The 51,554-nt window shown below is 62.4% G+C and carries 53 protein-coding genes; 3 read left to right on the forward strand and 50 right to left on the reverse strand.

Annotated elements, in window-relative coordinates; all coding sequences use genetic code 11:
- Window positions 1–251 precede the first annotated feature (251 nt).
- Genes ACF8R3_RS04970 through ccmA form a run of 10 tightly spaced genes read right to left on the reverse strand, consistent with a single transcriptional unit; the run spans window position 252 to window position 7,595 of the window.
- Window positions 252–674 carry a hypothetical protein gene (locus tag ACF8R3_RS04970; RefSeq protein WP_078478874.1) on the reverse strand — a complete coding sequence of 141 codons (423 nt, stop codon included), beginning with the start codon at window positions 672–674 and terminating at the stop codon, window positions 252–254.
- An 11-nt stretch (window positions 675–685) separates the two neighbouring features.
- The gene (gene ccmI / locus ACF8R3_RS04975) at window positions 686–1,876 is read right to left on the reverse strand and encodes a c-type cytochrome biogenesis protein CcmI (protein WP_196127595.1); all 1,191 of its coding nucleotides are present in this window, start codon (window positions 1,874–1,876) and stop codon (window positions 686–688) included.
- Entirely contained in the window at window positions 1,869–2,345 is a 477-nt protein-coding gene (locus ACF8R3_RS04980) for a cytochrome c-type biogenesis protein (RefSeq protein WP_058606096.1), read from the reverse strand. The genes ccmI and ACF8R3_RS04980 overlap by 8 nt, the downstream gene beginning before the upstream one ends.
- Window positions 2,342–2,878: a DsbE family thiol:disulfide interchange protein gene (locus tag ACF8R3_RS04985; RefSeq protein WP_196186557.1), complete on the reverse strand. Its 537-nt coding sequence runs from the start codon at window positions 2,876–2,878 to the stop codon at window positions 2,342–2,344. Before ACF8R3_RS04985 ends, ACF8R3_RS04980 begins: the two co-directional genes overlap by 4 nt.
- A complete protein-coding gene (locus tag ACF8R3_RS04990; protein WP_194286111.1) occupies window positions 2,875–4,848 on the reverse strand; it encodes a heme lyase CcmF/NrfE family subunit in 1,974 nt (657 codons plus the stop codon). Before ACF8R3_RS04990 ends, ACF8R3_RS04985 begins: the two co-directional genes overlap by 4 nt.
- 11 nt (window positions 4,849–4,859) lie before the next feature.
- The gene (ccmE, locus tag ACF8R3_RS04995; RefSeq protein ID WP_058606094.1) at window positions 4,860–5,315 is read right to left on the reverse strand and encodes a cytochrome c maturation protein CcmE; all 456 of its coding nucleotides are present in this window, start codon (window positions 5,313–5,315) and stop codon (window positions 4,860–4,862) included.
- Window positions 5,312–5,488: a heme exporter protein CcmD gene (gene ccmD / locus ACF8R3_RS05000; RefSeq protein WP_023533952.1), complete on the reverse strand. Its 177-nt coding sequence runs from the start codon at window positions 5,486–5,488 to the stop codon at window positions 5,312–5,314. Before ccmD ends, ccmE begins: the two co-directional genes overlap by 4 nt.
- Entirely contained in the window at window positions 5,485–6,252 is a 768-nt protein-coding gene (locus ACF8R3_RS05005; protein ID WP_058639109.1) for a heme ABC transporter permease, read from the reverse strand. Before ACF8R3_RS05005 ends, ccmD begins: the two co-directional genes overlap by 4 nt.
- Before the next feature lie 45 nt (window positions 6,253–6,297).
- Window positions 6,298–6,966, reverse strand: coding sequence for a heme exporter protein CcmB (gene ccmB / locus ACF8R3_RS05010; RefSeq protein WP_058639110.1), 669 nt, complete (start codon window positions 6,964–6,966; stop codon window positions 6,298–6,300).
- Window positions 6,963–7,595, reverse strand: a complete 633-nt coding sequence (gene ccmA / locus ACF8R3_RS05015; protein ID WP_392515078.1) for a cytochrome c biogenesis heme-transporting ATPase CcmA — start codon at window positions 7,593–7,595, stop codon at window positions 6,963–6,965. Before ccmA ends, ccmB begins: the two co-directional genes overlap by 4 nt.
- Window positions 7,596–7,756: 161 nt before the next feature.
- Between ccmA and ACF8R3_RS05020 the strand changes: the two genes are divergently transcribed.
- The 3 genes from ACF8R3_RS05020 to ACF8R3_RS05030 all read left to right on the forward strand — a co-directional run bounded on the left by ACF8R3_RS05020 (window position 7,757) and on the right by ACF8R3_RS05030 (window position 12,418).
- Window positions 7,757–9,307 (forward strand): flagellar hook-length control protein FliK, encoded by a 1,551-nt coding sequence (locus tag ACF8R3_RS05020; RefSeq protein WP_197844588.1) that lies wholly within the window; start codon window positions 7,757–7,759, stop codon window positions 9,305–9,307.
- Window positions 9,304–9,636: an EscU/YscU/HrcU family type III secretion system export apparatus switch protein gene (locus ACF8R3_RS05025; RefSeq protein WP_078478879.1), complete on the forward strand. Its 333-nt coding sequence runs from the start codon at window positions 9,304–9,306 to the stop codon at window positions 9,634–9,636. Before ACF8R3_RS05020 ends, ACF8R3_RS05025 begins: the two co-directional genes overlap by 4 nt.
- Before the next feature lie 73 nt (window positions 9,637–9,709).
- A complete protein-coding gene (locus ACF8R3_RS05030; protein WP_392515080.1) occupies window positions 9,710–12,418 on the forward strand; it encodes a dermonecrotic toxin domain-containing protein in 2,709 nt (902 codons plus the stop codon).
- Window positions 12,419–12,450: 32 nt separating this feature from the next.
- On the opposite strand, the gene ACF8R3_RS05035 is transcribed toward ACF8R3_RS05030, so the two are convergent.
- The 40 genes from ACF8R3_RS05035 to ACF8R3_RS05230 all read right to left on the reverse strand — a co-directional run bounded on the left by ACF8R3_RS05035 (window position 12,451) and on the right by ACF8R3_RS05230 (window position 51,156).
- Window positions 12,451–12,846: a DUF2802 domain-containing protein gene (locus ACF8R3_RS05035; RefSeq protein ID WP_058639114.1), complete on the reverse strand. Its 396-nt coding sequence runs from the start codon at window positions 12,844–12,846 to the stop codon at window positions 12,451–12,453.
- 1 nt (window position 12,847) lies between these two features.
- The gene (locus ACF8R3_RS05040; RefSeq protein ID WP_003254393.1) at window positions 12,848–13,327 is read right to left on the reverse strand and encodes a chemotaxis protein CheW; all 480 of its coding nucleotides are present in this window, start codon (window positions 13,325–13,327) and stop codon (window positions 12,848–12,850) included.
- A gap of 4 nt (window positions 13,328–13,331) precedes the next feature.
- Window positions 13,332–14,264 carry a CheW domain-containing protein gene (locus tag ACF8R3_RS05045; protein WP_145255408.1) on the reverse strand — a complete coding sequence of 311 codons (933 nt, stop codon included), beginning with the start codon at window positions 14,262–14,264 and terminating at the stop codon, window positions 13,332–13,334.
- Window positions 14,264–15,052 carry a ParA family protein gene (locus ACF8R3_RS05050; RefSeq protein WP_058639115.1) on the reverse strand — a complete coding sequence of 263 codons (789 nt, stop codon included), beginning with the start codon at window positions 15,050–15,052 and terminating at the stop codon, window positions 14,264–14,266. Before ACF8R3_RS05050 ends, ACF8R3_RS05045 begins: the two co-directional genes overlap by 1 nt.
- 136 nt (window positions 15,053–15,188) lie before the next feature.
- Entirely contained in the window at window positions 15,189–16,046 is an 858-nt protein-coding gene (gene motD / locus ACF8R3_RS05055; protein WP_196121932.1) for a flagellar motor protein MotD, read from the reverse strand.
- 2 nt (window positions 16,047–16,048) lie between these two features.
- Window positions 16,049–16,789 carry a flagellar motor protein gene (locus ACF8R3_RS05060; protein ID WP_027915963.1) on the reverse strand — a complete coding sequence of 247 codons (741 nt, stop codon included), beginning with the start codon at window positions 16,787–16,789 and terminating at the stop codon, window positions 16,049–16,051.
- Window positions 16,789–17,907 (reverse strand): chemotaxis response regulator protein-glutamate methylesterase, encoded by a 1,119-nt coding sequence (locus ACF8R3_RS05065; protein ID WP_058639117.1) that lies wholly within the window; start codon window positions 17,905–17,907, stop codon window positions 16,789–16,791. The genes ACF8R3_RS05060 and ACF8R3_RS05065 overlap by 1 nt, the downstream gene beginning before the upstream one ends.
- Window positions 17,908–17,954: 47 nt before the next feature.
- A complete protein-coding gene (locus tag ACF8R3_RS05070) occupies window positions 17,955–20,189 on the reverse strand; it encodes a chemotaxis protein CheA (protein WP_392515083.1) in 2,235 nt (744 codons plus the stop codon).
- Between the two features lie 12 nt (window positions 20,190–20,201).
- Complete coding sequence (locus tag ACF8R3_RS05075) at window positions 20,202–20,990, reverse strand: protein phosphatase CheZ (RefSeq protein ID WP_023533920.1); 789 nt, start codon at window positions 20,988–20,990, stop codon at window positions 20,202–20,204.
- Window positions 20,991–21,011: 21 nt separating this feature from the next.
- Window positions 21,012–21,386 carry a chemotaxis response regulator CheY gene (locus tag ACF8R3_RS05080; protein ID WP_167339335.1) on the reverse strand — a complete coding sequence of 125 codons (375 nt, stop codon included), beginning with the start codon at window positions 21,384–21,386 and terminating at the stop codon, window positions 21,012–21,014.
- 105 nt (window positions 21,387–21,491) lie between these two features.
- Complete coding sequence (fliA, locus tag ACF8R3_RS05085) at window positions 21,492–22,232, reverse strand: RNA polymerase sigma factor FliA (protein ID WP_023533945.1); 741 nt, start codon at window positions 22,230–22,232, stop codon at window positions 21,492–21,494.
- Window positions 22,229–23,062, reverse strand: coding sequence for a flagellar synthesis regulator FleN (gene fleN / locus ACF8R3_RS05090; RefSeq protein ID WP_023533996.1), 834 nt, complete (start codon window positions 23,060–23,062; stop codon window positions 22,229–22,231). The genes fliA and fleN overlap by 4 nt, the downstream gene beginning before the upstream one ends.
- A 93-nt stretch (window positions 23,063–23,155) precedes the next feature.
- Entirely contained in the window at window positions 23,156–24,466 is a 1,311-nt protein-coding gene (gene flhF / locus ACF8R3_RS05095) for a flagellar biosynthesis protein FlhF (protein ID WP_058606081.1), read from the reverse strand.
- Between the two features lie 11 nt (window positions 24,467–24,477).
- Complete coding sequence (gene flhA, locus ACF8R3_RS05100) at window positions 24,478–26,607, reverse strand: flagellar biosynthesis protein FlhA (protein ID WP_058606080.1); 2,130 nt, start codon at window positions 26,605–26,607, stop codon at window positions 24,478–24,480.
- 155 nt (window positions 26,608–26,762) lie between these two features.
- Window positions 26,763–27,905, reverse strand: coding sequence for a flagellar biosynthesis protein FlhB (flhB, locus tag ACF8R3_RS05105; protein WP_145255414.1), 1,143 nt, complete (start codon window positions 27,903–27,905; stop codon window positions 26,763–26,765).
- Window positions 27,906–28,682, reverse strand: coding sequence for a flagellar biosynthetic protein FliR (gene fliR, locus ACF8R3_RS05110; RefSeq protein ID WP_058606076.1), 777 nt, complete (start codon window positions 28,680–28,682; stop codon window positions 27,906–27,908).
- A gap of 7 nt (window positions 28,683–28,689) precedes the next feature.
- A complete protein-coding gene (gene fliQ / locus ACF8R3_RS05115; RefSeq protein WP_023533926.1) occupies window positions 28,690–28,959 on the reverse strand; it encodes a flagellar biosynthesis protein FliQ in 270 nt (89 codons plus the stop codon).
- Between the two features lie 21 nt (window positions 28,960–28,980).
- Window positions 28,981–29,736, reverse strand: coding sequence for a flagellar type III secretion system pore protein FliP (fliP, locus tag ACF8R3_RS05120; protein WP_023533994.1), 756 nt, complete (start codon window positions 29,734–29,736; stop codon window positions 28,981–28,983).
- Entirely contained in the window at window positions 29,733–30,182 is a 450-nt protein-coding gene (fliO, locus tag ACF8R3_RS05125) for a flagellar biosynthetic protein FliO (protein ID WP_058639121.1), read from the reverse strand. Before fliO ends, fliP begins: the two co-directional genes overlap by 4 nt.
- A complete protein-coding gene (gene fliN / locus ACF8R3_RS05130; RefSeq protein WP_023533974.1) occupies window positions 30,182–30,646 on the reverse strand; it encodes a flagellar motor switch protein FliN in 465 nt (154 codons plus the stop codon). Before fliN ends, fliO begins: the two co-directional genes overlap by 1 nt.
- Window positions 30,647–30,688: 42 nt before the next feature.
- Window positions 30,689–31,657 (reverse strand): flagellar motor switch protein FliM, encoded by a 969-nt coding sequence (gene fliM / locus ACF8R3_RS05135; protein ID WP_058639122.1) that lies wholly within the window; start codon window positions 31,655–31,657, stop codon window positions 30,689–30,691.
- Window positions 31,658–31,666: 9 nt separating this feature from the next.
- Entirely contained in the window at window positions 31,667–32,164 is a 498-nt protein-coding gene (fliL, locus tag ACF8R3_RS05140; RefSeq protein WP_058606074.1) for a flagellar basal body-associated protein FliL, read from the reverse strand.
- 159 nt (window positions 32,165–32,323) lie between these two features.
- Window positions 32,324–33,565 (reverse strand): flagellar hook-length control protein FliK, encoded by a 1,242-nt coding sequence (locus ACF8R3_RS05145; protein ID WP_078478883.1) that lies wholly within the window; start codon window positions 33,563–33,565, stop codon window positions 32,324–32,326.
- An 89-nt stretch (window positions 33,566–33,654) separates the two neighbouring features.
- Window positions 33,655–34,002 carry an Hpt domain-containing protein gene (locus ACF8R3_RS05150; RefSeq protein ID WP_058639124.1) on the reverse strand — a complete coding sequence of 116 codons (348 nt, stop codon included), beginning with the start codon at window positions 34,000–34,002 and terminating at the stop codon, window positions 33,655–33,657.
- Between the two features lie 48 nt (window positions 34,003–34,050).
- A complete protein-coding gene (locus ACF8R3_RS05155; RefSeq protein WP_058639125.1) occupies window positions 34,051–35,742 on the reverse strand; it encodes a fused response regulator/phosphatase in 1,692 nt (563 codons plus the stop codon).
- Between the two features lie 8 nt (window positions 35,743–35,750).
- Complete coding sequence (locus ACF8R3_RS05160) at window positions 35,751–36,056, reverse strand: STAS domain-containing protein (protein ID WP_058606070.1); 306 nt, start codon at window positions 36,054–36,056, stop codon at window positions 35,751–35,753.
- 303 nt (window positions 36,057–36,359) lie between these two features.
- On the reverse strand, window positions 36,360–36,812 hold the full coding sequence (fliJ, locus tag ACF8R3_RS05165) for a flagellar export protein FliJ (RefSeq protein WP_058606069.1): 453 nt from the start codon (window positions 36,810–36,812) through the stop codon (window positions 36,360–36,362).
- Window positions 36,813–36,818: 6 nt separating this feature from the next.
- Window positions 36,819–38,174, reverse strand: a complete 1,356-nt coding sequence (gene fliI, locus ACF8R3_RS05170; protein ID WP_058606068.1) for a flagellar protein export ATPase FliI — start codon at window positions 38,172–38,174, stop codon at window positions 36,819–36,821.
- Window positions 38,164–38,940 (reverse strand): flagellar assembly protein FliH, encoded by a 777-nt coding sequence (gene fliH / locus ACF8R3_RS05175; protein WP_078478885.1) that lies wholly within the window; start codon window positions 38,938–38,940, stop codon window positions 38,164–38,166. The genes fliI and fliH overlap by 11 nt, the downstream gene beginning before the upstream one ends.
- A 116-nt stretch (window positions 38,941–39,056) precedes the next feature.
- Window positions 39,057–40,076 carry a flagellar motor switch protein FliG gene (fliG, locus tag ACF8R3_RS05180; RefSeq protein ID WP_023533955.1) on the reverse strand — a complete coding sequence of 340 codons (1,020 nt, stop codon included), beginning with the start codon at window positions 40,074–40,076 and terminating at the stop codon, window positions 39,057–39,059.
- Window positions 40,069–41,847, reverse strand: coding sequence for a flagellar basal-body MS-ring/collar protein FliF (gene fliF, locus ACF8R3_RS05185; protein WP_392515084.1), 1,779 nt, complete (start codon window positions 41,845–41,847; stop codon window positions 40,069–40,071). The genes fliG and fliF overlap by 8 nt, the downstream gene beginning before the upstream one ends.
- 15 nt (window positions 41,848–41,862) lie before the next feature.
- A complete protein-coding gene (gene fliE, locus ACF8R3_RS05190) occupies window positions 41,863–42,195 on the reverse strand; it encodes a flagellar hook-basal body complex protein FliE (protein WP_023533916.1) in 333 nt (110 codons plus the stop codon).
- Window positions 42,196–42,422: 227 nt separating this feature from the next.
- Window positions 42,423–43,781, reverse strand: coding sequence for a sigma-54-dependent transcriptional regulator (locus tag ACF8R3_RS05195; RefSeq protein ID WP_392515086.1), 1,359 nt, complete (start codon window positions 43,779–43,781; stop codon window positions 42,423–42,425).
- Window positions 43,781–44,998, reverse strand: coding sequence for a PAS domain-containing sensor histidine kinase (locus ACF8R3_RS05200; RefSeq protein WP_145255425.1), 1,218 nt, complete (start codon window positions 44,996–44,998; stop codon window positions 43,781–43,783). The genes ACF8R3_RS05195 and ACF8R3_RS05200 overlap by 1 nt, the downstream gene beginning before the upstream one ends.
- Window positions 44,999–45,139: 141 nt before the next feature.
- Window positions 45,140–46,615: a transcriptional regulator FleQ gene (gene fleQ / locus ACF8R3_RS05205; RefSeq protein ID WP_392515088.1), complete on the reverse strand. Its 1,476-nt coding sequence runs from the start codon at window positions 46,613–46,615 to the stop codon at window positions 45,140–45,142.
- Between the two features lie 179 nt (window positions 46,616–46,794).
- Window positions 46,795–47,088: a flagellar protein FliT gene (locus tag ACF8R3_RS05210; RefSeq protein WP_196126975.1), complete on the reverse strand. Its 294-nt coding sequence runs from the start codon at window positions 47,086–47,088 to the stop codon at window positions 46,795–46,797.
- A 24-nt stretch (window positions 47,089–47,112) separates the two neighbouring features.
- Entirely contained in the window at window positions 47,113–47,505 is a 393-nt protein-coding gene (fliS, locus tag ACF8R3_RS05215) for a flagellar export chaperone FliS (protein WP_392515090.1), read from the reverse strand.
- Between the two features lie 79 nt (window positions 47,506–47,584).
- Complete coding sequence (gene fliD, locus ACF8R3_RS05220) at window positions 47,585–48,940, reverse strand: flagellar filament capping protein FliD (RefSeq protein ID WP_392515092.1); 1,356 nt, start codon at window positions 48,938–48,940, stop codon at window positions 47,585–47,587.
- A gap of 78 nt (window positions 48,941–49,018) precedes the next feature.
- Window positions 49,019–49,369: a flagellar protein FlaG gene (locus ACF8R3_RS05225; RefSeq protein WP_144964637.1), complete on the reverse strand. Its 351-nt coding sequence runs from the start codon at window positions 49,367–49,369 to the stop codon at window positions 49,019–49,021.
- Window positions 49,370–49,446: 77 nt separating this feature from the next.
- Window positions 49,447–51,156: a flagellin gene (locus tag ACF8R3_RS05230; RefSeq protein WP_392515095.1), complete on the reverse strand. Its 1,710-nt coding sequence runs from the start codon at window positions 51,154–51,156 to the stop codon at window positions 49,447–49,449.
- Window positions 51,157–51,554 lie beyond the last annotated feature (398 nt).

Raw genomic sequence — 51,554 nt, forward strand, 5'->3', positions numbered from 1 at the left:
CAAGATCAAGATCAAGATTGACGGTCTCGATGGCACTGAGGCTCTTTTGTATGAAGTGTCTTAAGTACTAAGAATTCATCTTGCTCTTTGCGGTGCAGCTGCCTTGTACAACATTACAGGGCTACCCCATTTCGTGTAGGAGCGGTCTTGTACCGCGATGGGCCGCGCAGCGGCCCCGGTTGTTTGGCTGTACCACTTACACAATTAACGCCGTTGTGCGGCCCATCGCGGCCGGTGCGGTGCCGAAAAATCTACTGCCCAAACGCCCGCCCCAGCCCTCCAGGCACACCACTGCTATCGGTCTGCTGCCAAGGCCCATCCGGGCTCACCGACCAGCTCCAGCCGTTGTCGAACCGGTAATACGTCCGCTGGCGGTAGAACGTGTTGGGTTTTTTGTCCAGCACATACACGCCCAACTTGGGGTCCCAGTGGCTCGCCCCGCCCGGCGGCGGGGCAAAGCTTGCCGAGGTGCGCGGCACTGGTTTGGCTGGGGGTGCAGGCTTGCTCCCAGGTCCAGCAGGCTGTCCACCTGGCAGCGGCTTGACCACCGGCCCTTTGGGCGGGAGCCGTTCGATCGGCGGTTCGGGCTCAGGCTGCGAAGCAGGGCCATGCACCGTACAGGCCGACAAACCCAGTGCCAGGGTGATCAGGCTAAGGCGTACCGTCGCGTGCATAGGGAACTCTCTTACGAATCAGGGCTGTCGATGATCAGGCGCTGCTGGGCCTGGGTCGTGTTGGGCAAAGGCGCGCTCTGGCCAACCCACTCGCCGCGGGTCGGCTGCCCATCCTTGGAAACGCGCGCAACCAGTTGGACTTCGGCGAAATCGGACAGTTTCATCTGCGCCATCATCGCATCCGCATCTGAAAGCTCGACCTCGATGGGCAACTGCGCCACCGTCACCCGCTTGGCGGCAAGTGGCATGGGCGGGCCGCTGCTGGCGCGGGCGAAAATGAAGACGGTGTCCTGTGCCTTGACCTTGTCCCGCAAAGCCGGCGCCAATTCCACCCGCACCTTCAAACGCACCGCAGCAGGTGCCGGCGCCTGAGCAGACTGAGTGCCCAACCGTTCAGCTGCACGGTCAATGCCGCCCTGCAATGCCGCGCGCGACGCATCCCCTTGCGGCAACTGCGCCAACAGCCGCTTCCAGTACTCGATAGCCTCCTGATAGCGCTCACCTTCAAATGCCGCAATGCCACGCAGCCCCAAGCTGGTGACCTCATTGGGATCGGCTTTCAGCGCCTCGTCAGTCAATGCCTGCAGTTGCCCACTCCAGCGCTTGTCGGCCGCGAAATACAGGGCCTGGGCCCACTGGCCCAGCAACTCGGGCTGGCGACCGGCCAGGGCTACTGCGCGCTCGAACGTGCGGGCCGCCTCGGCAGGGCGTTGTTCGGCCATGTAGGCACGGCCCAGGAAGTACACCGCCTCGGCCGAATCAGGTTGTGCCTGAACCACTCGCTCCAGGCGTGCCGTCATTTCTTCCATCGACTTAGGTGCCTGGGCAAATTCCTGGGTAAGGGCCACTTTGTCCGCCGCACCGAAGTGCAGGTACAGCCCCAACGCCAGCAGCGGCACCAGAGCCGCTGCCAGCAACGGCAAGGCCCTGCCCAATTGACGCTGCCTGGCGGGTTCGGCGCCCTCGGTGTCGGCCAGCAGTTCACGGGCGGCTTCGTCACGGCCCTGACTCAATTGCAGGTCATCGAGCACACCCGACGCTTGCTGCGCGGCCAGCGCGGCGATGCGTTCCTGATAGAGCACCACGTTGAGCGCCGTGCGGTCTTGCTCCTGCTGGTGGCGACGGCCACGCAGGATCGGGATCAGCAGAAAGCTGAGGGCCGCGAGCAGCAACAAGCCCGCGCTAAGCCAGAATTCAGTCATGGGTGCGTTCTTTTTCCAGCAGGTTGGCCAGCCGTGCGCGCTCCTCGGCTGACAATTCATCAGTGCCTTGCACGGCCGCCAGGCGACGACGCCGCACAATCACCGCCAATACGGCGAACCCGCCGACCAGCAGAATGCCCGGGCCAAACCAGAGCAACCAGGTCCGGCCGCTCAGCGCAGGCTTATAGCGCACGAAATCACCGTAACGGTCGACCATGAAGTCGACGATCTGCTGGTTGCTCTTGCCCTCACCCAGCATACGGAATATTTCCCGGCGCAGGTCAGCCGCAATGGGGGCATTGGAGTCGGCGATATCCTGGTTCTGACACTTGGGGCAGCGCAATTCCTTGGTCAGTTGCTGGTAGCGCTCACGCTCGGCCTGGTCACGAAACTGGTAGGTATCGATGGCGGCCTTGGCCACCCCACCGACGCACAGGCTCAAGGTCAGGGCTGCGAACCAGCGCTTCATGGCGTCGCCTCGTCGAGCAGCGCTTGGTAGCGTGGCGCCAACTGCTCGCGCCAGACACTGGCGTCGACCACGCCCACATGCTTGTAGCGAATCACGCCGTCGCCATCGATCAGGAACGTCTCCGGCGCACCGTAGACACCCAGGTCCAGCCCCAGGCTGCCCTGCTCGTCATTGATGTCCAGCAGGTAGGGGTTGTGGAACTCGGTCAGCCACTTCTGCGCTGCGGCGTTGTCGTCCTTGTAGTTCACCCCATAGATGACCACACCCTGGGAAGCCAACTGATTGAGATAAGGATGCTCGACCTTGCACGACGCGCACCAGGTGGCCCAGACGTTGACCAGCGCAGGCCGGCCCTGCAGGTCTGCCTGGGTAAGCGTACGGTCGCCTTGGGTGGAAGCCAGCGAAAAGACCGGGAACGGTTTGCCGATCATGGCCGAGGGCAATTCATCGGGCTTGAGAAACAAACCTTTGTACAGGAACACCGCCACCAGCAGGAACACCGCCAGGGGCATGACCATCAACCAACGTTTCATGCAACTGCTCCAGACACACCCAGGGCCTCGCGCACCCGGGACTTGACCTTGACGCGGTAGCGCCGGTCGAGGGCCGCCAGCAATCCGCCAAGGCCAGTCAACAGACCGCCCAGCCAGATCCAGCGGACAAAGGGCTTGATGTGCACACGCACCGCCCAGGCACCGTTTTCCAAAGGCTCCCCGAGGGCCACGTACAGGTCGCGGGTAAACCCTGCGTCGATCCCGGCCTCGGTCATCATCGACTGCTGCACGGTGTACAGGCGCTTCTCCGGGTGCAGGGTGGCCACAAGGCGACCCTCGCGGCTGACCACCACCGTGCCCTTGTCGGAAATGAAGTTGGGCCCTTCGAAGTGCCTGGCGCCCTGGAACAGGAAATGATATCCGCCCAGCTCCACGCTTTCGCCGGGGGCCATGCGCAGATCACGCTCGGCGCTATTGTTGCTCGACAGCACCACCCCAAGGGCACACACCGCAAGCCCCAGGTGAGCGACCTGCATGCCCCAGTAACTGCGTCCTAGGCCAGGCAGCCCTCTGAGCAGCCCCTTGTGGCGCGTCTTGTCGAGCACATCGCGCAACCCCCCGAGCACTACCCAGGCGGCCAGGGCGAACGTGGCCAGCACCTGCCAGTCGAAATCGTCGACGATCAGGCCCGCCACCGGCGCCAGCACGGCGCTGCCGACCAGGACCGGCGTCATCATGCCCAGTAGCCACTTGCCAGGCGTATCTTTCCACCGCACCACCACCCCTACTCCCAGCACCAGCATCAGCAGTGCCATAAGCGGCAGGAACAGGGCGTCGAAATAGGGCGGGCCTACCGAGAGCTTGGCGCCGGTCAGGGCATCGAGCACCAGCGGGTACAAGGTGCCCAGTAAAATCATCGATGCCGCGACCACCAACACCAGATTGTTCGCCAGCAGCAGGGTTTCGCGCGACCACAGGGCAAACCCCACCTGGCTCTTGACCACTGGCGCACGCAAGGCGAACAGGGTCAGTGAGCCGCCGACCACGAACAGCAGGAAGAACAGGATGAAAATGCCGCGCGACGGGTCGGCGGCAAAGGCATGCACGGAGGTGAGAACCCCGGAACGCACCAGGAACGTCCCCAGCAGGCTCAGTGAGAACGCAGCGATGGCCAACAGGACGGTCCAGCTCTTGAACACCCCGCGCTTCTCCGTCACTGCCAGGGAATGGATCAGCGCCGTGCCTACCAGCCAGGGCATGAACGATGCGTTTTCCACCGGGTCCCAGAACCACCAGCCACCCCAGCCCAGTTCATAGTAGGCCCACCAGGAACCCAGGGTGATGCCCACGCCCAAGAACGCCCAGGCCACCAGGGTCCAGGGCCGCGACCACCGGGCCCAGGCGGCGTCTAGACGCCCGCCGAGCAGGGCGGCGATGGCGAAGGCGAAGGCGACCGAAAAACCGACGTAGCCCATGTACAGCATTGGCGGATGCACGATCAGGCCAATGTCCTGCAGCAGCGGGTTGAGGTCCCGGCCATCGACAGGCACCTGTGGCAGCAGGCGCTGAAACGGGTTGGAGGTGATGATCAAAAAGCTCAGAAAGCCCACGCTGATCATGCCCATGACCGCCAGCACGCGGGCGAGCATCACCTGGGGCAATTGCCGCGAGAACACCGACACGGCGAAGGTCCAGCCCCCCAGAATCAGCGCCCAGAGCAGCAGTGAGCCCTCATGCGCCCCCCAGACCGCGCTGAACTTGTAGTACCACGGGAGTGCACTGTTCGAGTTGCTGGCCACGTAGGCAACCGAAAAGTTGTCGGTCATGAAGGCATGGGTCAGGCACGCGAACGCGAACGTCAGAAAGGCGAACTGCCCCCAGGCTGCGGGCCGCGCCAGGCTCATCCACAAGCTGTCACCACGCCACGCCCCAATCAGCGGCAGGCTGGCCTGCACAGCCGCGAAGCAGATGGCCAGAATCATCGACAGTTGGCCCAGTTCGGGTATCACCAAGGCTGCGTTCATGGCCGCGCCCCCGTCTGGGTTGCCGCCTGGCCGCTTTCTTTCAGCGCCTTGCTGACTTCAGGGGGCATGTACTTTTCGTCATGCTTGGCCAGCACTTCGTCGGCCACCACCACGCCGTCGCCGTTGAGCTTGCCCAAGGCCACGATGCCCTGCCCTTCACGGAACAGGTCCGGCAGGATGCCGCGGTAAGTGATGGGTACGGACTTGTTGAAATCGGTGACCACGAAGCGCACGTCCAGCGAGTCGGAGGAGCGTTGCACCGAGCCCTGTTCGACCATGCCGCCGGCGCGGATGCGCGTGTCCAGCGGTGCCTCGCCATTGGCGATCTGGGTGGGGGTGTAGAACAGGTTGATGTTCTGTTGCAAGGCAGTGAGGGCAAAGCCCACGGCAACCCCGACGCCGACCAGCAGACCGACGATGAGCAACAGGCGTTTCTTGCGCTGCGGATTCACTGCGTTTTCTCCCGGCGCAAGCGGCGCGCCTCTTCTTGCAGGTAGCGGCGCCGGGCCAACACCGGCACGGCGACGTTAAGCGCCAGCACCGCGGCGCAGATGCCGTAGGCCGACCACACATAAAGGCCGTGGTGACCCATGGCGATGAAATCACCGAAACTGGCGAAACTCATGGCACGACCCTCCCAGCCAGGCTGCTCGATATTTCTTCCTTCACCCAACTGGCGCGTGCCTCGCGCTTGAGTACCTCAAGGCGCATGCGCATCAAGAGCACCGCGCCAAAGAAGCAGTAGAAGCCCAGCGCCGTGCACAACAGCGGCAACCACATATCGGCGGGCATCGCAGGCTTTTCGGTCAGGGTAAAGGTGGCGCCCTGATGCAGCGTGTTCCACCACTGGACCGAATACTTGATGATGGGAATGTTCACCACGCCAACGATGGCCAGCACGGCGCAGGCTTTTGCCGAGCTGTCACGATTACTGATTGCCTGGCCCAGCGCAATGATGCCGAAGTACAGGAACAACAGGATGAGCATCGAGGTGAGGCGCGCATCCCACACCCACCAGCTGCCCCAGGTTGGCTTACCCCAGATGGCTCCGGTCACCAGCGCCACGGCGGTCATCCAGGCGCCGATGGGGGCAGCGCATTGCAGGGCGACATCGGCCAGCTTCATCTTCCACACAAGCCCCACCACACCGGCCACCGCCAGCAGAACGTAACAGGACTGGGCCAACATCGCGGCCGGGACATGGATGTAGATGATGCGAAAGCTGTTGCCCTGCTGGTAGTCCTGGGGCGCGAAGACCAGCCCCCAGACCACGCCGACCACCAACAAGAGCCCGGCAGCGATGGACAGCCACGGCAACATGCGCCCGCTAATGGCATAGAACCATTTCGGAGAGCCCAGCTTGTGAAACCACGTCCAGCTCATTTTCATCAGGGTGCATCCAGGGTATTGGCCAGGCTTCAAAGCCCAGGCTCGTTATTCGCCGACGCTGATTTTCAGGCCGGCGGCGATCGCAAAGGGTGCCAGGGTCACGGCCAGGGCCGTCAGGCTGGCGAGCCAGAGCAGGTGGCCGGTGGCGGGCATATTCTGCAACGCCGCCTGCAATGCACCACTGCCCAGGATCAATACAGGGATATACAACGGCAGAATCAGCAATGCCAGCAACAAACCGCCGCGCTTGAGGCCGACCGTCAGCGCAGCGCCCACCGCGCCCAACAGGCTCAACACCGGCGTGCCCAGCAGCAGCGAGCCCAGCAGCACCGGCAGACAGTGCCCTGGCAGGCCGAGCATCAGCGCCAGCAACGGTGCCAGCAACACCAGCGCAAGCCCGGAGAACAGCCAATGCGCCAGCACTTTGGCCAACACCATCAGTGCCAGCGGATGCGGCGAGAGCACCCACTGCTCCAGCGAGCCATCTTCGAAGTCGCTGCGAAACAGCCCGTCCAGGGACAACAGCACCGCCAGCAGTGCAGCCACCCACATAAGCCCCGGGGACAGGTTCTGCAGCATCTGGGTCTGCGCCCCGACGGCCAAGGGGAACAAGGCCACCACGATGGCGAAGAACACCAGCGGGTTGGCAAGCTCCGCAGGCCGGCGAAACAGCAACCGCGCTTCGCGTCGCAACAACAGGGTAAAGACGCTCATGCTGCCCACTGCCCCAGGTTGAGTTCTCGGTAGCCCGCAGGCGTGTGGGACAGGGTGTGGTGGGTGGTCAGCACCACGGTGCCACCGTGCTCGCAATGGGCGGCCAGATGGGCCTCCAGGTCCGCGACGCCCTGTTTGTCCAGGGCAGTGAACGGCTCGTCCAGAATCCACAACGGTGCGGCTGCCAGGTGCAGACGCGCCAGGGCCACGCGGCGTTGCTGCCCGGCCGACAAGGTATGGCAAGGCGCGTCCTCGAAACCGCGCAGCCCGACTGCAGCCAGGGCCTGCCAGATCTGTTCGCGGCTGGCTGGACGGTGCAGCGCGCACAGCCAGGTCAGGTTCTCTTCGGCTGTGAGCAGTTCCTTGATGCCCGCGGCATGGCCAATCCACACCAGGATGCTGGCCAACGCATGCTGCTGTTCGTCCAACGGACGTCCACCGAGCAGGATCTGACCGGCGGTCGGCTGCATCAGGCCAGCCAGCAGGCGCAACAGGCTGGTCTTGCCGCTGCCGTTGGGGCCGCTGATCTGTAGCATGTCGCCTGGCCGCAGTTCGAAGGCAAGGTGCTCGAACAGCAGGCGCCAGTCGCGCTCGCAGGCCAGGCCCACGGCTTGAAGATGAAGAGTCACGGTTCTGCCTTATCGTTCTAGGGTTCGGATGACGCTACCCGAAGCCCTGCCACTCAAGTCACCCGGTGCGCTGCCGTTATACTGGCAATCACGGGCGGGCGGCATTATTACATGCACAGCCAAGCTGCCAAGAGGCTGGGTACCTAAGGTTGTATACAATCATGACTGAAATCAATAGTCTCGGCCTGCAAACCCTGAACGGCGCCCAGGCAATCAAGGCGGCGATGACCGGTGAACTGCTGCGCCTTACCCAGGCCCAGCCCGGGTTGCTCGGCCCTGGCGAGACCGCGCAGGCTGAAGTGGTTGCCATGCGCCAGACCGGCCAGGAGTTTCAGCTGGTTTTGCGTCTGCTGCAAGCCAACGGCCTGCAGACCCAACTGCAAGCCAGCGCCAGCCAGCCTTTGCCTCAGGGCAGTCAGGTGACCGTGAGCCAGCCAGAAGCCGGCCGGCTGGCCATTTTGCTGCAGCAGGCAAGTACCAGCCAGGTCTCGACCCTGACGCGCCTGGACACCGCCCGGGTACCGGTCGGTAGCCTGTTGCAGGGCAAGGTGTTGACCAATCAGGTGCTGCCCGAAACCCCTGGCCAGCCTGCCAGCTACCGGGCGCTGGTGAGCCTTCTGAATACCGCCCAGGCCGGTGCCGTGCTGGCCGTGGACAGCCCCAGGCCGTTGGCGATCGGCAGCCTGCTCAGTGCGCGCGTGCAGGGTGACCAGTCCTTGCAGTTCGTCCCCTTGGCCGGCAGGCAGGACCAACTGGGTATCGCCCAGCATCTGGGCAGCCAGCAAAATCGCCAGGCCTCGCTCCCGAGCCTGTTGGCCGGCCTGCAACAGTTGGCGCGCGACCCGGAGGCTGACAGCCCGCTGCGCACGACGATCGAGCGCCTGCTTGGCGCGCTGCCGACGGCCCAGCAACTGGGTGATGCAAAAGCCGTTGCGCAGGCGCTGCTCAACAGCGGCGCCTTTCTGGAGGCAAAACTGATGACCGGGGCCACGGCGGGGCTGGGCGCCGATCTCAAGGCCAACATGCTTCAACTCATTACCCAGATCAGCACCAACGCCGCCCTTGGCCCACCACCGGCCAGCCTGGCAGCGGCCGTGCCGGCGCTGGTTCGAAACGCGCTGGGCACGCTCGAACGGGTAAGTCCCAAGCCCCAGCCGGGCGCATTCCCGCTGCCCTCAAGACTGTTGCAGGCCTTGGAGGACGAAGGTGATCTGGAGCAATTGCTGCGCTTGGCCGCAGCTGCCGTTTCGCGCCTGCAGAGCCACGCCATGAGCAGCCTGCAGCAAAGCGGCACACTGGAAAACGGCAACCTGCAGACCACTTGGCAGACCGAAGTGCCCATTCGCCACGGGCAGGAATTCGTGCCCCTGCAGGTCAAGCTTCAGCGCGAAGAAACCCCTCAACAGCAGGCCGACCGCGAGCATCAGGCCCCTGATGCGTTGCAACCGTTGTGGCGGATCGAACTGGCTTTCGATCTGGCGCCGCTCGGCCCGCTGCAGGTCCAGGCCCAATTGGCCCAAGGCCGTCTCAACGGCCAGCTGTGGGCCGAGCGCGAACCGACCGCTCGCCTGATCGAGCGCCAGCTTGGTGCACTGCGTGAACGCCTGCTGGCGCGTGGCCTGGAGGTCGATGAGCTGCACTGCTTCCCCGGCGCACCTGCGCAGGGCCCCCGGACACGGGTCGAACAACGCTGGGTGGACGAAAACGCATGAGTACCCCTACCCCCCGCCAGGCCGTAGCACTGAGCTACGATGGACAACAGGCGCCCACACTCAGCGCCAAAGGCGACGATGAACTGGCCGAAGCCATCCTGGCCCTGGCGCGCGAACATGAAGTACCCATCTACGAAAACCCGGAGCTGGTGCGCCTGCTGGCACGCCTTGAGCTGGGCGAGCAGATTCCCGAAGCGCTGTACCTGACCATCGCCGAAATCATCGCGTTCGCCTGGCAGTTACGCGGCAAAGTGCCAGCGGGCTTCGACGATGCTCCGGCCCAACCACGCGACGTTACGCCCAGGCACTTGCGCCTGCCCGAAGGGTAGTAATCGGCTAAGGCCCCATGCGACGATGGGGCCGACACTGTATCGGCTCCTTTTACTGCATGAGTCGATGACCATGGCTGATACACGTGTCAATTCGGTTGGCCTGCGCTACGTGCGCGGCCACCTGCAACACATCCCCCGCCCCGACCGCCAGGCCGCCAGCGACATACGCGATTGGGCCTGCCGCCAAGGCCATGACCTGGACCCGGATCAGACCGACGTGGTCACCCTGCACTACAGAGGCGATCAAGCCGTCGTGGTTCAGCGCCTGTCCCTGACCGAAGCGGTGCTGTCCAACTGGCAAGGGGAAAACAGCAAGGATCTGGTCGGCCAGCTTTTCCCTGGCGGCTGGGCCGGCCATCTCCCTGCCCACCCACTACGCATTGTCGAGCGCTTGCCCGACCTGGGGCCATGGGCGCAGGGTGGCGCCTATTCTGTGTTCAACGGGCTGTTTCGCCGCACCGAACCTAGACGCTATGACATCACCACCCATTTACCCATCGACGTCGAGGCCATGCAGCGCTTCGTCTGGGAGCTGGACTTCCATGCCCGTTTCGTCGCCATGCTCGACGCGTATTGGCACGAGGCCAGCGACAGCCACCGACAAGCGCTGCAGATCGGCTTCGTGGCAGCCTGTAACAAGCAAGTCCAGGAAGGTTCGCTCAGCGAGGCAGGCCGACAGATGCTCTGGGAAGCCGCAGGCCTGGCGCCGCGCGCTGACAGCCTGAGGATCAGAGCGCTGAATGTGTATGGCTACGCGGCTACCGACCTGATTGGCATTGCCGACCAGAAGCGGCGCAAGGTCCTGCTCTACCTGCCAGGCAATGCCTCACCCTTCCATGAGTTCGGCAGCCTGGGCGCCATGAAGGACTGGGTCGGTGAACAGTGCCGCGATCCGGAAAAGCGTCAGGCCCTGCGCCGCTATTTTCGGCTGGCCGACACGCCGGATGGGCTCGACTTCAGCGGCTTGGACACTGCGCTTGAGGGGTTGGGCGTCTATCCTGCGATCCATTACCGATCACCCAACCGACCGGGTTTCACTACCGACGGCCCCTGGCCGCCGAAGAAATACGTGTACTACAAACTAAAAAAATACAGCCCGTTGATCGAGGGCGACCTATTCACGGCGCTTACCGAGCGCCAACGCAAGCGCAGCTATGCCGATGCCGACTTCATCATCACCAGTGACCAGGCCGTAACCAAGGCGAAATGGCGCGGGTATCTGGCTACCTCAATCAATTTGCTGGCGCCCTTGGCTATCGTTATGCCGGCACTGGCGCCCATGCTCGCCCTGGCAGGCGTGGCGCAATTCGGGCTTGGCCTGGACCAGGCAATTGATGGCAAAACGCTCGAAGACCAGGCTGAAGGCGTTTCCAACACGGTCTTCGGTCTGCTGAACGCCCTGCCTCTGGCTAGCGAAGCGGCGACGCGCGCCACCGAGCTATTTTCCCTCAAGCGCGTGCGATTCTTTACGCCTGTCCGTTTGAACGATCAGCTGGGTTACCCACTGAGCCCGATCAACCCACCCCATTTTGCAGAACCCGAGATAGGCGCTTTCTTCGACAACGCCATCGAGCCAGTACAGGCTGATGACAGCCCTGTGGCGCGTTCAGTCATACGAATACCGGTCAGCGAGGAAGGGCCTGCGGAGCTGCAGACCGAAGTGGGCGGCTACAACATAACGGTGCTTTACGACAGTGAGCATGACGCTTTCATCACCGAACAGGCCTCGAATGATCTCAACCCGCCCTACTACCAGGCCATGCCCGGGCGACGCAGTTTGATCCGAATCGATGTCACGACACGCCCAGTGACCGATCAGATGCGCTCGGCGACCCTCAAGGGGCTTGGTGTCGATCTGCCGCTACCGATTGAAATGCCCCCCGTCGCGCAGGATACAGTGCACCCGATTCCTAAAACCATCTCCAGCCTTTGGGTTGGCAACAAAGTTATAGCGCCTGAGCTGGTGGATAACCTGGCGGCCAACGCCGAGCGCCTGAGCAACAGCTCGTTCAGTTACCGCTTGTACCTGTCCAAGGCAGACCCCGAGGCGTTCGAGACCAACCGCCAGTTACTCGGTCAGCGCGCGCCCAATCTGCAGGTGCTGCCATTAGAGGACCAGCCCTTCTATGCCCGTTTCAGTGAAAGCCCCCATTTCGAGCAATACCGGGATGCCGTAAACGCCCCCGGGGCCAATTTCTCCTCGGCATCGGACATTTTGCGCTACCCGATGCTACACGCGCAGGGCGGGATCTACATGGATGTGGACGATACGTTGCTTGCCCATCCCGAGGCGCCGGAGGATCCCGCGCGTGCAGCCATAGAGGCTGTGGACCTGGCCACGACCCCGGACGGTTTCATTCTGGGGGACCCGGCAAACAACGACACCCTCGGCATGCATTGCCACTACAACAGCAACATGATTGCCAGCCATCCAGGCAACCCCAACCTGCAAGCGATCAGCGAGGCCATGCATGCACGCTACCAGGCCAATGGGGACTTCTATCAGCATCGGCCAACGACCGACATGCCAGGTTTCAAGGCCTACGCCAGACGCCTGAACCACCTCACAGGCCCAGGAGTGCTCAACGACGTGATCGATCAACACCTCCCCAGGCTTCAACGCTTGCGCCAGCTCTGCAATCTGCAGAGCTTGCCGCAGAGCAAGCCATTGTTTTTGCTTGCAGGCAAAGAAGCGCAAATCAAATCAGCCGTAGAACACGACCTGGCCTTGAACCGTGTTGCCCGCGTAGGCAACTACCATTCCTGGAGCAAACCCTGAAATGCACAGGGCGACTTGCGTCGCCCTGATATTCAGTTGTTGCGGTGCAGTTTGCTCATCAGCTCAGCCTCGGCCTGGGTTAGACCGCAGGTTTCGGTAAGCTCCGACACGCTGGCACCCATGCCGACCAGCCGTGCAGCCTGGGTGAAGGTGACGCTGCTCGGGTCACGCTGCTCAAGCCGCTCCAACCGGTCGGGCAGCGTGGCCACTGCACCGCGCAGCTCATGGATGGCCTCGCCCATGCGCACGGTGACGTTCTGGTAATCATCGAGCCGCTTGCCGAGGTCCTTGATACGCTGGTCGCGCAGGGCATCGCCAATGGCCTGCTGAGCAGCCAGCTCGCGCTGACGCTTGGTGTAGTTCAGGAAGAACCACAGGCTCAAGGCCCACAGCAGGGCCAGTAAAATGACGCCGACCTCGAAAATCAAGTCAGATGTTCTCCAGTTCCGACCACTCTTCCTCGGTCATCATCTTGTCCAGTTCGACCAGAATCAGCAGTTCGCCATTCTTGTTGCACACACCCTGGATAAACTTGGCCGATTCTTCGTTGCCCACGTTGGGCGCGGTTTCAATCTCGGACTGGCGCAGGTACACCACTTCGGCGACGCTATCGACCAGAATGCCGACCACTTGCTTGTCTGCCTCGATGATGACGATGCGGGTGTTGTCGGTGACCTCGGTTGGCATCAGCCCGAAGCGCTGGCGCGTGTCGATCACGGTCACCACGTTGCCGCGCAGGTTGATGATACCCAGCACATAGCTGGGCGCACCCGGCACCGGGGCGATTTCCGTGTAGCGCAGCACTTCCTGCACCTGCATCACGTTGATGCCGTAGGACTCGTTGTCCAGACGGAAGGTAACCCACTGCAGGATCGGATCTTCAGAACCTTGTGCGGACGACTTTTTCATTCCCCTACCCCTTGAAATCCGCCTTTGGCGGTGTGTTCGGTGTGATGTGCGGTTTGGCGTGCAGCTGCTTGACGGCGCCGCTGGCGATCAACTCGGCCAGCTCCGCCACGTCCAGCAGTGCACACATGTGTTCAATGACCGTGCCGGCCAGCCACGGCCGCTGGCCCCGCTGGCTACGCCACTTGATCTCGGACGGGTCCAGGCGCAGCGAGCGGCTGACCTGATGCACAGCCAGCCCCCATTCATAGCCCTGGACAGAAATGACGTATTGCAGGCCCTGCCGGAAATCGTCGCGGTAGCGGTCGGGCATGACCCAGCGCGCGGTATCGAGCACCTTGAGGTTGCCAGCCTGGCACGTGAGGATGCCCAGGAACCACTCGGGCTGCCCGAACAGCGGCGTCAGCTCGCGATCGGCCAAGGTATAGATCGAGCCCAGGCACACCAGCGGCACGGCCAGGGTCAGGCCGGCCACATCGAACAGCAGGCACTCGAACGGCTCGGCAGCCCAGGCCGGACGCCCATCGACGGTGGCCGGCGGTACGGGCACGTCCGGTGCGGGCAGGTGGACGTCCACCAGAGGCATTGCCGGCGCTACAGTCGGCGTATCGATCAGGACCGGGATGCTGGCCTCTGCCACCACTGCCTGTTCTACTACCGCCACCACCGGCGGCTGCACCGGTATCACGCTAGGCAATACCGCAAGCCTGGGCTCGGCGAACGGCCGTTCAGCTGCGGCAGGTGCCGGTTTTGCCTGGGTGGCCTGGCCTGGCTCGCGCCCATCGCGGGCCTGCTCCTGGCGCACCGCCTGGGCGAAGTCATCTGCCGTGTCTGACGCTGGCAGCGCCTCCAGGGGCTCGGTGGCTTCCTGGAGCAGACCGTCGAGATACGACTGCAGCGCCAACTGAGGCTTGCTGCTCACTTGCCGTGTTTGTGTCATCAGGCCACCTGCGCCGCGGGCGTGTAGGTCAACAAGTGCTTGAGCAGCGCCCGGTAGGCCACCAGCCCGCGGCTCTTGTTGTCGAATTGCGACGGCGTGACGCCCTGGCGGCTCGCATCGCGCAGCCGCGTGTCCACGGGAATATAGCCCTGCCATACCTGTTCGCCGTAGGCATCGCGCAGCAACTTGAGCGTTCCCAGGGAGGCCTGGGTACGCCGGTCGAACAACGTCGGCACGATCTGGTACGGCAGCGCCTGGCGCCGGGAGCGGTTGATCATGGCCAGGGTGCCGACCATGCGTTCAAGGCCCTTGACGGCCAAAAACTCTGTCTGCACCGGGATGACCAGTTGCTGGCTGGCCGCCAGCGCATTGACCATCAACACCCCCAGCAAAGGGGGACTGTCGATCAGTGCGAAGTCGAAGTCCTGCCACAGCTGCGCCAGACTCTTGGCAATGACCAGTCCCAAACCGTTCTGGCCGGGCGATTGCCGCTCCAGTACGGCAAGGGCGGTGCTGGAGGGGAGCAATGATATGCGCTCGTCACTGGTGGGCAACAGCAACTGCCCCGGCAGCCCATCCGGAACGCTGCCCTTGTGCAGGAACAGGTCGTAGCAGCTATGTTCCAGCGCATCGGGGTTATGCCCGAAATAGCTGGTCATCGACCCATGTGGATCAAGATCGACGACGATCACGCGCTTGCCGGCGTCGGCCAGCAGGCCAGCCAGGGCGATGGTGGTGGTGGTCTTGCCGACGCCACCTTTTTGATTGGCTACTGCCCAGACTCTCATCAGGCAAACTCTATCCGTGGGTGAGGCAGGGAGCATGGTGTGCCCGCTGCCTTGCTGGAAAATGAAGGGCTTGGATGGCTGTCGGTCAAGCGCCGCGCGTGGACATCCGCCAATGGGGCGACAGAGAATTGACGAGTCACTGCCCTGCCACCGCTGCTGAGCTTGCCGGTGCACTTTGTGTGCCAGCCCGGCGCAGTGCAGCATCGGGCGTGGCATTGGCAGCACCGGTGCTGGTCAGGCTGCGGCGCACCTCGAGGTTGCGGGATATCACCAGGACCACGCGCCGGTTGCGGGCCCGCCCTTCGGGGGTATCGTTGCCCGTCACAGGCTGATACTCGCCATAGCCCACCGATGCCATGCGCCCGGGGTTCACGCCGCCCATGGCCAACAGCCGGACGATACTGGCGGCGCGGGCCGAGGATAGCTCCCAGTTGGTCGGGTACTGCGCGGTACGGATAGGCTGGTTATCAGTGAAGCCTTCGACGTGCACCGGGTTGGCGAACGGCTTGAGTATGGCCGCCACCTTGTCGATGATGGCAAACGCATTGTCACTGGGCATGGCATCGCCACTGCCGAACAGCAACGAGGAATTGAGCTCGATCTCGATCCACAGCTCGTTACCCCGGATCGTCATCTGATCACCCCTGATAAGGTCGCCAAAAGCGTCGCGCACCTCCTCGGCGATGGTCTTGAGCGGGTCGTTGCTGGCGGTCGACACGCCAGCATCAGGCTGCTCGCTGTCCTTGACCAAGGGCTGCGCAGGTCGCACGGTCAACGGGCGCTCATCCCCGATGGGAATGGGCCTCATGCTGCGCTCAGGGTCATTGAACACCCCCAGCAGGGCTTGGGACACCACCTTGTACTTACCCTCGTTGACCGAGGAAATCGAATACATCACCACGAAAAAGGCGAACAGCAAGGTGATGAAGTCCGCGTAGGACACAAGCCAGCGCTCGTGGTTTTCCGGCTCCTCGGCATGACGGCGACGACGCATGGCTACTCCATGAAGCCTTGCAGCTTCAGCTCGATTGAGCGCGGGTTCTCGCCTTCGGCAATGGACAAGAGGCCTTCGAGGAGCATTTCCCGGTAGCGCGACTGGCGCAGTACCAGCGCCTTGAGCTTGTTGGCAATGGGCAACAGGATCAGGTTGGCACTGGCAACGCCGTAGATGGTCGCCACGAACGCAACGGCAATGCCGTTGCCCAGCTGCGCCGGGTCGGCCAGGTTGCCCATGACGTGGATCAGGCCCATCACCGCGCCGATAATCCCGATGGTCGGCGCGTAGCCGCCCATGCTCTCGAAGACTTTGGCGGCCTGCAGGTCACGGCCCTCCTGGGTCAGGAAATCCACTTCGAGGATACTGCGAATGGCTTCGGGCTCGGCACCGTCTACCAGCAACTGCAAGCCCTTGCGCGCGTAGGGATCGGGCTCGCCATCGGCCACCCCTTCCAGTCCGAGCAGGCCTTCCTTGCGCGCCGTCAGGCTCCAGTTCACGACCCGATCGACCCCACCCGGCAGATCGACCCGCGGTGGAAACAGGATCCAGCGCAGGATCTGCAAGGCGCGCTTGAACGAGGAGAGCGGCGATTGCAGCAAGGCGGCCGCCAGGGTACCGCCCAATACGATCAGCGCTGCCGGCCCGTTGATCAGGGCGCCCACGTGGCCGCCTTCGAGGAAATTGCCGCCCACGATAGCGACAAAAGCCAGGATCAGGCCGATCAGGCTGAGCACGTCCATCAGACGCACGCCTCCACCAGGTGCCGGCCGATATCGTCCAGGCTGTACACCGCATCGGCCAGGTTGGCCTTGACGATCGCCATGGGCATGCCATAGATCACGCAGCTGGCTTCATCCTGTGCCCACACCGTGCTGCCCGCCTGCTTGAGCAAGCGCGCCCCTTCCCGGCCGTCCGCGCCCATGCCGGTCAGCACCACGGACAGGACCTTGTCGCCATAGGACTTGGCTGCCGAGCCGAAGGTGATATCCACGCAGGGCTTGTAGTTGAGCCGCTCGTCACCGGGCAGAATCTTCACGGTGCCACGGCCATCGATCATCATCTGCTTGCCGCCGGGCGCCAACAGCGCAAGCCCGGGACGCAGGATGTCGCCATCTTCGGCTTCCTTGACGCTGATGCGGCACAGCTTGTCCAGGCGTTCTGCAAAGGCTTTGGTGAAGGCTGCCGGCATGTGCTGAACGAGCACGATCGGCGCCGGGAAATTGCCTGGCAACTGCGTCAGCACCCGCTGCAAGGCCACCGGCCCCCCAGTCGAGGTGCCGATGGCCACCAACTTGTACGGCTTGCGCTTGGGCGCTGGTGAATGCGCAGCGGCTGGCCTGACGGGCGCGGCGGCGCTTCGCACCGGGGCCGGCCCTGCAGCGCTCGTGGCCGTTGTGGGTGTCGGCGCGGAGGCCGCAGCGGGCGCGGGCGCCGGGCGGGCGTAACTGGTCATGCGGCGGTTGCTACGCGACAGGGTATGCACCTTCTCGCACAGCATCTGCTTGACCTTCTCGGGGTTGCGCGAAATGTCTTCGAAATTCTTCGGCAGGTAGTCTACCGCCCCGGCATCGAGCGCATCGAGCGTGACCCGAGCACCTTCATGGGTGAGCGACGAGAACATCAGCACAGGCGTCGGGCACCGTTGCATGATGTGCCGCACCGCCGTGATGCCATCCATCATGGGCATCTCGTAGTCCATGGTGATCACATCGGGCTTGAGCGCAAGCGCCTGGTCGATCGCTTCCTTGCCGTTGGTTGCAGTGCCCACCACCTGGATCGTCGAGTCCCCCGAGAGGATTTCCGAGACGCGGCGGCGGAAGAAACCGGAATCATCCACCACCAGGACCTTGACTGCCATAAACACTCCGTTAGGTGACGCCCCCGGCCAGGGGGACGCCACCGAGATCAAATACGCCGCGCGGCGTAACGCTTGAGCATGCTCGGGACGTCGAGAATCAGCGCAATGCGACCGTCGCCGGTGATGGTGGCCCCGGACATGCCCGGGGTGCCTTGCAACATCTTGCCCAGTGGCTTGATTACCACTTCTTCCTGGCCCACCAGTTGATCGACGACAAAGCCGATGCGCTGGGTGCCGACCGACAGGATCACCACGTGACCTTCGTGCTGTTCTTCATGCACCTGGCCCTGGACCAGCCAGCGCTTGAGGTAGAACAGCGGTAACGCCTTGTCCCGTACGATCACCACTTCCTGACCATCGACCACGTTGGTGCGCGACAAGTCCAGGTGGAAGATCTCGTTGACGTTGACCAGCGGGAAGGCGAACGCCTGGTTGCCCAGCATCACCATCAAGGTCGGCATGATCGCCAGGGTCAGCGGGACCTTGATGACGATCTTCGAGCCCTGCCCCTTGGCCGAGTAGATGTTGATCGAGCCGTTGAGCTGGGAAATCTTGGTCTTGACCACGTCCATGCCCACGCCCCGCCCAGAGACGTCGGAAATCTCGGTCTTGGTGGAAAAGCCTGGGGCGAAGATCAGGTTGTAGCAGTCCGACTCGCTCAAACGGTCGGCGGCGTCCTTGTCCATCAGGCCCTTTTCCACGGCCTTGACACGCAGCACGTTCGGGTCCATACCTTTGCCGTCGTCGGAAATCGACAGCAGGATATGGTCACCCTCCTGCTCGGCAGACAATACGACGCGCCCTGTGCGCGCCTTGCCCGCGGCCTCGCGCTCATCGGGCATTTCCACCCCATGGTCCACGGCATTGCGCACCAAGTGCACCAGCGGGTCGGCCAGCGCCTCGACCAGGTTCTTGTCCAGGTCGGTTTCTTCGCCCACCAGTTCAAGGTTGATCTCTTTCTTCAACTGCCGCGCCAGGTCACGCACCAGGCGCGGGAAGCGGCCGAACACTTTCTTGATCGGCTGCATGCGCGTCTTCATCACCGCCGTCTGCAAGTCGGCGGTGACCACATCGAGGTTCGACACGGCCTTGGACATGGCTTCATCGCCGCTGTTCAGGCCCAGGCGGACCAGACGGTTACGCACCAGCACCAGTTCGCCGACCATGTTCATGATCTCGTCCAGGCGCGCGGTGTCGACCCTGACGGTCGTTTCCGCTTCGCTGACCGCGTGCTTGTCGGCGCTCGCCGCCGGCGCCCGTGGGGCAGCAGCAGGCTTGGGCGCTGCAGCAGGTGGCGCCGCGCCAGCAGGACGGCTGACTGCCGGCGCTTCGACCTTGGCTGGGGCTGCGGCCTGAACACTGGCAGGTGCTTCGACGCCAGCCACGTCGCCATTGAACTTGCCCTTGCCATGCAGCTGGTCCAGCAACGCTTCGAACTCCTGTTCGCTGATGTCGTCGCCCGTGGTGGCAGGCGCTGGCTCGACAGGCGTCGCAGCCTTGGCTGCGGGCAAGGCATCAGCCTGGAACGTGCCTTTGCCATGCAACTGGTCCAGCAGCGACTCGAACTCGGCGTCGGTGATTTCGTCACTGACCGGCTCGGCCGCGGCAGCCACCGGCTGGGCGGTCACTTCGGCACTGAACTGGCCTTTGCCATGCAACTGGTCGAGCAGCGACTCGAATTCGGCATCGGTGATGTCGTCACCCTGGCCGCTGACGGGCTCGGCAGGCATCTGCTCGGCCGCTGCGGCCTGGGCCTTCACCGCGTCGAGCGAATCGAGCAGCTGCTCGAATTCGCTGTCAGTGATGTCCGCCTCGGTCGCTTGCGGCGCCTGCTGCACAGGCGCGGGCTCAACCGGCACGGGCGCCGCCGGGGCCGGGGCCGCGTCGGCGCTGCCAGGCTCTGCCAGACGCGCCAGGGCTGCCAGCAGTTCTGGCGTGGCCGGGGTCACTTCGCTGCGCTCACGCACTTGGGCAAACATGCCGTTGACGGCATCCAGTGCTTCGAGCACCACATCCATCAGCTCTGCATCGACCCGGCGCTCACCTTTGCGCAGCACGTCGAACACGTTCTCGGCGATATGGCAGCACTCCACCAGCTCATTGAGCTGGAGGAAGCCGGCGCCCCCTTTTACAGTGTGGAAACCGCGAAAAATCGCATTGAGCAAGTCGGCATCGTCAGGGCGGCTTTCAAGCTCGACCAGCTGCTCGGACAAATGCTCAAGTATTTCACCGGCTTCTACCAGGAAATCCTGAAGGATTTCTTCATCGGCGCCGAAGCTCATCAAAGGTGCTCCTTAAAAACCCAGGCTGGATAGCAGATCATCGACATCGTCCTGACCGGACACGACGTCTTCACGCTTATCGGCATGAATCTGCGGACCTTCACCCCGAGTCGGATGTTTTTCTCGATCTTTTTCTGCGCGCAATTGATCCTGGTCATGCTGGATGCCCGCAAAGCGGTCGACCTGGCTGGCCATCATCACCAATTTCAGCAGGTTGCTTTCCACCTCGGTCACCAACGCCGTGACGCGCTTGATCACCTGCCCGGTCAGGTCCTGGTAATCCTGGGCCAGCAGGATGTCGTTGAGATGGCCGGCCACCTTGCGGTTACCCTCAGCGCTGTGTGCCAGGAAACCGTCGACGCGCTTGGCCAGGTCACGAAACTCCGTGGCGTTCACTTCGCGGCGCATGAAGCGCTGCCAATCGGCACTCAGCGCTTTGGCCTCGCTGGCCAGGTCGTTGAGCACAGGCGTGCTTTCCTCGACCAGGTCCATGGTGCGGTTTGCCGCCCCTTCGGTGAGCTTGACCACATAGGACAGGCGTTCGGTGGCGTCGGTAATCTGCGACACCTCCTCGGCCTGGGGTATGGTCGGGTCGATCTGAAAACTGACGATGGCGCTGTGCAGTTCGCGGGTCAGCTTGCCCACTTCCTGGTACAGCCCCCGATCGCGGGTCTGGTTCAACTCGTGAATGAGTTGCACCGCCTCGCCGAACCGTCCGCGCTCCAGGCTTTCGACCAACTCCTGGGCATGCTTCTTGAGGGTCGATTCGAACTCGCCCAATGACGTGTGTGATGAACTCATGGCGCGCCCCCCTGACGTGACTCAGCCGTTGACGCGTTCGAAGATCTTCTCGATCTTTTCTTTGAGCACCTGGGCGGTGAACGGCTTGACCACATAGCCATTCACGCCTGCCTGGGCGGCCTCGATGATCTGGTCGCGCTTGGCTTCAGCGGTCACCATCAACACCGGCAAGGTCTTGAGCTTGTCGCTGGCGCGGACTTTGCGCAGCAGGTCGATACCGGACATGCCTGGCATGTTCCAGTCGGTTACCAGGAAGTCGTAATGGCCACTTTCGAGCATCGGCAGCGCCGTCGTGCCGTCATCGGCTTCGTCGGTGTTGGCGAAGCCCAGGTCACGCAGCAGGTTCTTGATGATGCGCCGCATCGTCGAAAAGTCGTCGACGATGAGGATTTTCATGTTCTTGTCCAATTAGACCTCCAAGCAGTCTCAAACGCGCTCGGCCCCGAGCGCGCACTCAATCGATTCGGTACAACGTGGAAAACGGCAACGACGACGGCGGGCTCAACGGGCCCGCCATTCCCCCAGGCGGCTGCGCAGGCGCGCGGCGCATTGGCTGTGCAACTGGCTGACCCGCGACTCGCTGACCCCCAAGACCTCACCGATCTCCTTGAGGTTCAGTTCCTCGTCGTAGTACAGCGCCAGCACCAGGCGCTCGCGCTCCGGCAGGTTGGCGATGGCCTCGGTCAACGCGACCTGGAACCGCTCTTCCTCCAACCCACGGGCAGGTTCGGCCTGGCCGCTGACGCCATCCTCATGCAAGCCCTCGTGCTCGCCGTCCTGCAACAGGTCGTCGAAGCTGAACAGGCGGCTGCCCAGTGTGTCGTTGAGAATCCCGTAATAATCATCGAGGCTCAACTTGAGCTCGGCAGCAACTTCATGATCTTTAGCGTCGCGGCCAGTTTTGGCTTCGACCGCACGCATGGCATCGCTGACCATGCGGGTGTTGCGGTGCACCGAACGCGGTGCCCAATCGCCTTTGCGCACCTCGTCGAGCATGGCCCCGCGAATGCGGATGCCGGCATAGGTCTCGAAACTGGCGCCCTTGCTGGCGTCATACTTGTTGGCGACCTCGAGCAGACCGATCATGCCCGCCTGGATCAGGTCCTCGACCTGCACGTTGGCCGGGAGTCGCGCCAACAGGTGGTAGGCGATGCGCTTGACCAGCGGCGCATAACGCTCGATCAGCTCATACTGCGCGTCTTTCGAGGCGCGGCTGTACATCTTGAAGCCGCTGGCGCTCATGACATCGAACCTGCACTGGTCGGCTGCACCAGGCGTTCGACGAAGAACTCCAGATGGCCACGGGGGTTGGCGGGCAGCGGCCAGCTGTCGACCTTCTGCGCGATGGCCTTGAAGGCCAGGGCGCATTTGGAGCGCGGGAACGCTTCGTACACGGCGCGTTGCTTCTGGACCGCCTTGCGCACGCACTCGTCGTATGGCACGGCGCCCACGTACTGAAGCGCCACATCCAGGAAGCGGTCGGTGACCTTGGTCAGCTTGGCGAACAGGTTACGCCCCTCCTGAGGGCTCTGGGCCATATTGGCCAGCACCCGGAAGCGGTTCATGCCGTAATCACGGTTAAGCAGCTTGATCAGCGCATAGGCGTCGGTGATCGAGGTCGGCTCATCGCAGACCACCAGCAGCACTTCCTGGGCCGCGCGCACGAAGCTGACCACCGAATCGCCGATGCCGGCAGCGGTATCGATCACCAGCACGTCGAGGTTGTCGCCGACTTCGCTGAACGCCTGGATCAAGCCCGCATGCTGGGCAGGCGCCAGGTGCACCATGCTCTGGGTGCCCGAAGCGGCCGGGACGATGCGCACACCGCCTGGGCCCTGCAGCATCACATCGCGCAGTTCGCAACGCCCTTCGATGACATCTGCCAGCGTGCGCTTGGGCGCAAGGCCCAGCAACACATCGACATTGGCCAGCCCCAGGTCGGCGTCGAGCAGCATGACCCTGCGGCCCAGCTCGGCCAGCGCAAGAGACAGGTTCACTGAAACATTTGTCTTGCCGACGCCACCTTTGCCACCGGTCACGGCGATTACCTGTACGGGATGCATGCTACCCATGTCTGTTCTTTACCTTGTCTCGCTGGGACTCAGGCCACACGAAGGGCAATGCTGCGTCTCCCTCGGCATAGCTACCTTGCACACATTTCATTTTCAACCCGCTCGCCGTGGGTTGTGGTAGAGATCAGCGAACATGTCGGCCATGGCCTCCTCGCTGGGCTCGTCCTGCTGCTGCACATTGACCGCGCGGGTGACCAGCTGGTGCCCACGGGGCAGGTGCAGATCGTCCGGGATACGCGGCCCATCGGTAAGGTAGGCCACGGGCAGTCGGAAACTGATGGCAAGGCTCAGGACATCGCCCAGGCTTGCCGACTCGTCGAGTTTGGTCAGGATGCAGCCGGCCAGCCCGCAGCGCTTGTAGCTGTGGTAGGCCGCGGTCAGCACCTGCTTCTGGCTGGTGGTGGCCAGGACCAGGTAATTCTTCGCCGCGATGCCGCGACCGGCCAGGGTATCGAGCTGCATGCGTAACGCCGGGTCGCTGGCTTGCAGGCCCGCCGTATCGATCAGCACCACGCGCTTGCGCAGCAGAGGCTCGAGCGCCGCCGCCAACGACTGGCCGGGGTCGACATAGGTCACCGGCACATTCAGGATTCGGCCCAGGGTCTTGAGCTGCTCCTGCGCCCCGATACGGAAACTGTCCATGCTCACCAGCGCCAGGTTGTGGGCGCCGTACTTGAGCACATAGCGCGCCGCGAGCTTGGCCAGGGTGGTGGTCTTGCCCATACCGGCCGGGCCGACGACGGCAATCACACCGCCGTCCTCGATCGGTTCCACGTCGGGCGTACGGATCATGCGCGCCAGGTGCGCCAGCAGCATACGCCAAGCGTGGCGAGGCTCCTCGATGTCCTTGGTCAGCTCGAGCAACTCACGGGCGATGGGGCCAGACAGGCCAATGCGCTGCAGCCGGCGCCACAACGTGGCCTGCTGCGGCTTGCTACCTTGCAACTGGGTCCAGGCCAGCGACCCCAGTTGCACTTCCAGCAGCTCGCGCAAGCCGGACAGCTCAGAGCGCATGGCATCGAACAGGCGCGGGTCCACCGAGGCCTGGCTGCTTGCGGTGGTGGCCGGCTGCGGGGCGTCAACGTGCGGCTCGACCAAAGGCTCGGCCGCCGTGAGCGACTGACCGGCGAACAGTTGGCGATTGCTGTCACTGCTGTCCGGGCGCTGTTCGAGCTCGGCCTTGGCCGTGGCGATGCGCGTGTGGGTCTTGCGCAGCTCTTCTTCGAGTTCGACGTTCGGTACCCGAGGCGCCAGGGCGGACAGCTTGTAGTCCAGCGCGGCGGTCAGTTCAACGCCGCCTGCGATACGGCGATTTCCGATGATGGCCGCATCAGCGCCCAGCTCATCGCGGACCAGCTTCATGGCCTGACGCATATCAGCGGCGAAGAATCGCTTAACTTGCATTATCCACTACCTCAGCCATTAGGGCCCACGGTGGCAACGATGGTGACTTGCTTGTTGTCCGGTATTTCCTGATACGCCAGCACATGCAAATTCGGTACGGCCAGCCGACCGAAACGCGACAACATGGCCCGGATCGGGCCGGCCACCAGGAGGATGGCCGGCTGGCCTTGCATCTCCTGGCGCTGTGCGGCTTCGATCAGTGAACGCTGCAGCTTTTCGGCCATGCTTGGTTCAAGAAGCACTCCGTCTTCCTGACCTTGCCCGGCCCTCTGCAGACTATTTAGCAAGATCTGTTCCAACCTGGGCTCCAAGGTGATCACAGGCAGCTCAGACTCAACGCCAACAATGCTTTGCACGATGGCGCGACACAATCCGACGCGCACCGCCGCGACCAGAGCGGCGGTATCTTGACTCTTTGCCGCGTTGTTGGCGATGGATTCGGCAATGCTACGAATATCGCGCACTGGCACCTGTTCTGACAACAAAGCCTGTAGGACTTTGAGAAGGCCTGACAGCGAAATGACACCCGGCACCAGCTCTTCTGCCAGCTTAGGCGACGCCTTGGACAAGACTTGCAACAGTTGCTGCACTTCTTCGTGACCGATCAGCTCGTGGCAATGCTTCTGCAGGATCTGGTTGAGGTGAGTGGCTACCACCGTACTGGCGTCTACGACCGTATAGCCCAGCGACTGCGCCTGCGAGCGCTGACCGACGTCGATCCACACCGCCTCCAGGCCAAAGGCCGGGTCGCGGGCCGCGATGCCGTTGAGGCTGCCGAACACCTGCCCGGGGTTGATGGCAAGCTCGCGGTCCGGATAGATCTCTGCTTCAGCCAGGATCACCCCCATCAACGTCAGGCGATAAGCACTGGGCTGTAGGTCGAGATTGTCGCGGATATGCACGGTGGGCATGAGAAAGCCCAAGTCCTGGGACAGCTTCTTGCGCACGCCCTTGATCCGCGCCAGTAGCTGCCCGCCCTGGTTGCGATCAACCAATGGGATCAAGCGATAACCGACCTCCAGGCCGATCATGTCGATCGGGGTCACGTCGTCCCAGCCCAGCTCCTTGGTTTCGGCCGCCCGCTGCGGCGACGGCAGCAGCTCTTGCTGGCGCTGCGCTTCCTGCTGGGCCTGTACCTTGGTCTTTTGCTGTTTCTTCCATACCAAGTAGGCGCCGCCGCCCGCCATCAGGCCCAGGCTCAGGAACGCCAGGTGCGGCATGCCCGGCACCAGCCCCATGACGATCATGATGGCGCCGGACACGGCCAAGGCCCGGGGCGAGTCGAACATCTGACGGTTGATCAGCTTGCCCATGTCCTCCGAGCCCGAGGCACGGGTGACCATGATGGCTGCGGCGGTGGAGAGCAGCAGCGAGGGCAGCTGCGCCACCAGACCGTCACCAATGGTCAACAGGGCATACACCTTGCCGGCGTCGCCGAAGCTCATGCCATGCTGCAACATACCGATCAGCATGCCACCGATCAGGTTGATGAACAGGATCAGCAGGCCAGCGATGGCGTCACCGCGCACGAACTTGCTGGCACCGTCCATCGAACCGTAGAACTCAGCCTCCTGGGCGACTTCGCTGCGGCGCGCCTTGGCTTGCGCCTGGTCGATCAGGCCGGCGTTCAGGTCGGCGTCGATGGCCATCTGCTTGCCCGGCATTGCATCGAGGGTGAAGCGTGCGCTGACCTCGGAGATACGCCCCGCACCCTTGGTCACCACCACGAAGTTGATGATCATGAGGATGGCGAAGACCACCGCACCGACCACGTAGTTGCCACCGATGACCACATCGCCGAAGGCCTGGATCACCATGCCCGCGGCGCCGTGGCCTTCCTGGCCATGCAGCATGACCACGCGGGTGGACGCCACGTTCAGCGCCAGTCGCAGCAAGGTCGCCACCAGCAGGATGGTGGGGAATGCGGCAAAGTCCAACGGGCGCAAGGCGTACACGCTGACCAGCAGCACCACGATGGACAAGGCGATGTTGAAGGTGAAGAAAACGTCGAGCAGGAACGGTGGTATTGGCAACATCATCATTGCCAGCATCACCAGCAGCAACAGCGGCACGCCGAGGTTGCCCCGTCCGAGACCGGCCAGGTTATGGCGAGCGTTGCTGATTAACTGAGTGCGATCCACCGCGAGTCCTCTTCTTGCAAAACTTTGACGCCTGTCAGGCGACTGGCGCTGCCATTGCAAGAAGCTTTCCAACTTTGTCTGGTGGGGGATTTATATTGCTTGTATCGCCCCTTTTGCAGGCGTATCAGCAAAAGGACTCACCATGCTACGCAAGGTCAGCTGTCACGGCGCAGATCGGGTGGAATTGGCAAGTCAGGCTTCAGCGGATCTGGCCGCTTGCCCTTCCCTGCGTGGTACTGACGTATCTGAAAGACGTACGCCAACACCTGGGCCACCGCCAGGTACAGCCCGGCAGGAATTTCATGCTCCACCTCGGTGGAGTAGTAAATTGCCCGAGCCAGGGCGGCAGATTCAAGAATCTGGATGTTGTGCTCAGCGCCAATCTCGCGAATCTTCAAGGCCATGAAGTCGCTGCCCTTGGCCAGCAGCAAGGGGGCCGAATTCCCGTTTTCCGGATCGTACTGCAGGGCGACGGCGTAGTGGGTCGGGTTGGTGATGATCACATCGGCCTGGGGCACAGCCGCCATCATTCGCCGCTGCGATACCTCGCGTTGCAACTGGCGGATACGCTGCTTGACCTCGGGCTTGCCCTCACTGTCCTTGTACTCGTCGCGCACTTCCTGCTTGGTCATCTTCATTTTCTTGTGCGTTTGCCACAGCTGGAACGGCGCGTCGGCGGCGGCGATCAGCAACAGCCCGGCCGACATCCACAGGGCGCTCCAGCCCACCACTTGCAAGCTGTGGATGATCGCCTGCTCCAGCGGTTCGTTGGCGATTGACAGCAGGGCTTGACGGTCGCTGGCGAGCACCGCCACGGCCACCACCAGGATCACGAAGAACTTGGCCAGCGCCTTGAGCAACTCGGTCAGGGCATGCATCGAGAACATGCGCTTGATGCCAGAAAGCGGGTTCATTCGGCTGAATTTAGGTTGCAGCAAGCTGCCGGAGAAGACGAAACCGCCCAGTACGATCGGTGCAACGAAAGACATCACGAAAAGAAGGATCAGAATCGGCTGTAGGGCCCAGATGGCCATTTTACCGGAGGTGAGCAAGAACGCCCCCATGGACCGCTCATCGACGATGATCTCGCGGGTCAGGCTGAAGTTCATGCGCATCATTTCCAGCAGGGTCTCGGCCAGATACCCGCCGAAGGCTAGCACGCCACCGGCACCGGCCAGGGTTACCGACACAGTGTTCAGCTCCTTGGAGCGCGCGATCTCCCCTTTTTCCCGCGCATCGCGCTTGCGCTTCTCGGTGGGTTCCTCTGTCTTGTCCTGACCGCTTTCGCTTTCCGCCATTCAACCGGCCCTCGCCAAATCGCGTAGCCACAGCAGCGTTTCGCTGGCCAACGCCTGGTAATGGGACAACACATCGGCAAGGCCGATCCAGAAAATGAGCATGCCCATGACCAAGGTCAGCGGGAAACCAATGGAAAAAATATTCAACTGCGGCGCTGCACGGGTCATCACGCCAAAGGCAATATTGACGACCAACAAGGCTGCGATCACCGGCAGGATCAATATCAGCCCGGCGCCGAACACCCACGCCATGCGCCCCACCAACTCCCAAAAATGAGTGACCACCAGGGCATTGCCCACCGGGAGCGTGGTAAAGCTCTCGGTCAACACTTCGAACACCACCAGATGGCCGTTCATCAGCAGAAACAGCACGCTCACCAGCATGGTCATGAACTGACTGATCACCGTGACGTTGACCCCGTTGCCAGGGTCGACCATCGAGGCGAATGCCATCCCCATCTGTACCGCCACGATCTGCCCGGCGATCACGAAGGCCTGGAACAGCAACTGCAACGCCAGACCGAACATAGTGCCGACGATGATCTGCTCGGCACACAGCAGCGCCCCTTTGAGGCTCAACGGATCGAACGGCGGCAGTGGCGGGAGCGCCGGCACAATGACCACGGTGATCGCCACGGCAACGTACAGGCGCACCCGCGCCGGCAACATGCGCGTGCCGAAGATGGGCATGGTCATCAGCACCGCCGTCACCCTGAACAGCGGCAGGATGAAGGTGGCCACCCAGGTGCCGATTTGCGTGTCGGTCAGCTCAAGCATCGGCGCATCAACCGATGAGCTGGGGGATGTTGGTGTACAGGGTAGTGATGTACTCCATGAACTTCTGTACCAGCCACGGCCCGGCCACGATCAGCGTGATCAGCATCACCAGCAGGCGCGGCAGAAAGCTCAGGGTCTGCTCGTTGATCTGGGTGGCGGCCTGGAACATGGCCACGATCAGGCCCACCAGCAGGCTGGGGACCACCAGCACGGCGACCATCAGCGTGGTCAGCCACAGGGCGTCGCGGAACAGGTCGACGGCTACTTCAGGCGTCATGCACGGCCCTCCCAGGCAAAGTCACACACCACCGAAACTGCTGGCCAGCGTGCCCATGATCAAGGCCCAGCCATCGACCAGCACGAACAGCATGATCTTGAACGGCAACGAGATGATCAGCGGCGACAGCATCATCATGCCCATGGCCATGAGCACGCTGGCCACCACCATGTCGATGATCAGAAACGGAATGAAGATCATGAAGCCGATCTGAAAGGCCGTCTTGAGCTCCGAGGTGACGAAGGACGGCACCAGGATACTCAGCGGCACCTGGTCGGGGCTGGCGATGTCGGTGCGCTTGGACAGGCGCATGAACAGGTCCAGATCGCTCTGCCGGGTCTGAGCCAGCATGAAGTCCTTGAGCGGGCCCTGCGCACGGTCGATGGCCTGCTGGGCGGTCAACTGCTCGTTCAGGTAAGGCTGCAAGGCCGTCTGGTTGATGCGGTCGAACACCGGCGCCATGATGAACAGGGTCAGGAACAGCGCCATGCCGGTCAGAATCTGGTTCGACGGCGTCTGCTGCAGCCCCAGCGCCTGGCGCAGGATGGAAAATACGATGATGATCCGGGTGAAGCTGGTCATCAGGATGACGAACGCTGGAATGAAGCTCAGCGCCGTCATGATCAACAGGATCTGCAGGCTGACCGAATACTCCTGCTGCCCATCGGTACCGTTGGACAGGGTGATGGCTGGAATCGACAGCGGGTCGGCAGCCAGTGCCAACGGCGCCGCCAACAGCAGCGCCAGGGTGAACAACAGTCGCAGCGCTGCGCTCATCGGGTCTTGTCCTTAGGGTCCTTGCCCATCAGTTCCATTAGCCGCTGGGCGAACTCAGGCGTCGCCTGGCGAGCCCCCTGGGGTACATCCACAGGCTCGGCCAGCACGTGCAACGCTTCGATGCTCCCGGGTGTATGACCAATGAGGATCTGTTCCTTGCCCACCTGCACCAATAGCAGCCGATCACGCGGCCCGATGGCGCGGCTGCCGATGATGTCGATCACCTGACTGCCCTTGACCGCCGAGCCTTGCATCCGGCGCAGCAGCCAGGCGAGCAGGAAGATCAGCCCGACCACCAGCAGCAGGCCGAAGACCATCTGGGCCAGTTGCCCGCCCAGGCTTCCTGGCGGGTTGGCCGGTGTCGCGGCAGGCGTGGCGGCGGCCAGGCATACCTGGCTGGCCAGTGCCGCGGCCGCCGCTGCGATGACGCGCACCCTGGCCTTCATCAACGCAGCTTCTTGATGCGTTCGCTGGGGCTGATCACGTCCGTCAGGCGGATGCCGAACTTCTCGTTGACCACCACCACTTCGCCATGGGCGATCAGCGTGCCATTGACCAGCACATCCAGGGGCTCGCCTGCCAGGCGGTCCAGCTCGATCACCGAACCCTGGTTGAGCTGCAGCAGGTTGCGGATGTTGATTTCGGTGCTGCCCACTTCCATCGAGATGCTCACCGGGATGTCGAGAATCACATCCAGGTTCGGGCCTTCGAGGCTGACATTGGCATTGGGCTTGGGCGAGCTGGCGAACTCTTCCATCGGCAAGCGACCGGGCCCCTGATTCTGGCTGGTATCGCCCAGCAGCGCATCGATGTCGGCCTGGCCGGCCGCACCGGTTTCTTCCAGCGCAGCAGCCCACTCATCGGCGAGCGCCTGGTCCTCTGGAGAGGTGATCTCGTTTTCGTTAGCCATGATTTCCTCGACAGGCATTCAATTCGTTGGGAGCGGCCGCCATCAGCGGCGTTCGACCGGGTCGATGATCTGCAGCGCCAGGTTGCCCTTGTGCGAGCCCAGGCGCGCCTTGAATGCCGGCACGCCGTTGGCGCGCAGCACAAGGTGCTCGGGCAGCTCGACCGGGATGACGTCCCCGGGCTGCATGTGCAGGATATCCCGCAGTTTGAGCTGACGCCTGGCTACCGTGGCCGTTACCGGCACGGCAACATCAAGCACGTCCTCACGCAGCGCCTTGACCCAGCGTTCGTCCTGGTCGTCCAGGTCGGACTGGAAGCCGGCGTCGAGCATTTCACGTACCGGCTCGATCATCGAGTACGGCATGGTCACGTGCAGGTCGCCCCCGCCGCCGTCGAGCTCGATATGGAACGTGGACACCACCACCGCCTCGCTGGGGCCGACGATGTTGGCCATGGCCGGGTTGACCTCGGAGTTCATGTACTCGAAGTTCACCTCCATAATCGCCTGCCAGGCTTCCTTCAGGTCGATGAAGCACTGATCCAGCACCATGCGCACTACGCGCAACTCGGTCGGGGTGAACTCGCGGCCTTCGATCTTGGCGTGCCGGCCGTCCCCGCCGAAAAAGTTGTCCACCAGCTTGAACACCAGCTTGGCGTCGAGGATGAACAGCGAGGTGCCGCGCAGCGGCTTGATCTTGACCAGGTTGAGGCTGGTGGGCACGTACAGCGAATGCACGTACTCACCGAACTTCATCACCTGCACGCCGCCCACGGCCACATCGGCCGAGCGGCGCAGCAAGTTGAACATGCTGATGCGGGTGTAACGGGCAAATCGCTCGTTGATCATCTCCAAGGTCGGCATGCGGCCCCGGACAATACGGTCCTGACTGGTCAGGTCATAGCTTTTGATACTGCCGGGCTCGGATACACTTTCAGTCTGCACCAGGCCATCGTCGACGCCATGCAGCAGGGCATCGATCTCATCCTGGGACAGCAGGTCCTGTACGGCCATTGCGTGCTCCTACTGCAATACGAAATTGGTGAACAGCAACTGGTCAATCACAGGCTTGCCGACTTCTTTCTGGGCAACTTCCTGCACCACGACGGTCGCTTTCTGGCGCAGCATTTCCTGGCCGACCGAGCTGCTGGCCAGGGTCTCGAAGCCGACCCCGGAGAACATCATCACCAGGTTGTTACGTATGACCGGCATGTGCACTTTAAGGGCATCGAGGTCAGCCTGATTGCGCCCCTGCAAGGTGATGCTGACCTGCATGTAGCGCTGGCGACCATTCTGGTTGAAGTTCACCACGAACGCGGGCGTAAGCGCTTCGTAGATGGCCGCTGGCTTGGTGGTGCTGGCGCCTTCCTGTTCAGCAGGGGCGGGCTCGCTCTTGTGCATGATGAACCACGTGGCGCCCACGGAAATGCCCACGGCCACCAGCAGGCCACCCACGGCCAGGAGGATCAGTTTGAGTTTGCCTTTTGGGGCAGGGTCTTTGACTGCTTCGGTATTCGCCATGCCAATATTCCGTCGTCCATCGGGAGTAACTGGGAAGATGGCTTGGGGTGAGCAAGTGTTATGCCAAATACGCGTGCGTCAAGGCATGCCGGGACTTACAGCAGTGCCGTACGAACAAAACAGAGGGGCCGTTTAGTAGCCCCTGCCCCTACATGCGCCTCAGGCGTAATAATCCACAGCGCTGTCCCCGATCACCACCTGCTGCTCCGCAGGCCGTTCCCGCTCGGCAGCGTCGACCGAACCCTCACCCGCCCGCGCAGCAACGCCGGACAGGCTACTACCCCCCTGCCCCTGCGCCGCCTGCCCGTGTTGCTGCTGACCACGCGACTGGTCGGCCACATTGACATCCGGCTGGGCCAGGCCCTGCTGGGCAAAGAGTTCGCGCAGCCGGTGCACCTGGCTGTCCAGCGTATCGCGCACACCGACGTGGCCGCTGATGAAGGTCACCTGGGTGGCCTGGTCGGCGGCGACGTTGACGCGGATGTTCAAGCGCCCCAGCTCGGCAGGCTCGAGCTGTATATCGGCCGACTTGAGGTTCTGGCTGGACAGGTACATGACCCGGTTCACCAGCCCCTCGGTCCACGCGTTCTGGTTCATCGACAACGGCTGCTGCAACGGGTTGGGGTTCACCGGCACCGCGTTGGCCGTCTTGGCCGTTGCGGCCTGGGTGAGGTTGGCCAGGCGGCTGGCGAAGTCATCGATACGGGTATCGCTGCTGGCGCCCTTGGTGTCTTTCAACCCTTCTTCGAGCAATGCGCCGAAGGCCTTTTCACCGGTGTCGGTGGAGGCTTCCTCGGCCACCTGACCCGCCTGCGCCAAGGTATTGACGGATGCAGCTTGAGCCTGCTGCTGGCCAGGGTCTACGGCATGGGCCGAGGTGGCCCCCTTGGCCTGGGCACTGTGCTCCAGCGCCAGGCGCAGGGTAGGCAGGTTCGCCAGGGCATCGGCAGCAGGGTCGAAGTCAGGCGCTTTTTCGGAAGGCGGCTGGTCATTGGCAGCCTGCAAGACAGGCGCTACTGCCTCGGCCTGGGCCTGGATCAACTGGGCGCCAGGCTGCGCGTCAGTGACCTGCCCGGCAACCAGGCTGGCATCGCGCATGCCGGTATCGGCCTGGCTAGCTTGCTCGGTTGGCGAGCCATTGCCGTCATCGGCAACGGCGCGCTTGTCAACGGGCTTGCTTTTGCCGCTTGAGGTCCCCTCAGCCTTGTCAGCGGCCTTGCTCGCAGCAGGCTTGTCTGCAGCACCGGCAACCTTGTCACGCCCCTGCTTGGCCATCACCTGACCGAAGCCATCGCCCTGCTCGCCCAGTGTCTGCTGGGGTTTGCCGGCTGTGGCGCTAGCAGAGCGGGATGCGTCGGCCTTGATGTTGGCTTGCAGCAAAGGGTTGGATGCAACAGGCATTGAGCAGTCTCCGCGCCATAAACAAAATGATCACGGGTATTACTCAGCAAAACTCGCGCCAACTAATACAGAGGCGGTAAGCGCATGGGCTAACCGGCCGATATACGACGATGTTCGGCCCGGTAGAAGCGCTGCACTTCGGCAAACTCCACATCAATACGGCTGATGAGGTCTTCGATCCCCAGCAGCGGAGGATGGCGGGCCTTGTCCTCGAGTTCCTGGCAAAGGGTTGCCAACGCAACGGCACCCATGTTGCTGCTGCTACCTTTGAAACTGTGGGCGGCGGCGCCGAGTTCAACTGCGCTGCGGGCAGCGTGAAGTTGGCCAAGGCGCCTTTCAGAATCGTCCAGGAAGGTCTGCACTAGCTGCAGATAGCCGTCTTCCATGATTTCACGCAGGTCACTGAGTACCTTGTGGTCGATATGCATGTCAGCCACTTGTTCGCTCCTTGATCAAGTCAGATTATGGCAGAGCCCGACGCGGACTCACCAGATGAACTCAACGTGCGCACAGCGCCCGCCCTCTGTCCAGCGCGCCACCGTAGACAGGCGCCTGACCAATGCCAGTCCTCGGCCACTGAGGCCTCGCTCTGGCAACGGCTGCGCAAGCACCTGCTGCACGTCGAACCCATCGCCGCTGTCCCTGACCTCCACTTTCAGACGCCCACCAGCGGCAAGCGGTTCAACTGCAAGATCGATGCGCACGTAACCTTCCTCGATCACCTGCAAGCGCCTGGCTCGCTCCTGATAGTAATCGGCAAAGCCTGGCGCGTCGCATTTGAGCCGAGCGTCCAGCCCCAGCACGCCATGTTCAAGCGCATTGGAATACAGTTCGCTCAGCACACTGTAGAGAGTGCCGGCCGATGAACGCAGGTCGTGTATTTCCTGCAACAACTGCACCAGGTAGGGCACCGGGTTGAAACGGCGCAGACTTTCGCCCCTCACATCGAAACTGAGCGACCAGTCCATGGCGCTACAGCGGCCCAGGTCCGGAGGCAACACCGGCATGGGCTGCGGCAACTGCGCACCCAGCATGCGTATCTCACACAAGCTGACATCGTCACGCGCCGGCCCACCGAAGCGTTGCAGCGCGTCGAGCAGCTCGTCGAACAACAGCGCGGGATCGCGATTGTCTGCCAGTACTGCCCGCAGGCGTTGCTCCCCGAACAAACGCTCCTGATCGTCGGCGGTTTCCAGCACCCCATCGGACATCAACAGCAGGCGCTCGCCCGGCGCCAGCGGCCAGACTTCGGTCTGGTCGTCGAATTGCTCGGCACTCAGAACCCCCAGCGGCAAGTGCCGGGAACTCAACGCAGACAACACCTGGCCCTCAGCAGCCAGCACGAAGCCATCAGGCATGCCACCATTCCACACCTCCACTGCGCCGCGCTGCATGCTCAGGTTGACCAGCAGTGCGCAGCAGAACATGTCGCCAGGCAGGATGCGCTTGAGCTTGGCATTCATCTCTCGCAAAACTTGCGCCATGCCATAACCCTTGGCCGTCATGCCGTAGAACACTTCAGCCAATGGCATGGCTCCCACGGCAGCCGGCAGCCCGTGCCCGGTGAAATCCCCCAGCAGCACGCGCATGTCCCCGGACGGCGTGAGCGCGGCCAGCATCAGGTCGCCGTTGAACAGCGCGTACGGCGATTGTAAAAAGCGGATGTTCGGTGCATCCAGACAGCCGGAATGGGCAACCTTGTCGAACACGGCTTTGGCCACCCGCTGTTCATTGAGCAAGTGGTGGTGGTGCCGTGCTATCTGGTCGCGCTGGTCCAGCACTGTGGCCTGAAGCCGCCTCAGCCGGTCCATGGCCCGAATCTTGGCTGCCAGAATGACTGCGCTGTAGGGCTTGGGCAGAAAATCATCACCACCGGCTTCCAAGCACCGCACCAGGGCCTGCTCTTCGTTGAGTGCCGTGAGAAAAATGATGGGCACCAGGGCTTCGCCAGCCAAGGCCTTGATCTGCCGCGCCGCCTCGAAGCCGTCCATGACCGGCATCAGCGCATCGAGCAGCACCAGCTGTGGGCGTTGTGCCTTGAACACGTCCACGGCTTGCTGGCCATTTTCCACCGTGAACACTTGATGCCCTTGGCGCCTGACGATCTGTGCCAACAGCAGACGATCGGCCGCGCCATCTTCAGCCACCAGCACGGTCAACCCAAGCTCATCAGCCATCGGCGCGCTCAACTGATGTCGAAGAGCTTGTCGAAATTGGAGATGGCGAGGATCTTGCGTACATCGCAATTGGCATGGACGACCCGCACATCCGCCGCGTCCCCGCCGACATGATCGCGCAACAGCAGGAGCATGCCCAATGCCGAGCTGTCGAGGTAGGTCACCTCCTGCAAGTCGACGATGACCGCGTCAGGGCGGCTTGGCTGGCGTTCGTAGGCCTCGCGAAAGGCCTGGTGCTTGCCGAAATCGAAACGTCCCTTGATCTTGATCGTCAGCTTTTTACCGTCCTGCGAGACATCGGTTTCCACTGCCATGCTAGCGATTCCTTCGATGATGGCGGATGCGGCTCCATGAAGGTGTAGCAGTCATGGCGCGAGGGGGCAAGCGGGTGAGGGAAGTAGTGTAGATTGACAGGCATGGCGCAGGGCCGTGTTGGGTACTTAGCCCCCGCGGATCTTAGGCGCTCAGCATAGATCGCTGGGGCCGCCGTGCGGCCCATCGCGGCGCTAGGCCGCTCCTACCCTGACCGCGTAGCGCCTGGGTCAGTAGGTTCACAGGGCCTTGTAAGAGCGGCCTAGTGCCGCGATGGGCCGCACAGCGGCCCAAAGGCTTACCCGCTACAACGGCCCCTGGCGCGGCAGCCGCTGGGACAATTCGTCGAGCAGGCGCTGCTCGCGCTTGTCCTCGGCGCGCCGAGCCTCGTCCATATAGCGTTGCACCAGCTTGCGCAGGCCCTCTACCCGCGCATACGCCTGCTGCCAGGTGTCGCGGGCGTTGGCGAGGTTGTTCTGGTGCCAGGTGAGGCTCTGGCGCTGTTGGGTCATGGCCGTTTCCAACTGGCCGAGAAAGCGCTGGTAGTTGACCAGCCAGTTCCCGTCGACACCCTGGCCGCCCCGGTTGAGCCACTGCTGTTGATAATCCTCGCGAAAGCGCTCCAGTTCCGTCAGCTTGGCCTGGGCCGTGACCACCTGCTGCTGGAAATGGCCCAGACGCTGGGCCGCCTTGCGCTCGGCTTCCTCGGCCATGTCCACCACGGGAGCCAGGCGCGCCGCACGTCCGGGCAGTGCCATGGCCTATCAGCCCGCCGGGGGCGTGAAGATCGCCCCCAGTTGGTCGCGGCTTTGCGCCATGCTCACGTTTTCACGCAGCCCTTGACGCAGAAATTCCACCAGCCTGGCCTGCAGCGCGATGGCAAGGTCGGTCTCGGGGTCCCCGCCCGCCACGTAGGCACCCACGCTGATCAGGTCGCGGCTCTGGGACAGCCGAGACCAGAGCTGCTTGAATTTCTGCGCCTGGCGAAGGTGGTCGGCATCGACCACCTGGGGCATCACCCGGCTGATGGACGCTTCAATGTCGATTGCCGGGTAATGGCCCTCCTCGGCCAGCCGTCGCGACAGCACGAAGTGGCCGTCCAGCACCCCCCGCGCCGAGTCGGCGATCGGGTCCTGCTGATCGTCCCCCTCGGACAGCACCGTATAAAACGCCGTGATCGAGCCGCCACCCGGCTCACCATTGCCAGCTCGCTCCACCAGCTTGGGCAGCTTGGCGAACACCGAAGGCGGATAGCCGCGCGTGGCGGGCGGCTCACCGATGGCCAGGGCAATTTCCCGCTGCGCCTGGGCAAAGCGGGTCAGCGAATCCATCAACAGCAGCACGTTCTTGCCCTTGTCGCGAAAGTACTCGGCAATACGGGTGCAGTACATGGCCGCCCGCAAGCGCATCAGGGGCGCATCGTCCGCGGGTGAAGCCACCACCACAGAACGCTTGAGCCCCTCCTCGCCGAGAATGTGCTCGATGAATTCCTTCACTTCGCGGCCCCGTTCGCCAATCAGGCCGACCACGATGATTTCGGCTTCGGTGAAGCGGGTCATCATGCCTAGCAGCACCGACTTGCCCACACCGGTACCGGCGAACAGGCCCAGGCGCTGGCCGCGTCCGACGGTGAGCAGGCCGTTGATACTGCGAATGCCCACGTCCAGCGGCTTGCTGATCGGGTCGCGGTTGAGCGGGTTGATCACCGGCCCGTCCATCGGCACCCAGTCCTCGGCCTTCATGCCGCCCTTGCCGTCCAGCGCGCGGCCCGCGCCGTCCAGCACCCGCCCCAGCATGCTCATGCCCATGGGCAGCCGACCACCGTCGTCGAGCGGCACCACGCGGGCACCGGGGGCGATGCCGACAATGCTGCCAACCGGCATGAGGAACACCTTCGACCCGGAGAACCCCATCACCTCCGCCTCGACCTGTACCGGGTGGTAGCTGTCGTCGTTGACCACCAGGCAGCGGCTACCCACAGCCGCCCTGAGCCCCTCGGCTTCCAGGGTCAGGCCCACCATGCGCAGCAGTCGCCCCTCGACCACCGGTTGCGCCGGCACCTCAATGGCCTCGGCATAGCTGCCCAGGCGCTTGGCGAAGCTGGTACGGTCAAGGCGCATCGGGGTTCTCCACCGGCGCGTCCAGGTCAACACTCACATCCGGCGCTGCCGGGTGCAGCGCATGATCATGCATCTGGTCGAACAACTGCGCGACGGTCTTCTCGATGCGGGTTTCCATGGTCGCATCGATACGGCTATGGGCGGTCTCGATACGGCAGCCACCGGGAAGCAGGGTGCTGTCTTCGAGCAGGCGCCATTGTTCTTCGTGGCGCTCGCGCAAGGCCTTGGCCAGTTCGAAATCCTGCGGGTTCAAGTGGATACGGATGTTGTCGGCACCCATGGGCAGGCGCTTGAGGGCTTCGCGCAGCACCTGGGTGATCTGGCTGGAATCGCTCGTGAGTTCCCGGCCGATCACCTGGCGCGCCATGTGCGACACCAGGTGCACCAGGGTTCTCTCGATCTGGGTGTCCTGCTCGGCGATAGGCTCCATCAAATGGGTCATCAGCTTTTCCAGGCTGGCCAGCTTGGCCTTCAGGGCCTCGTCGGCCTCTTGGCGCACTTTGAGCTGGGTGCTGTGAAAACCATCACGCTCACCTGTGGCGAAGCCTTCGTTATAGGCTTCCTGGCGAATGGCTTCCAGCTCTTCGAGGGTCAGCGGATGGACTTCCTCCAGTGGCACTTCCTCGACTTCTTCCTCCACCTCGACCGGTTCGGGCTCAGGCTCGGGCGCGGGCTGGGGGTCGAAGCTGGGCAATGTCCAGACATCCACGCCCTCAAGGTCGCGGGCCCGGATCAGGTCACTGGGGTGGTGTTCTTTGGTCGACATTCAAAAACCTGTCTGTCAGGGTGCCAGGCGCCATGCCGCCTGTCGAAGACTGCACGCTAAGGCAGATTGCGTGCGCGACGCAATCGCCTTGCGCGGACCCATTGGCGGCTCGCCGCTTAGATCATTTCCTCGGCACCTTTGCCACCGAGCACGATTTCGCCGGCTTCGGCCATGCGACGGGCGATGGTGAGGATTTCCTTCTGGGCCGTCTCGACATCGCTGACACGGACCGGGCCCTTGGCCTCGAGGTCGTCGCGCAGCAGTTCCGAGGCCCGCTTGGACATGTTCTTGAAGACCTTGTCCTTGACCCGCTCGTCCGCGCCCTTGAGCGACACCACCAGCACGTCGGAGGACACTTCGCGCAGCAACGCCTGGATACCCCGGTCATCCACATCGGCCAGGTTGTTGAAGACGAACATCAGATCTTCGATCTGCTCGGACAGGTCGCTGTCGATTTCACGGATCGAATCCATCAGGGCGCCTTCCACCGAGCTGTCGAGGAAGTTCATGATGTCAGCGGCACGCTTGATGCCACCCAGGGTGGTGCGCGCGGCGTTGGAATTGCCGGAGAACTGCTTCTCCAGAATCTGGTTCAGCTCCTTGAGGGCAGCAGGTTGCACGGTATTGAGCGATGAGACGCGCAATACGATGTCCAGCCGAACCTTGTGGTCGAAGTTGCTCAGCACCTCACCGGCCTGGTCAGGGTCCAGGTAAGCCACGACAATGGCCTGGATCTGCGGGTGCTCGTAGCGGATCACGTCGGCCACGGCGCGTGGTTCCATCCACTTGAGGCTGTCCAGGCCACTGGTGTTGCCACCGAGCAGGATGCGGTCGACCAAGCCGTTGGCCTTGTCCTCGCCCAGTGCCTGGTTGAGCATCTTGCGAATGTACGCATCGGAGCCCACGCCCAGGCTGGTCTGATCGCCAACCACCTCGACGAACTCGCTCATCACCTGTTCGACCTGGTCACGGTGCACGTTGCCCATCTGCGCCATGGCCACGCCCACGCGCTGCACTTCCTTGGGCCCCATGTGGCGCAGTACCTGCGCGGCATCGGTTTCACCCAGCGAGAGCAGCAGGATGGCTGCCTTGTCGACGCGGCTCAGCTTGGCGGTAACGGCTCGGTTATCACTCATCGGCGTTGATCCAGTCTTTCACGACCTGGGCCACACGGCCCGGGTCTTCGGCCACAAGGCCTTTGATTGCGTTGAGCTGTGCCTCGTAACCCTCGGTCGGGCTAGGCAGCAGAATGCTTGTCGGGCCACCCAGGCTGACGCGGTCGTTGGCCAGTTCGCCATCCAGACCGATCATGCCGCCCAGCTCCATGTCGTTTTCCAGGGCAGGCTGCTTGCCACCCCCTGTCAGGTTGTTGAGCACAGGACGCAATACACCGAACACCAGCACCAGGATGAACAGCACACCCAGCACTTGCTTGACGATATCCCAGAACCAGGGCTGCTGGTAGAACGCGATATCGGCAATCTCTTCGCCACGGTCTGGCGCAAACGGCACGTTGATCACGGTCACGCTGTCGCCCCGGCTGGCATCGAAGCCAACGGCGTCCTGGACCAGCCGGGTGAAGCGCGTGAGGTCTTCGGCAGCCCACGGCACATGGGTGGTCTCCCCGGTGGCGGCGTCCACCTTGACCTGATCGTCCACCACGACCGCCACGGACAGGCGTGTCATGCGCCCCTGCTGCTGGCGAGTGTGGCTGATGGAGCGGTCAAGCTCGAAGTTCTTGGTGCTCTGCTGGCGTTTATCCGACGGATACGGCGCGAGCATCGGCTGGCCAGTGGCCGGGTCCATGATCTGCTGGCCATTGGCATCGACCAAGGGCTGGCCAGGCTGAATGGCGCCTGCTGCACCCGCGGTGCCACCCGTGGTCTGTGGTGCCGAAGCAGCACCCGGCGGCTGGTTGCTCAGCGCGCCCGGCACACCTTGCGGGCCCTGGCTGCTGGCGCGCTGCTCGTCGACCGACTGCTCACTGCGCAGCGCCGGTTGGTCCGGGTTGAACTGCTCGGAGGTGGACTCGACCGCACTGAAGTCCAGGTCGGCGGACACTTCGGCCTTGTAACGGTCGTTGCCCAGCACCGGTTGCAGGATGTTGTGCACGCGCTGGGTCAGCATGCTTTCCATCCGGCGACTGTAGTCGAACTGCTTGCCGGCCTGGGTCAGGGCAGAATCCTGGATCTGTTCGGACAGCAGGTTGCCTTTCTGGTCGACCACGGTGACCTGGGACTTGTCCAGCTCCGGCACACTGGTGGCAACCAGGTTGACGATGGCCATCACCTGACCAGGCTCAAGCGCACGACCTGGATAAAGCTCGACCAATACCGACGCGCTGGGCCGACGCTCGTCGCGCACGAACACCGAGCTTTTGGGAATGGCCAGGTGCACGCGGGCACCCTTGACGTTGTTCAGGCTCGACACGGTGCGCGCCAGTTCACCTTCCAGGCTGCGACGGTAGCGCGTGGCTTCCATGAACTGACTGGTGCCCAGGCCCTGCTCCTTGTCGAGCAGCTCGAAACCGACGTTGCCGTCGGTAGGCGCCACGCCCGCTGCCGCCAGCTTCAGGCGCGCGCGGGAGATATCGTCAGCCTTGACCAGCAGGGCCCCGGAATTGGGTTCCACGTTGTAGGCAATGTCGGCCGCCGCCAGGGTGTCCATGACCTGCTTGGTGTCCATGCCCGACAGGCTCGGGTACAGCGGACGGTAGTCCGGCTGCTGCGACCACAGCACCACGGCAAAGCCGATCGCCACGCTGGCCGCCAGGCCGACCATCAGGCCGATCTGACGCAGCATGGGCATCTGCGCAATGTTTTCCAGGAACGCCAGGCGCACCAGGGGGGCCTTGGGCGCTGGCGCGCCGCCCTTGGGGGGCGCGTTGTCGACGACTGCTTCAGCCATGGTCTACGTCTGCCCTCAAACCGGCATTTGCATGATGTCCTGGTACGCCTGAACGAGCTTGTTGCGTACCTGGGTCAAGGCCTGCATCGAAACGCTGGCTTTCTGCGAAGCAATCATCACGTCGGTGAGATCGACCCCGGTCTTGCCGATTTCGAAGGCGTTCGCCAGCTGCGAAGAGGCCTGCTGGGTGTCATTCACCTTGCCGATGGCCTGGCCCAGCATATCGGCAAAGGTACTTTGCCCTGGGGCCAGCTCAGGGGCGGCTGATACTTTCGGCAGCGACATGGCATCGGCCTGCATGGCGCGCATGTCCAGCATCAGACGATTGAATTCAACACCTTGGGTCATGGGCTTCTCTCTCCGGCGGCCGCATATTTTTGACAGTCATGCGGCGGATAGCCTTCGTAAAGCAACAAAGGTGCCAGCCTTGAAAAAGGGTGGATGCATCGGGGAAAAACCGCGGATATCAGGCTACGAGGCACCGTGAAGATCAGTCCCGCCTGGCGAGCACTGGCTAAAAGCGGGCTGCATTGCACAGGCTCGAGAGGACGTCCGCAGGCTAAAACGGGACCGTCTCACTCGCCAAACAGGCTGGCTTCGACGTCGAAACCGGCGTCGCGCATCTGGGCAAGCTTATAGCGCAGCGTGCGCGGGCTGATGCCCAGACGCTCGGCCGCTTCCTTGCGCCGGCCCCGCTCGGCCCGCAAGGTGTCGATGATCTGCTGGTACTCGTGACGTCGCTTGTCGTCGCCCTGCTCGACGGACTGTTCACGCTGCCCAGATAATGGCACAGTGCCACCTGACAAGGGAATGGCGCCATCAAGACAAAAATCCGCCGCCTCGATCACGCCGCCTTGCTGCAGAATCAGAGCGCGCTGCAATGCGTTGTCCAGCTCACGTACGTTGCCAGGCCAGGTCCAGGCTTGCAGGCAGGCCTGCGCGTCGGCGGACAGGCGCACCGGCGCATGCTGCATCTTGGCAACGTGACGTGCCAGCAAGCGCTCGGCCAATTGAACGATGTCGCCCGGCCGCTCGCGCAGGGGTCGCCAGGCCAGCGGAAACACGGACAGCCGGTAGAACAGGTCCTCGCGAAAACGACCGGCAGCCACCTCGCCCGCCAGGTCCCGGTTGGTGGTGGCCACCACGCGGATATCCAGCGCGATGGGCTTGCGCCCCCCTACCCGCTCGACCTCACGCTCCTGCAGCACCCGCAGCAACTTGGCCTGCAAGGCCAATGGCATTTCAGAGATCTCGTCCAGCAGCAAGGTGCCACCGTTGGCCTGCTCGAACTTGCCAGGCTGCGCAGCGACCGCCCCGGTGAAGGCCCCCTTCTCGTGGCCGAACAGCGTGGCTTCGAGCATGTTGTCCGGTATGGCGGCACAGTTGATCGCAACGAACGGCTGGCTGGCACGGGGCGACTGCTGGTGGATGTAGCGCGCCAGCACTTCCTTGCCCGTACCCGACTCACCAGAAATCAGCACCGTCGAATTGCTGCGCGCCACGCGTGCGGCCAGCTCCAGCAACTGCCGGCTGGAGGGCTCGCACGCAACCGGGCCCTCCTCGTCCGTCACACGCCCGGCGGCATGCCGCTGCACAAGGTTGAGCAGCGCCTTGGGCTCGAAGGGCTTGACCAGGTAATCCACCGCGCCTTGGCGAATGGCCTCCACCGCCCGTTCCACGGCCGCGTGAGCGGTCATCAGCAACACCGGCAAGTGCGGCTGCTGGCGGCGCAGCTGGGCCAGCAATTGGTGGCCGTCCATGCCAGGCATGTTCACGTCGCTGATGACCAAATTGAAGGGTTCTTCGTGCACCACCTTCAAGGCCTGTTCGGCGCTGTCCACCGCCCTGAAGGCGAAACCACCCAGGTCGAGGGTATCGGCCAATGCCTCGCGCAGCACCCGGTCATCCTCGACCAGCAATACGTTCACACTCATCACCGGCTCTCCGCCAACGACCCGTCGATCAAGGGCAACTCTACTCGTACGCAGGTGCCGCGCCCTACCTTCGAGCGCATCTGCACGCTGCCGTGGTGGGCCTTGACCACCGCCTTGACCACCGCCAGCCCGAGCCCCGTGCCGGTCGACTTGGTCGTCAGGAATGGCTCGCCAATACGGGCGAGCAGATCAGGTGCAATGCCAGTTCCAGCGTCACTGATGCACAGGTGCAAGGTCTGCTGGCGCCGCCATAGGTGCACCTTGAGCCGCGCAGCGCCCTGGCTGGCCTGGGTGGCGTTTTCAATCAGGTTCAGCAGTGCACCCACCAGCGTGTCGCGGTTGCACAGCAGCTCACCCAGGCGACTGTCACACTGCCAGCGCACCGCGTGCCCCTGAACATGCGTCTGCGCGGCCTGCTGCAACGCCTGGAACAAGGCTTTAGGAGAAATCCGGTCCGTGAGGGGCAACTCGCCACGGGCGAACACCAGCATGTCGCGGACCTGTTGTTCCAGCTCGTGCAGGCGCTCCTTGAGGCTGCCAGCGAAACGCTGCCGGGTCTGGGTGGTCAACGCCTGTTCAGGGTCGGCCAGGTGGCTGGCGTAGAGCATGGCGGCAGAGAGCGGCGTGCGGATCTGATGCGCCAGCGAGGCGACCATGCGCCCGAGTGAGGACAATCGCTCGTGGCGTGCCAGTTGGTCTTGAAGGCGACGGGTTTCCGTCAAGTCGTTGAGCAGCACCAACTGCCCCGGCTCGGCATCGAGCGAGCGGGTGGCGATGGAGAGGCGACGGCCGTCGCGCAGGGACACTTCATGGCCGTCGTCCAGGCGCGGGGCAAAACTGCGGGCGATGACTTCACGCCACAGCTGCCCGATCAATGGCTCGCCCAGCAGCTCACAGGCGGCTGGGTTGGCCTCGCGAACGCTACCCTGCCCGTCGATGACAATCACCCCGCCGGGCAGCAAATCCAGCAAATGCTGCAAGCGGTTGGCCAGACGCTCTTTCTCGTTCAGCTCCTCGATGCGCTGGGCGCTGACCACCGCCAGCTCACCCTTGAGCTCACTGACCCGGGCTTCGAGCAGGCTGTAGGACTGGCTAAGCTGGCTGGAGACCTGGTCGAACAAAGCGAACGCCTGCTCGACACCCTGGCGGCTTTCCTGCTCGACCAGTGAATGCGCCTGGGGGGAAAGGGCTCGGGATACATGGGCGGCCTGGGGCATCGTGCTCTCTCGCGTGGCTGACCGTCATAAAAACGGTGTGGTGGCCAGTGCGTAGCAATACCCGTGCCGAAGATAAGGGCTTACAACATTTGCCGGAGGCTTCGCACTCCAGGCAGAGAATCTACCGCCTACCGACGACGATCACTCCTCTGCCTGGTCTTCACCACCCTGCCGGCTCATCCCATACTTGCGCATTTTCTCGACCAGCGTGGTGCGGCGAATTCGCAAGCGCTCGGCAGCACGTGCAACGATGCCGTTGGCGTCGTCCAGGGCTTGCTGGATCAGACCCTGTTCCAGGCTGCCCAGGTAATCCTTCAGGTCCAGGCCTTCAGGCGGCAACATGGCTGGGTTGTTGAAGTTGGGCGCGTGCCCGTTGATGGCGATGCGCTCTTCCAGGTCGTTGCGCAGGGTATCGACCATCTGCTCGTCTTCGTCATCGATGTAGCGGAATTTCTTCGGCAGCTCCGATACACCGATCACGCCGTAGGGGTGCATGATGGCCATGCGCTCGACCAAGTTGGCCAGCTCGCGCACATTGCCCGGCCAGCCATGGCGGCACAGGGACATGATCGACGCCGAATTGAAGCGAATGGAGCCGCGCTTTTCGTGCTCCATGCGCGAGATCAGCTCGTTCATCAGCAGCGGGATGTCTTCGACGCGCTCGCGCAGCGGCGCCATCTCGATGGGGAAGACGTTAAGCCGGTAATACAGGTCTTCGCGGAAAGTGCCGGCCTCGATCATGTGCTCGAGGTTCTTGTGGGTCGCGGCAATGATGCGCACATCGATGCTCTGGGTCTTGTTGCTGCCCACGCGCTCGAACGTACGCTCTTGCAGAACGCGCAACAATTTGACCTGCATGGGCAGCGGCATGTCGCCGATTTCATCGAGGAACAGCGTGCCGCCATTGGCCAGCTCGAAGCGGCCAGCGCGGCTGGTGATGGCGCCGGTGAACGCGCCTTTTTCATGGCCAAACAGTTCACTTTCCAGCAGCTCGGCCGGGATCGCGCCACAGTTGACCGGCACGAACGGCGCTTCGCGGCGCTTGGAATGATAGTGCAGGTTGCGCGCCACCACCTCCTTGCCGGTGCCTGACTCGCCAAGAATCAGCACGCTGGCGTCGGTATCGGCCACCTGTTGCATCATCTGGCGTACGTGCTGAATGGCGCGGCTGGTGCCTACCAGGCTGCGGAACAGGTTCGGCTCGCGCTGACGACCGCGCTCACGCGCCTGGTCGTACATTTCTCGATAGACCTGTGCGCGGTGCAGCGAATCGAGTAATTGGCTGTAGCTGGGTGGCATTTCCAGGTTCGACAGCACGCGGCGGCGCAGCTCTTCAGGCAGCTCGCTTGAAGAAATATCACCTAAAAACAGAACAGGAAGGAACTCATCCCATGAAAGCACTGTCTTAAGCAGCCCGAGCAGTGTGCCGGGCGTATTGACAGCGCCCACCAGCACGCACAGCACCTCGCGACTTGAAGACAGGGGCTCTACCACCTGCTGCCACTCATGGCTGGCACAGGACAGGTTCTCTTCGCCCAGGAAGTTGAGCACCACCGCCAGATCGCGGCGGCGGGTGCTGTCGTCATCGATCAGGAGAATCTTGGTTTCACGCCACATGCAATAGCAACTTCCCTAGTCATATCGGCGCCCGAGGGCGTGCTCAACATCATTCCGACTGAATGGTCAGTGTTTCGACGTCTGGAATACGAGAACAGGCACTAGTAAAGTCAAAAACTACCGAGCAGTCAAATTTATGGCGCCGCAGAACTGCGGGCTGCATACGGCCTCACGCAAACTCAGCTGAACAGATGGTATACCTTTGTCGCCTGTTTGGCTTGGTTGATATTCGACATTTCCGCGACCAGAGATTGACGCTCATCACTTGCAACGTCGATTAGCTGACGATAAACGGCCATGAGGGCCTCTAGGTTGGCCTTGAGCGCGGTCGCATCTTCCTGGTCGGCTAGCAGCGCCTCGTCGACGAGCGCCCGGCAACCCAAGTCCAATTGACCAATGGTTACCCAGTCGCGAGCTTCCAGCGCTTCGTTCAAGGCGTGGCAGGTATTGGCAATCTGATGCAATGCGCTCATAGGGGACTCCTTGCAGAGGGGTTGTTACTCGGCAGTCGCGATAGCATCCCAGCCGCTCTTGACGGTGATCATGAGCCGTGCGACTTCATCGATCACTTCGGGATCACTGTGTATGTTGGCCTGGGTCAGCCGAAGTGCCATGTACTCATACAAACTGTCCAGGCGATCAAGTTCATCGGGGTCGACGGCCTTGTCTTTGTCCAGACCCTCGCGCAGGCCGCCGATGATATCGACAGCCTTGCCCAACATGAGACCTTTTTGTGCCACGTCACCGCGAGAGATAGCGCCCTTGGCTTGAGCCATGCGATCCAGCGCGCCCTCCATGAGCAACTGCACCAGGCGATGGGGCGTGGCTTCGGAGATCTGGGCGTGGGAATTGACCTTCTGGTATTGGCGAAGGGCTCTCATCGGGTGCATGGTGGATCCTCAGTGAACAAGGCTGGACGGGGGCCGTATAACCTGTTTATCGGCGCCCCGCGGGGTTTCTTTAGCGCTGTCAGCTGTCGCTCTTGGCTTTATTCAACGCGTTGAGCGTGGTCATGACGCTGTCGCTGGTCGCCTTGAGCTGCGCAACCATGGTGTCCATCGCGTTGTACTTCTTGGTCAAGGTGTCGGTGAGTGACTCGATGCGCCGATCCAACGCCTGCTGCGATTCCTCGAGCTCCTTGAGCTGATTGGTAAGGCTGGTCTGGCGCGAGGCGAGGATGCCACCGGCCTTGGTGTACTCCTCGGTGACGTTGGTCATGCGCGTCAACAGCCCATCCTTGCCGGTGAACAGGTGGTTGATGTCGGCACCATAGGTTTTGACCGCCGCGTCCCACTTGGTGTCGTTGAACTCCAGCAGGCCGGTTTTCTGCACCGTGTTGATGCCGAGCTGCGACAACGTTCGCAGGCCCGTCGCACCCACGCTGTGGCTGATTTCATTGCGCACGGAATTGACCAGCGAGCGCATGGTGGCATCGCCGGTCAATGCGGCCGAACCTGTAGCGGCGCCATCGGCCCCGGTGGTGACCTTGGTTTGGGTATTGATGGTGGTCATTAGCGCGTTGTACGCCGTGACGAAAGACTTGACCGACGTCTTGAGCGTGTCGCTGTTGCTGGTGACTGCCAGGTTGGACTTGCCTTCCTTGACCAGAGTGATATCCACACCACTGATCGCGCCGGTCACGGTGTTGGACGCAGACTCCAGCGCCAGCCCATCGAGGGTGTACTTGGCGTTCTGCGGCTTGGCAATGGTAGACACACCCTGCGCCATGCTCGCGTCGCCCCCCAGCGTCAACTCGGTACCCTCGCCCATCTTGGTCGACGAGAAGATGAGCCGCGACCCACTGGCATCGGTGACGATGTTGGCCGTGATGCCCTTGGACTGCAGCTGGTCGTTGATCGTGTCACGCGCCTGCTGAAGTGTGGCGCCCGCGGCAATGTTCACGCTGTGGGTCGCATTGCCCTGGTTGATGGTCAGGGTCTGGGTTTCACCCGAGTCGTTGACGATTGTCGAGGTCTTTTCATAAATCTGGGTGGAAATTTTCGACGCGGTCGCCAGCTGGGTGACTTCGAGCGCGTAGTTGCCCGAGGAAGCGCCGTCGCCCAGCTTGATCTTGGCGATGGCTTCGTCCGAGGACGAAGAAGCCAGGCCAGAGAAACTCGAAGCGGTGTTGAGCTTGGCGACTGCGGCACGGAACGTTTCGAGCGCGCTCTTGACAGAGCCGATGGCCGAAAGCGAGGTGGTGGCGGTGGTGGTCTGATTGTTGATCTGGGTCTGCTTGGGCGCCTTCTCGGCACTCGCCAGGGCCTTCACAATGCCGCTGATGTCCAGGCCAGAGCCAAGCCCACTTATGGTCGAGCTTGCCATATCACATCTCCTTTATCGTAACCGCCGGTATTCCGACGAAAAAGCATCCGTGCGCTGGTAAACAAATGCCGTGCCAACTCAAACCTGGGTGCTGAACAACAGGCTGTTGGCATCTTTTAGGTTTTCCGCAAGCTTAAGCGCAGCTTCAGAAGGCAGCTGGCGGATGACTTCACCGCTTTGGCGGGCGATGACCTTGACCACCACCTGGCCGGTGGAGTCGTCGATCGAAAAATCCAGTTGTCGCTCCGAAGCCTTGACGAAATCCTGGATGGCACTGACGGCGCTTTCCAGGTCAGGCCGGGCTACGGGCTTGGAAACCTTGTCGGCGGGCTCGGCCTTGACCGGCTCGCTGGGTGGCCGTGCGCTGGGTGGCGCGTCCGGCGTGATGGCAGCGGGATGGGACAGGCCCAGCTTCATGCTTATATCCACGACTTACACCCTCAAGTGACGAAAAGACGAAAGGGTACGCGAACGTACCCTTCGTCAAACTTAGCCTGCTTTGGCAATTAGCCCAGCAGTTTCAGTACCGAAGACGGCAGCTGGTTGGCCTGGGACAGGATCGCGGTGGATGCCTGCTGCAGGGTTTGCTGCTTGGTCAGCTCGGCGGTTTCCGAAGCGAAGTCGGCGTCCTGTACACGGCTGCGGGCAGCGGTGGAGTTTTCCGAGATGCTGTTCAGATTGGCAACGGTGCTGTCGAAGCGGTTTTGAACGGCACCGAGCTGAGCGCGCTGGCTGTCAACCTGGGCGATGGCCGCGTCCAGAGCCTGGATAGCAACCTGAGAATCGGCTGCATTCAGGATATTCAGGTCAGAAACAGTGGTTTCCACAGTAGTAGCAGTGGTAGTACCTACTTTGGCCTCAAGACCCAAAGCCTTCAAACCAGTGCCAGCGCTACCATCTGCGATAGAGATGTTGCCGTCAGAGAAAAGGCTCAGAGTATTGTCTTCGTTTTTGCTGGCAGTGACGCCGGTGCTAGCGCTGTTGATAGCAGCTACCACAGCATCCATGTCATCGCCCTTTTTGAACTTCACTTCAACGTTGTTAAGAGTGATGGAAGTATCTGCGACCAGTTTAGCTTGAGTCGAGCCAGAAGACAGACCTAAAGAGGACAAAGCACCAGCAGTACCGTTCTCCAGCTTGATCGCCTTACCACCTTCAGAGCTCAGCAGCAGTCGGCCGGTTGCGGAATCAACCGCCGCTTTCACACCAGTGTCCTTGGTATCAGTATTGATGATACCTGCTATTTCAGCAGCAGTTTTGCCTGCGGGGATGCTGATCTCTTTATCATTGATACTAATTTTGGTATCAGATGCTGCTGCTACTGCTGGAACAGTGAAACCGAGCTTTCCAGCATCTGTACCACCAGTAGTTGCGGTGAAGGTTGTTGGGCTGGAGAGGCTGTATTTATCACCGTCTTTAGTGAAGGTGATTTTTTCCGCGGCAAGCGCCGCTTCAAATGCGTTAGAAAGCGTTGCTTTGTCGTTATTCTCCGCGGGCGCTCCAGGGCTGCCGGGAACTGCCCCTTTGATATCAATAGTTTTTGAGCCGACAGTCAACGTCGCTACTTCATTGTCCCCCAAAGCAGAGAACGAGGAAAGATCAACGGTAGTTGTAAAATTAGCAGGAGGCGGAGTGAAAACTTTACCTACTACAGAAGCAGAGAGATTGGTAACACTACCGGCAACATTCGCTTCGCTGTAGCTACCCTTCAAACCGGTCGCACTTACGTCTTTCATGCTGAACGAAATAGTTTCGTTAGCGCTTGCACCCACTTGGAAAGCAGTACTACCGAAGGAGCCATCCAGCAGGTTGCGACCACCGAAGGTGGTGGTGCTAGCAATACGATTCAGTTCGCCGGACAGAGCAGTGAATTCCTGCTGCAAGGAAGTACGGTCGTCATCGCTGTTCGAGCCGTTAGCCGACTGCAGGGCCAGTTCGCGCATACGCTGAAGAATGCTGGTCGATTCCTGCATTGCGCCTTCAGCGGTCTGGGCAATGGAGATGCCGTCGTTGGCGTTTTTTACGGCAACGCTCAGGCCTTTGATTTGGCTGGTTAGGCGATTGGAAATTTGCAGGCCAGCGGCGTCGTCTTTGGCGCTGTTGATTTTCAGGCCAGAGGACAGGCGGGACATCGAAGTACCCAGCGCTTCGGAAGCGCGGTTCAGGTTCTTCTGAACGCCCAAGGAGGTGATGTTGGTGTTGACGGTCAAAGCCATGACGAATTCCTCGTGGTATGGATACTGCGGCTTCCGGCCCTGGCGACAGCCGGGTGTGGCCTAGAGAACCTTCGTAATGGTTATCGTCGGATAGCCCGGTTGCTTGAGGGGTTTTTGCAAAAAAAAATGCTGGCATGCGGCCAGCCCTGGAAAATCAAGGGGTTAAGCGCGAAATTTTGGCGTCAAAAAGCGGATCAGGTGGGTGATGGGGAGATGGGGCTGTCTTGGAGGGCGTTGATGAATGACGTGGCGAACGAGAGGCCGAACGGGAATGGGGCGGAGGTTTCAGGCGTGCAGCTTCGCGTCAGGAATTGTTGGGGCCGCTGCGCGGCCCATCGCGGCGCAAGGCCGCTCCCACCAGGGTCTGCGATAGTCTCAACTCAGGCGTCACACAAGTC

Origin of the sequence: Pseudomonas sp. FYR_7 (assembly GCF_043106155.1) — a bacterium.
GTDB lineage: Bacteria > Pseudomonadota > Gammaproteobacteria > Pseudomonadales > Pseudomonadaceae > Aquipseudomonas > Aquipseudomonas parafulva_B.

Bases quoted from the DNA above. Each gene is read 5' to 3' on its own strand.
- ACF8R3_RS05025 (WP_078478879.1), top strand. From the start codon at position 9,304: ATGAGTACCCCTACCCCCCGCCAGGCCGTAGCACTGAGCTACGATGGA.
- fliM (WP_058639122.1), bottom strand. From the start codon at position 31,657: ATGGCCGTACAGGACCTGCTGTCCCAGGATGAGATCGATGCCCTGCTG.
- ACF8R3_RS05080 (WP_167339335.1), bottom strand. From the start codon at position 21,386: ATGAAAATCCTCATCGTCGACGACTTTTCGACGATGCGGCGCATCATC.
- fliH (WP_078478885.1), bottom strand. From the start codon at position 38,940: ATGTCGACCAAAGAACACCACCCCAGTGACCTGATCCGGGCCCGCGAC.
- ACF8R3_RS05230 (WP_392515095.1), bottom strand. From the start codon at position 51,156: ATGGCTTTGACCGTCAACACCAACATCACCTCCTTGGGCGTTCAGAAG.
- fleQ (WP_392515088.1), bottom strand. From the start codon at position 46,615: ATGTGGCGTGAAACCAAGATTCTCCTGATCGATGACGACAGCACCCGC.
- fliA (WP_023533945.1), bottom strand. From the start codon at position 22,232: ATGAGCGCCAGCGGCTTCAAGATGTACAGCCGCGCCTCGAAAGACGCG.
- ccmB (WP_058639110.1), bottom strand. From the start codon at position 6,966: ATGAGCGTCTTTACCCTGTTGTTGCGACGCGAAGCGCGGTTGCTGTTT.
- ACF8R3_RS05030 (WP_392515080.1), top strand. From the start codon at position 9,710: ATGGCTGATACACGTGTCAATTCGGTTGGCCTGCGCTACGTGCGCGGC.
- ACF8R3_RS05060 (WP_027915963.1), bottom strand. From the start codon at position 16,789: ATGGACGTGCTCAGCCTGATCGGCCTGATCCTGGCTTTTGTCGCTATC.
- fliI (WP_058606068.1), bottom strand. From the start codon at position 38,174: ATGCGCCTTGACCGTACCAGCTTCGCCAAGCGCCTGGGCAGCTATGCC.
- ccmI (WP_196127595.1), bottom strand. From the start codon at position 1,876: ATGACTGAATTCTGGCTTAGCGCGGGCTTGTTGCTGCTCGCGGCCCTC.
- ACF8R3_RS05065 (WP_058639117.1), bottom strand. From the start codon at position 17,907: ATGGCAGTCAAGGTCCTGGTGGTGGATGATTCCGGTTTCTTCCGCCGC.
- fliE (WP_023533916.1), bottom strand. From the start codon at position 42,195: ATGACCCAAGGTGTTGAATTCAATCGTCTGATGCTGGACATGCGCGCC.
- ACF8R3_RS05020 (WP_197844588.1), top strand. From the start codon at position 7,757: ATGACTGAAATCAATAGTCTCGGCCTGCAAACCCTGAACGGCGCCCAG.
- fliF (WP_392515084.1), bottom strand. From the start codon at position 41,847: ATGGCTGAAGCAGTCGTCGACAACGCGCCCCCCAAGGGCGGCGCGCCA.
- fliL (WP_058606074.1), bottom strand. From the start codon at position 32,164: ATGGCGAATACCGAAGCAGTCAAAGACCCTGCCCCAAAAGGCAAACTC.
- fliP (WP_023533994.1), bottom strand. From the start codon at position 29,736: ATGAGCGCAGCGCTGCGACTGTTGTTCACCCTGGCGCTGCTGTTGGCG.
- motD (WP_196121932.1), bottom strand. From the start codon at position 16,046: ATGCGTCGTCGCCGTCATGCCGAGGAGCCGGAAAACCACGAGCGCTGG.
- ACF8R3_RS05040 (WP_003254393.1), bottom strand. From the start codon at position 13,327: ATGAAAAAGTCGTCCGCACAAGGTTCTGAAGATCCGATCCTGCAGTGG.
- ACF8R3_RS05045 (WP_145255408.1), bottom strand. From the start codon at position 14,264: ATGACACAAACACGGCAAGTGAGCAGCAAGCCTCAGTTGGCGCTGCAG.
- ACF8R3_RS04970 (WP_078478874.1), bottom strand. From the start codon at position 674: ATGCACGCGACGGTACGCCTTAGCCTGATCACCCTGGCACTGGGTTTG.
- ACF8R3_RS05005 (WP_058639109.1), bottom strand. From the start codon at position 6,252: ATGAAAATGAGCTGGACGTGGTTTCACAAGCTGGGCTCTCCGAAATGG.
- ACF8R3_RS05070 (WP_392515083.1), bottom strand. From the start codon at position 20,189: ATGAGCTTCGGCGCCGATGAAGAAATCCTTCAGGATTTCCTGGTAGAA.
- flhB (WP_145255414.1), bottom strand. From the start codon at position 27,905: ATGGCGGAAAGCGAAAGCGGTCAGGACAAGACAGAGGAACCCACCGAG.
- ACF8R3_RS05160 (WP_058606070.1), bottom strand. From the start codon at position 36,056: ATGGCAGTGGAAACCGATGTCTCGCAGGACGGTAAAAAGCTGACGATC.
- ACF8R3_RS05155 (WP_058639125.1), bottom strand. From the start codon at position 35,742: ATGGCTGATGAGCTTGGGTTGACCGTGCTGGTGGCTGAAGATGGCGCG.
- ccmD (WP_023533952.1), bottom strand. From the start codon at position 5,488: ATGAGTTTCGCCAGTTTCGGTGATTTCATCGCCATGGGTCACCACGGC.
- ACF8R3_RS05210 (WP_196126975.1), bottom strand. From the start codon at position 47,088: ATGAGCGCATTGCATCAGATTGCCAATACCTGCCACGCCTTGAACGAA.
- fliO (WP_058639121.1), bottom strand. From the start codon at position 30,182: ATGAAGGCCAGGGTGCGCGTCATCGCAGCGGCGGCCGCGGCACTGGCC.
- ACF8R3_RS04980 (WP_058606096.1), bottom strand. From the start codon at position 2,345: ATGAAGCGCTGGTTCGCAGCCCTGACCTTGAGCCTGTGCGTCGGTGGG.
- ACF8R3_RS05075 (WP_023533920.1), bottom strand. From the start codon at position 20,990: ATGAGTTCATCACACACGTCATTGGGCGAGTTCGAATCGACCCTCAAG.
- ACF8R3_RS05145 (WP_078478883.1), bottom strand. From the start codon at position 33,565: ATGCCTGTTGCATCCAACCCTTTGCTGCAAGCCAACATCAAGGCCGAC.
- fliN (WP_023533974.1), bottom strand. From the start codon at position 30,646: ATGGCTAACGAAAACGAGATCACCTCTCCAGAGGACCAGGCGCTCGCC.
- flhF (WP_058606081.1), bottom strand. From the start codon at position 24,466: ATGCAAGTTAAGCGATTCTTCGCCGCTGATATGCGTCAGGCCATGAAG.
- fliR (WP_058606076.1), bottom strand. From the start codon at position 28,682: ATGCTTGAGCTGACCGACACGCAAATCGGCACCTGGGTGGCCACCTTC.
- ACF8R3_RS05050 (WP_058639115.1), bottom strand. From the start codon at position 15,052: ATGAGAGTCTGGGCAGTAGCCAATCAAAAAGGTGGCGTCGGCAAGACC.
- fleN (WP_023533996.1), bottom strand. From the start codon at position 23,062: ATGGGTAGCATGCATCCCGTACAGGTAATCGCCGTGACCGGTGGCAAA.
- ACF8R3_RS04985 (WP_196186557.1), bottom strand. From the start codon at position 2,878: ATGAAACGTTGGTTGATGGTCATGCCCCTGGCGGTGTTCCTGCTGGTG.
- fliQ (WP_023533926.1), bottom strand. From the start codon at position 28,959: ATGACGCCTGAAGTAGCCGTCGACCTGTTCCGCGACGCCCTGTGGCTG.
- fliJ (WP_058606069.1), bottom strand. From the start codon at position 36,812: ATGGCACTGCCCGGACGTGCGGCGCGCCTGGCTCCCGTGGTGGACATG.
- ACF8R3_RS05200 (WP_145255425.1), bottom strand. From the start codon at position 44,998: ATGCCCCAGGCCGCCCATGTATCCCGAGCCCTTTCCCCCCAGGCGCAT.
- fliS (WP_392515090.1), bottom strand. From the start codon at position 47,505: ATGCACCCGATGAGAGCCCTTCGCCAATACCAGAAGGTCAATTCCCAC.
- fliG (WP_023533955.1), bottom strand. From the start codon at position 40,076: ATGAGTGATAACCGAGCCGTTACCGCCAAGCTGAGCCGCGTCGACAAG.
- ACF8R3_RS05195 (WP_392515086.1), bottom strand. From the start codon at position 43,781: ATGAGTGTGAACGTATTGCTGGTCGAGGATGACCGGGTGCTGCGCGAG.
- fliD (WP_392515092.1), bottom strand. From the start codon at position 48,940: ATGGCAAGCTCGACCATAAGTGGGCTTGGCTCTGGCCTGGACATCAGC.